The organism is Cellulosimicrobium cellulans (assembly GCF_042723955.1).
Classification (GTDB): domain Bacteria; phylum Actinomycetota; class Actinomycetes; order Actinomycetales; family Cellulomonadaceae; genus Cellulosimicrobium; species Cellulosimicrobium cellulans_H.
On record NZ_JBHXIC010000021.1, the window covers coordinates 1 to 57,671 of the forward strand.

Consider the following 57,671-nt stretch of genomic DNA (forward strand, 5'->3'; position numbering starts at 1 on the left):
CCCGGGGTGATGACGTCGCACCAGGCGATGGTCTCGGGTGCCGGGTTCGGCCCGACGATCAACTCGCTCAACGGTGCGCTCGAGTGCGGCGGCGGGCATGTGGGCCGTCGGCAGCCCGGAGCCCGGGCGGAACCCGGCGTACTGCTCGGCCGCGGCCCGGGCGCACTCGTCCTGATAGACGGGCCCTCCGCCGAGGTACACCGCCATCTCCGCGCGCTTGCCCGGGACGTTGCCGCCGACGAACCAGGCGCCGGCCTTCTTGCCCTCCTCGTACATGACGGTGGCCCGCCCCGCGCGCTCGGTCTCCTCGTACCACCACTCCTCGGCCTCCCGCGTCGCCTCGAGCTGCGCGACGCCGCTCTCCCGCGCGTACGCGAGCGCGCTCTGGAGCCACTGCGCGCCGCGCTGGACCGGTACGGTGAGGTTGGACAGCGGCGTCTGCGGGCCGAGCGACAGGAAGAAGTTGGGGAACCCGTGGACGGAGATCCCCAGGTAGGTCCGCAGCCCGTCCCGCTCCCACCGCTCGCGCAGCGTGATGCCCTCACGACCGACGACGTCGAAGGCGGTGAGCGCGCCCGTCATGGCGTCGAACCCGGTCGCGAGCACGAGCACGTCGAGCTTGTGCTCGACCTCCTGCCCGCCCGTGTCAGGGCCCGCAACCACGACGCCGCTGGGCGTCACCCGCGTGATCGGGGTCGCGAGGACGTCCACGAGCTCGACGTTCTCCCGGTTGTACGCGGCGTAGTAGCCGTGGCCGGTGGGCGGGCGCTTGCCCATGAACGTGTAGGTGGAGGGGCTGAGCGCCTCTGCGGTCCGGGGGTCGGTGACGATCTCCCGGATCTTGCCGCGGAGGAACTCGGACGCGAGCGCGCTCGCCTCGGGGCTCGAGACGAGGTCGGTGAAGCACTCGTTGGCGAACCGGAAGCCGCCCGCCTCCCAGCGCGACTCGAACACCCGGCGGCGCTCGTCGTCGTCCACCTCGAGCGCGGACCGCGTCGGGATCTCCATCGGCACACCGAAGGGGTGCTGGGCCGCGCGCTCGAAGACGGCGTCGTAGTCCGCACGCAGCGCGGCGAGCTCGTCCGCGGTGACCGCGGGGCTCGTCGTCTCCAGGACGTAGTTCGGGGTGCGCTGGAAGACGGTGACGTGGGCCGCCTGGGCGGCGAGCTCGGGCAGCATCTGGATCCCCGAGGCGCCGACGCCGACCAGCCCGACGCGCTTGCCGGACAGGTCCACCCCCGCGTGCGGCCACCTCGCCGAGTGGTACGCGGGCCCGGCGAAGGTGTCCAGGCCGGGGAGGTCCGGGTACAGGGGACGCGAGAGCAGCCCCGTCGCCGAGACGAGGTAGGTGGCGCGCAGCGTCGACCCGTCGGCGAGGGTGAGGGTCCACAGGTTCGTGACGTCCGAGTGCTCGGCCCGCTCGACCGTCGTGCTCAGCCGGATGTCACGCCGCAGGTCGAGCCGGTCGGCGACGAACTCGAGGTACGCGCGGATCTCCTCGCCGCGCGGGTACCGCTCGCTCCAGTCCCACTCGTCCCGCACCTCGCGGGAGAACGAGAACGCGTACGCGAGGTACTCCGAGTCGGTGCGCACGCCCGGGTACCGGTTGGCCCACCAGGTACCGCCGACTCCCCCGGCGCCGTCGACCACGAGGACGGAGAGACCGGCCTCTCGCAGGTGGTACAGCATCGCCAGGCCGGAGAAACCCGCCCCGATGACGACCGCGTCGTAGGTCTCGCCGCTGCTCGCCGAATCCCCCATGTACCGCTCCCCCGTTCCAGGTCCGTCAGGACGTCGCAGGCACGCTGCCCGCGCGACGCGGTATACCGTCCCACGCGACGCTGCTTCGTGCCAGAGCGAGCTCACGCGTCCCGGAGACCGGATCAGAACGGCCAGACGAGCGGCACGTACAGGACCGCGGCGGCGACGAACACCAGCGCCAGCGGCAGGCCCAGGCGCCAGTAGTCGCCGAACCGGTAGCCGCCCGGCTGGAGGACCATGAGGTTCACCGGGGTCGCGATCGGCGTGAGGAAGGCCGCGGCCCCGGCGACCGTGAGCGCCATCATGAACGGCTGCACGCTCACGCCCAGGGTCTGCGCGAACGACACCGCGACGGGGGCCATCACGAGGACCGTCGCGACGTTCGAGATGAACTGGCCGAGGACGAGCGTGAGCACGCACACGACGAGGAGCGCGAGGTGCGGTGAGCCGCCGCCGGTGACCCGGAGCACGACGTCCGCGATCGCGTCGGCCGCACCGGAGGAGACGAACGCCGCGGACAGCGGGATGAGGGCCGCGATGAGCACCACGGTGTCCCACGAGATCGCGCGGAACGACTGCGGCACGGTGACGACCCGCAGGAGCACGAGGGCGCCCGCTGCGAGCAGACCAGCGATGACCGGCGGCACGACCCCGGTCGCGAGCAGCACGATGGTCGCGACCAGCACCCCGAGGCAGCGCCGCCAACCGCGCCCGAGCGGGACGCCACGCTGGAGGCTCTTCGAGGAGTCGACGGCGATGACGTCGGGCGACTGCGTGTAGCGGTGGAGCGCGTCCCAGGGCCCGCGCACGAGCACGGCGTCGCCCGGCTGGAGGGTCATCGGGCCGGACGGTGCCTCGCTGTCCGGCCCGGTCGAGCTGCCGTCGCCGCGGCGGATGGCGAGCACGACGAGGCCCTCGTCCCGGGTCGTCATGCCGGGGCTCACCCGGCGCCCCACGAGCGTCGAGCGTGGCGCGATGAGCACCTCGACGACCCCCGTGCCGCCCGTGAACAGGCGACCCGTGTCGAGCTCGGCGGGGTAGCTCTCGCGCCACGAGCGCACCCGCTCGCGCGGGTCGGTGGCCGTGTCGGCGAGGTGCTCGGGGACGCGCTCCGGGAGCAGCCGGTCGCCGAGCGTCACGACGAGCACGGCCGTGGCGAGGACGAGCGGGATCCCCACCAGCGCGAACTCGAAGTAGCCGAACTCCTGGCCGCCCGCCTCCGCGGCGGCCTCGGAGACGATGATGTTCACGGGCGTGCCGGTCAGCGTGAGGAGCGAGCCGGCGCCCGCGGCGAACGCGAGCGGGACGAGCATGCGCGAGGGCACGATGCCGGCCCGCGCGGCCGCCACGACCGCGACCGGCAGGAGCGCCGCGACGGCGCCGTTGATGCTGATGACGGCCGCGAGCAGGGCGGCGACCCCGACCATCAGCGTGAGCAGCCCGGCACGACCGAGCGACGCGCGCCGCTCGAGCCACTGCCCGATCCACGCGGTGATCCCCGTGGAGTCCAGCGCGTCGCTGAGCACGAACAGGCTCGCGATGAACAGCACGATCGGGTCGCTGAACCCGCCCAGCGCCTCGTCGAGCGTGAGCACCCCGGTCGCCCACAGGGAGACGGGCACGAAGAGCGCGACGACGACGAGAGGGAGCCGGTTGGTCATGAAGCCCACGACCGCCAGCGCCAGGATGACGAACGTCGCGACCAGCGGATCGATCATGGGCACCCCCTGGGACGTCAGGATGCCACAGGATGCCCCCTGGCGGCGGGGACCGGAATAGTGGGCACGCCGGTGCGTTGTCGATGACCATGACGACTCTCGGGATCATCGGCGCAGGGAACATCGGCTCTCAGGTCGCACGGGCGGCCATCACCCACGGCTACGACGTGGTCATCGCGAACTCCCGGGACCCCCGGACGCTGGACGACCTCGTCGCCGAGCTGGGTCCGCGGGCACGGGCGGCGACCGCCGAGGAGGCGGCGCGTGCCGCGGACGTCGCCGTCGTGGCGGTGCCCTTCGGGGCGTACCGCGAGGTCCCCGTGGAGCCGCTCGACGGGAAGATCGTCCTCGACGCGAACAACTACTACTGGGAGCGCGACGGGCACGTCGAGGCGATCGACCGAGGCGAGGCCACGTCGTCGGGCCTGCTCCAGGAGCACCTGGCCGGGTCCAAGGTGGCCAAGGCGTTCAACCACATCCGGTCGACGGACATCACGACCGACGGGACCCCCGCGGGCACCCCGGGACGCCGCGCGCTGGCGACCGCGAGCGACTTCCCCGACGCCGCGGCCTGGGTCGTGCGGTTCTACGACGAGCTCGGGTTCGACGCGGTCGACACGAGCCCGCTCGCGGAGTCGTGGCGCGTCGAGCGCGACCGCCCGGCGTACGTCGCGCGCCAGGACGCCGACGAGCTGCGCGAGAACCTCGCCCGGGCGCCCCGCACGCTCTGACGTGCCCCGGGGCGGGCGCGTCAGGCGTGCTCGCCCCGGGCGACGAGGCCTGCGCCCACGATCAGCAGCACGAGGAGCGCCACCACCAGGCCGAGGAGCGCGAGCGCGCGGACCGGTCCGAGCGGGCCTTCCACGAGGCGCGCGGACCGTCGGCACCCGACGCCGGCCAGGCCCCACAGGACCGCGGCGCCAAAGGGCTCGGGGCGCTGCCACACGACGGTCAGCACGACGGCGAACGCCGCGAGCGCCCAGGCGATCCATCCCGCCCAACGCAGCCGCGCACCGTAGAACGACTCGGCCGGTCGACCACCACCACGCTCCGGCGCCACCGCCCGGCGGTCTCCCGAACCGCCGAGCACGCGGGGTTCGCGTCGGTCGAGCAGGCCCGGGACGGGCGGCTCGTCGCGCCGGGCCACGGTCAGTCCTCGCCGTAGAAGACGCGCTCCATGACCGTCCGGGCGCGCCGCGCGGTGCGCAGGAAGTGCTCCTCGAGCTCGGCGCCCGTGTGGACGTCCGGGAGGTCGAGCACACGCGCGAGGCCGTTGAGCGCGAACCGGTCGTGCGGCAGCACGTCCACGGTCGTGCCGGTCGTCCGGCCGGACCACAGCACGAGCGCGCTGCGCAGCCGGGACGCGAGGTGCCACGCCTCGCCGAGCACCACGGCGTCGTCGGCGTCGACGAGACCCGCCGCCACGGCGGCCTCGAGCGCGTCCACGGTCGAGGTCGTCCGCAGCCCGGCCACGTCGTGGGCGTGCTGGAGCTGGAGAAGCTGGACGGTCCACTCGACGTCGGACACTCCCCCGCGGCCCAGCTTGAGGTGGCGCGACGCCTCGACGCCGCGCGGCAACCGCTCGGACTCGACGCGCGCCTTGATGCGCCGCACCTCGCGCACCTCCGCGAGGTCGAGGCCGCCCTGCGGGTAGCGCAGACCGTCGGCGACGCGCGTGAACGCCTCGCCGAGACCGTCGAGGTCGCCCGCGACCGGGCGTGCGCGCAGGAGCGCCTGCGCCTCCCAGACGCTCGACCACCGCTCGTAGTACTCGGTGTACGACGCGAGCGAGCGCACGAGCGGGCCGTTGCGCCCCTCGGGCCGCAGGTCGGCGTCGACCGGGAGCGCGGGCTCCGGGCCGACGGCGGACAGGAGCTGGCGCAGCCGAGTCGCCACGGCGAGCGCGTACGCCTGGGCGTCGGCGCCCTCGGTGCCGGGCGCCGGGTCGTGCACGAACATCACGTCGGCGTCCGAGCCGTAGCCCATCTCACGCCCGCCGAGGCGACCCATCGCGACGACGAGCAGGCGCGCCGGGGCGGAGCCGGGGTCCTGGGCGTCGTACCCGAGCTCGCCGCGCGCGACGAACTCCGCGACCCGGAGCGCGCCCGCGAGCACGACGTCCGCGGCGTCGGAGATGCTGCGCGCGGCGTCGACCGCGTCGACGACGCCGAGGAGCTCGGCGGCGCCCGTGCGCGCGAGCTCGCGGCGGCGCACCGCGCGCAGGCTCACCGTCGCGGGCTCGACCTCGTCAGCGCGCGTGAGGATGGCGTCGGTCTCGGCCGTGAGCCGCTCGATGCCGCGCGGCGCGAGGTCGTGGTCGTCCGCGAGCCAGCGGACCGACTCGGGCGACCGGGCGAGCGCGTCCGCCATGTAGCGGGAGTTCGAGAGCAGGTGCGCGAGCCGCTGCGCCGCGGAGCCGGAGTCGCGCAGCAGCTTGAGGTACCAGTGCGTCGCGCCGAGCGTCTCGGAGAGCGTGCGGAACGCGAGCAGGCCCGCGTCGGGGTCCGCGCCCTCGGCGAACCAGCCGAGCATGACGGGCAGGAGCTGGCGCTGGATCGCCGCGCGCCGGCTCACGCCCTCGGTGAGCGCGGTGACGTGGCGCATCGCGCCCGCGGGGTCGCGGTAGCCGATCGCCGCGAAGCGCGCCTTCGCCGCCTCCGGCGCGAGGCTCACCTCGTCCGGGGAGAGCTGCGCGACGGCGGGCAGGAGCGGGCGGTAGAAGATCTCCTCGTGCAGGCCGCGCACCTCGCGGCGCGTCGCGCGCCAGCGCTCCGTGAGCCCCTCGGCGCCCTCGGCGCGCATCCCGAGCGACCGTGCGAGACGGCGCAGCTCGTCCTCGGCGGTCGGCACGAGGTGGGTGCGCCGGAGCCGGAAGAGCTGGATGCGGTGCTCGAGCGAGCGCAGGAACCGGTAGCAGACGCCGAGCCGGGCCGCGTGCTCGCGGCCCACGTACCCGGCCGCGGCGAGCTCGGCGAGCGCCGTGAGCGTCCCGCGGCTGCGGATCGACTCGTCCGCCCGTCCGTGCACGAGCTGGAGAAGCTGGACGGTGAACTCGACGTCGCGCAGGCCGCCCTTGCCGAGCTTGAGCTGGCGGTCGGCCTCGGCCGCGGGCACGTGGTCCTCGACGCGTCGGCGCATCGCCTGCGAGTCCTCGACGAAGTTCTCGCGGCCCGCGGCGGACCACACGAACGGCGCGATCGCCTCCTCGTACGCGCGGCCCAGGTCCCGGTCCCCCGCGACCGTGCGCGCCTTGAGCAGCGCCTGGAACTCCCAGGTCTTGGCCCAGCGCTCGTAGTACGCGACGTGGCTCGCGAGCGTGCGCACGAGCGGGCCCTGCTTGCCCTCGGGGCGCAGCGCGGCGTCGACCTGCCACAGGGCGGGCTCCCCCGACGTGCCCCAGCACACGCGCGCGAGGCCCGTCGCGAGCCGCGCGCCCACGCTGGTCGCGTACGCCTCGTCGTACCCCTCGGCGGGCTCGACGACGTAGATGACGTCGACGTCGGAGATGTAGTTGAGCTCGCGCGCGCCGCACTTGCCCATGCCGATGACGGCGAGCCGCACGCCCGCGCCGTGGTCGTCGAGCTCGGCGCGGGCGATCGCGAGCGCCCCTTCGAGCGCGGCGGCGGCGAGGTCCGCGAGCGCCGCCCCGACCGCGGGCATGCGGGTGAGCGGGTCCGTCACCGTGAGGTCGGTCGCGGCGATGCGCAGGATCCGCTCGCGGTAGGAGCGGCGCAGCGCGTCCACGCGCTCGGGACCGGCCTGGTCGGCGACGGGCACCGCGGCGTCGGGATCCGCGCCGACGGCGCGCAGCAGCTCGGCCCGGACGTCGCGCACGTCGACGCCGGTCCCCGGGGTCGGGTCGGCGACGACCTCGAGCAGCGCGGGTCGGCGCACCACGTCGTCGCCGAGCGCGACCGAGGCGCCGAGCACCGCCAGCAGGCGGTCGCGCGCCTCGCCGGGCCGCAGGGTGCGCCGCGCGACGTCCGCGAGCGGGCCGCCCGCCTCGACGTCGGGGCGCAGCGCGCCCGCGAGCCGCACGACCTGGAGCAGCGCGAGGTCGGGGTCGGCCGCCGCCCCGAACGCGGCAAGGAGCTCGTCGTCGACGACGGACGCCGGGTCCGCGCCGCCGTCCGGAGCGTCCGCGCCCGGGGCGCGACCGCCGTCGAGCAGGAGCGTGAGGTCCGGGTCCGCGAGCAGACCCGCCGAGCGCGAGATGTCGGCGAAGCCGACGCGCGCGAGGCGACCGGTGAGCGTCGGACGGCGGGAGCCGCCGGACCGACCGGATGTCGTCGTGGGCCCGCTCACAGGACCTGGAGGAACCGCTTCAGCTCGAACGGCGTGACCTGCGCGCGGTAGCCGTCCCACTCCTGGCGCTTGTTGCGCAGCACGAAGTCGAAGACGTGCTCGCCGAGCGTCTCCGCGACGAGCTCCGACTTCTCCATGACCGCGATCGCCTCGTCGAGCGACTGCGGGAGCGGCTTGATGCCCAGGGCACGACGCTCGGCGTCGGTGAGCTCCCAGACGTCGTCCTCGGTGGCCTCGGGGAGCTGGTAGCCCTCCTCGATGCCCTTGAGGCCCGCGGCGAGCATGACGGCGAACGCGAGGTACGGGTTCGTGGCCGAGTCGAGCGCGCGGTACTCGACGCGGCTCGAGTTGCCCTTGCCCGGCTTGTACATCGGCACGCGCACGAGCGCCGAGCGGTTGTTGTGGCCCCAGCACACGTAGCTGGGCGCCTCGGCGCCGCCCCACAGGCGCTTGTACGAGTTCACGTACTGGTTGGTGATCGCCGTGATCTCGGCGGCGTGCACGAGGAGGCCGGCGATGAACTGGCGCGCCGTCTTGGACAGCTCGAACTGGGCACCCGGCTCGTGGAACGCGTTGCGGTCGCCCTCGAAGAGCGACAGGTGCGTGTGCATGCCCGAGCCCGGCTGGTCGGCCATCGGCTTGGGCATGAACGAGGCGAACACGCCCTGCTCGAGCGCGACCTCCTTGACGACCGTGCGGAACGTCATGAGGTTGTCGGCGGTGGTCAGCGCGTCCGCGTAGCGCAGGTCGATCTCGTTCTGGCCCGGTCCCGCCTCGTGGTGGGAGAACTCGACCGAGATGCCCATGGACTCGAGCATCGTGATCGCGGCGCGGCGGAAGTCGTGCGTCGATCCCCGCGCGAGGTGGTCGAAGTACCCGCCCTGGTCGACGGGCACGAGGCCGTGCTCGGCGTCGGCGGGCTGGTTGAACAGGTAGAACTCGACCTCGGGGTGCGTGTAGAAGGTGAACCCCTTGTCGCTGGCCTTCGCCAGCGCGCGCTTGAGCACGTTGCGGCTGTCCGCGAGGGACGGCTCGCCGTCCGGCGTGAGGATGTCGCAGAACATGCGCGCGGTGCCGTGCCGCTCGCCGCGCCACGGGAGCACCTGGAACGTGGTGGGGTCCGGCTTGGCGATCATGTCGGCCTCGTACACGCGCGTGAGGCCCTCGATCGAGCTGCCGTCGAACCCGATGCCCTCCGCGAACGCCGACTCGAGCTCCGCCGGCGCGATCGCCACCGACTTGAGCATGCCGAGCACGTCGGTGAACCAGAGCCGGATGAAGCGGATGTCGCGCTCCTCGACCGTGCGGAGCACGAACTCCTGCTGCCTGTCCATGCGGTACATCCTGCCTGATCCGTGTGACGAACGGGTGACACGGCCGTGTGGCGGACGTCGCGCGTCGGGACGCCCCTCCCGACCGGCCGTGACCCCGCGCTCGTCTAGGCTGGCCGCATGGCTGATCTGCGCGTCGCGCTGGCACAGGTCGACACGTGCGTGGGGGACCTCGACGGCAACGCCGCCCTCGTCCTCGAGCGCACCCGGGAGGCGGGGGCAGCAGGCGCGCGGCTCGTCGCCTTCCCGGAGATGACCCTCACCGGCTACCCGATCGAGGACCTCGCCCTGCGCGCGTCGTTCCGCCGCGCGGCGTGGGACGCCGCCGCGGACATCGCGGCGCGACTCGCCGCCGACGGCCTGGGCGGGATCACCGTGGTGCTCGGCACCGTCGGGACCTCGGGAGCCCCGCGCGGCGCCGGCGCGGCGGAGCGCGAGGCCTCGGGCTCGCCGGCGGACCTGCCGACGAACCGCGCCGTCGTGCTGCGCGACGGCGTCGTGCAGGCCGCGTACGACAAGCACCACCTGCCCAACTACGGCGTCTTCGACGAGTTCCGGATCTTCGCCCCGGGCGAGACCACGACGGTCGTCGAGGTCGAGGGCCGCCGCGTCGGGATCGCGATCTGCGAGGACGTCTGGCAGGACGGCGGACCGGTCGCCGAGATGGCCACGCTCGACGAGGCGGGGAACGGGCTCGACCTCCTGCTCGTGCTCAACGGCTCCCCGTACGAGGAGGGCAAGGGCCACGTCCGGACCGACCTCGCGGCGCGCCGCGCGCGCGAGGTGAGCGCCCCGGTCGCGTACGTGAACCTCGTGGGCGGGCAGGACGACCTCGTGTTCGACGGCGGCTCGTTCGTCACCGACGCCTCGGGCGCCGTCGTCGCGGCCTCGCCGCAGTTCGTCGAGGACCTGCTCGTGTGGGACCTGCCGTCCGACGGCGCACCCCGCGGGCCGCGCGCTCCCGAGCTGCACCCCGACGAGGAGGTGTACCGGGCCTGCGTCACCGGGCTGGCCGGCTACGTCCGCAAGAACGGCTTCCGCTCGGTCCTCCTCGGCGTCTCGGGCGGGATCGACTCCGCGCTCACCGCGGCGATCGCCGCCGACGCGATCGGCGGCGAGAACGTCGTCGGCGTCTCGATGCCCTCGCAGTACTCGTCCGACCACAGCAAGGACGACGCCGCGGACCTCGCCAAGCGGCTCGGCGCCGACTACCGCGTCCAGCCCATCGCGCCGATGGTCGAGGCGTTCCAGGGCGAGCTCGCGCTCGAGGGCGTCGCCGAGGAGAACCTCCAGGCGCGCGTGCGCGGGGTGATCCTCATGGCGATCTCCAACCGCGAGGGCCACCTCGTCATCGCACCCGGCAACAAGTCCGAGCTCGCGACCGGGTACGCGACGATCTACGACGCCGGCAGCATCGGCGGCTTCGCGCCCCTCAAGGACGTCGACAAGTCGCGCGTCTGGCAGCTCGCGCGCTGGCGGAACAACCAGGCGGTGGACCGGGGAGAGATCCCGCCGATCCCCGAGTCGTCCATCACCAAGCCGCCGTCGGCGGAGCTGCGCCCGGGCCAGACGGACCAGGACTCGCTGCCGCCCTACGACCTGCTCGACGAGGTGCTCGACGCCTACATCGAGCACGCCGAGGGCCGCGCCGAGCTGCTCGCGCGCGGGTTCGACCCCGAGGTCGTCGACAAGGTCGTCACGCTCGTCGACCGCGCCGAGTGGAAGCGCCGCCAGTACCCGCCGGGCCCCAAGGTCACCGCCCTCGCGTTCGGCCGCGACCGTCGCCTGCCCATCACCAACCGCTGGCGCGAGCCGCTCGACTGACGGCGCCGGTCACCCCGCGCGCCGTCCGACCCGTACCCCGCACCCAGGAAAGGCCGTCATGTCTGCTCACACCGCCCCCGAGCCCGCCACGACCGGGGGCACGGGACCGCGCCGCGTCCGCGTGCACCACCTCGCCGAGGCGAAGGCGCGCGGCGAGAAGATCACGATGCTCACGGCGTACGACGCGGTGACCGCGCGCATCTTCGACGACGCCGGGATCGACATGCTGCTGGTCGGCGACTCGATCGGCAACACGATGCACGGGCACGCGTCGACGCTCCCCGTCACGGTCGACGACCTGATCCCCCCGGCTCGCGCCGTCGCGCGCGCCGCGCGGCGCGCGTTCACGGTCGTCGACCTGCCGTTCGGCTCGTACGAGGCGGGCGCGGAGCAGGCGCTCGCGACGGGCGTGCGGTTCCTCAAGGAGACCGGCGTGAACGCGGTCAAGCTCGAGGGCGGGCGTCGCATCGCCGCGCAGATCCGCGCGCTGACCGACGCCGGCATCCCCGTCGTGGGCCACCTCGGCTTCACGCCGCAGTCCGAGAACGCGCTCGGCGGGCCGCGCGTCCAGGGCCGGGGCGACGACGCGGCGGAGCGCCTCAGCGAGGACGCCCTCGCGGTGGCCGAGGCGGGCGCCGTCGCCGTCGTGCTCGAGATGGTGCCGGTCGAGGTCGCCGCGCGGATCACCGAGATCCTGCGCATCCCCACGATCGGCATCGGCGCGGGCGCCGCGTGCGACGGCCAGGTGCTCGTCTGGACGGACATGGCCGGCATGACGGACTGGTCGCCGCGCTTCGCCAAGCGGTACGCCGAGATCGGCGCCGCGCTCGGCCAGGCGGCGGCCGACTACGCCGCGGACGTGCGCGGCGGGACGTTCCCCGACGACGCGCACAGCTTCGCGCGCTGACCTCCCGGGCTTCCGCGGGGGGCGGCGAGGCGGCGACGCTCAGCCGGCGTCCGCGCCGCCCGCGGCCACCCAGGCGGTGAGCCCCGCGGCGAGGGCGTCGGCGTAGCGCTGCCGGCCCTCCTCGGACTCCATGACCGCGGCCTCGTCGGGGTTGCGCATCTCCCCCAGCTCGAGCATGACCGCGGGGCGCTCGGCGTGGTTGAGCGTCGCGAGGTCGGCGCGTCGCTGGATCGGACCGTCGTCCGCGGCGACCGAGGACGACGGCGCGAACCCGGCGGCGGTCAACGCCGCCACGAGCTCGTGGGCGAGCGCGACGCTCGGCTCCCCCTGGGCGTCGTCGACGGGCGGGTCCGCGACGATCGCGAAGAACCCGTGCGCGCTGCGGTCCTCGGTGCCGTTGGCGTGGATCGAGACGAGGACGTCCGCGTCGTTCTCCTGGGGGAAGCGGCCCCGCGCGTCGACGCACGGCCCCACGCCCGCGTCGTCGGGCCGGGTGAGCACGACGACGGCGCCGAGCTCAGTGAGCCCCTCCGCGAGGCGGCTGCTCACGTCCCACGTGAACGCGTGCTCGGGGTAGCCCGCGTCCGTGGACGCACCCACCGTGTTGCACGCCTTGGTGTCGCCCCGCCCGTCCGGGACGGGCGCGTTGACCGTGAGCGGGTTCGCCCCGTTGCCGCCGTTGTGCCCCGGGTCGACGGCGACCGTGAGGCCGGCGAGCGGGGGCGGCGGACCGGTCTCCGCGACCGTCGGGTCCGGGGACGCGATCGTCGGCTCCGGCTCGGGGGCGGAGGCGACCTCGTCACCCGAGGGGGTGAGCGTCGTCGGGTCTCCCCCGGACCCGGCCCGGACCTGCAGCGCGACGAGGAACGTCAGCGCGCCGACGGCGAGCCCCGCGAGGAGCAGGCCGAGGCGCCCGGACCAGACGCGCCGCGGGCCGGGTGGTGGGGCGTGGGTCACTCGCCGCGCTCGCGGCGGTCTTCCTCGTCCCAGGCGTCCGACCGCTCGCGCGCGGTCTCCAACGCCTTCTGCGCGGCCTCACGGGTCGGGTACGGGCCCATGCGGTGCGACCACGAGCCGCTCGGGCCACGGTGCACCTCGCCGGTGCGGGTGTCGAAGTAGTACTCGTCCTCGGCCGCGGGCTCGCCGTCGTCGGTGAAGCGTGATCCGGTGCTCATGACCCGATCCTCCCCCATCTCGGCCCGCCCGGCCGTCCACGCCGCCGCACGTTCGTAGACTGGCCGTCATGAGCCCCACGCCGTCTTCGACCTCGCCCGACGCCGTCGCTCCCCCACCTGCGGCACGTCGCGGCCCGCTCGTGCCCGGGGTCGTCGGACCGCTGCGCGCCGTGCCGGCGTTGATCGAGCGCCCCGAGTACGTCGGGCAGCCCGGCCCGCGGCCGTTCACCGGGAGCGAGGTCAACGACACCGAGACGATCGAGCGCATCCGCGCCGCGTCGCGGATCGCGGCGCAGGCGCTCGTGGAGGTCGAGCGCCACGTCGCGCCCGGCGTGACGACCGACGAGCTCGACCGCGTCGGGCACGAGTTCCTCCTCGACCACGGCGCGTACCCGTCGACCCTGGGCTACCGCGGGTTCCCCAAGTCGTTGTGCACGTCGCTCAACGAGGTCGTGTGCCACGGCATCCCCGACTCGACCGCGCTCGTCGAGGGCGACATCGTCAACGTCGACATCACCGCGTACGTCGGCGGCGTGCACGGCGACACCAACGCGACGTTCACCGTCGGCGAGGTCGACGAGGAGTCCGCGCTCCTCGTCGAGCGCACGCGCGAGGCGCTCGCCCGGGGGATCAAGGCCGTCGCCCCCGGCCGCCAGATCAACGTGGTCGGTCGCGTCATCGAGCGTTATGCGGCCCGGTTCGGGTACGGGGTCGTGCGCGAGTACACGGGGCACGGCGTCGGGCGCGCATTCCACTCGGGGCTCGTCGTGCCGCACTACGACGCCGCGCCCGACCACGCGACCGTCATCGAGCCCGGGATGGTCTTCACCATCGAGCCCATGCTCACGCTCGGCACGTCCGAGTGGCGGATGTGGGACGACGGGTGGACGGTAGTCACCGCGGACGCCTCGCGGACCGCGCAGTTCGAGCACACGCTGCTGGTGACCGACGACGGAGCGGAGATCCTCACACTGCCATGAACGCTCACCAGGACTCTCACGCCGCACCTCCGGCGCAGACCGACCGCCCCCGCACCGCTTTCGGCATCGACGTCGGCGGCAGCGGCATCAAGGGCGCTCCGGTCGACCTCGCGACCGGCGAGTTCGCCCAGGAGCGCCACCGGATCCCGACGCCGCAGCCGTCGACGCCGCAGGCCGTCGCCGAGGTGATCGCCGAGCTCGTGGGCGAGTACGACCTCCCGCAGGACGTGCCGATCGGCGTCGCGTTCCCGGCGCCGCTGCAGCACGGCGTCGTGCGCTTCATCGCGAACCTCGACCAGTCGTGGACCGGCGTCGACCTGCCCGCGCTCGTCGCGCGCGAGACCGGGCGCCACGTCGTCGCGGTCAACGACGCCGATGCGGCCGGGATCGGCGAGGTCCGGTACGGCGCCGCGCGCGAGGCGGACGGGGTCGTGCTGGTCGCGACGCTCGGCACGGGGATCGGCAGCGCGATCGTCGTCGACGGGCACCTGCTCCCGAACACCGAGCTCGGGCACCTCGAGATCGACGGGTACGACGCCGAGACGCGCGCGTCCGACGCCGCGCGGGACCGCGAGGACCTGGACTGGGCGCAGTGGGCCGAGCGGCTCCAGCGCTACTTCGGTGTCGTGGAGGACCTGTTCTCGCCCGACCTCATCGTCGTGGGCGGGGGCGTGAGCAAGAAGCACGAGCACTTCCTGCCGCTGCTCCACCTGCGGGCGCCCATCGTCCCGGCCCGGCTCCGCAACGCGGCCGGCATCGTGGGCGCGGCGTCGCTCGCGGCGGACGCGCGCTGACCGGCGCGGGCGCGCCCGTCGGCCGCCCCGCCGTCGGACCTCGACCGGAGGTCAGCTCGTGGTGACCTCGTGCCGCTCGGTGCCGAAGATGTCGATGACGCCGAGCATCTCGAGGACGTCGGTGACGACCGTGGGCGGGTTGCGCAGCGTCACGGACAGCCCCTCCTCGGAGCCGATCGTGTAGAACTGCACGAGGAACGCGATGCCCGTGGAGTCCATGAACGTCACCTTGGACGTGTCGATCACCACGGGGACGTCCCGTTCGAGCGCGTTCGCGAGCGCGGCGCTCGCCTCGCTGCGGAGGGCGACGTCGATCTCGCCCCACATGTCCACGACGCTCGCCTCGGGCTCCTCGAGCAGCCGGATGCCGCCCGTCCCTGCCTCAGCGTCGCTCCGCTCCAGCTCCTGCACCAACACTGCCCCGCCCTTCGTCCTGCCCCTGCCTCGCCCACCCCGACGAGTACGCGCCACCTGCCTGACGCTGTCGATCGGTCGGGGCCTGCTGTCGTACGTCATCGGGCGACGAGAAGGCTCCGGCGTGATCGGACGTCGCCAGCGTACCCCACGGATGCCGCTGGCTGGTAGGCCTCTGGCGAAGACTTTACCCAGAGCGGCTTCGGCATCGTTCCCCGGAGCGATCGTTGAGGATTCATTCAACAGTTGGACGGGTGTCCAGACGGCAACGGCCGCCGCATCCACCCGGTAGCGGGTGGACGCGGCGGCCGTGGGGACGGAGCGCGGGCCGTCAGCCCGTGTTCTGCAGGCCGGCGGCGACGCCGTTCACGGTGAGCAGCAGGAGGTGCTGCAGCTCGTCCTTGACGGGCCCCTCCGCCCCGGAGCGCAGACCGCGCAGAGCGCGGACCTGGAGCAGGGAGAGCGCGTCGACGTACGGACTGCGGAGCTGGACCGCGCGGCCCAGCACCCGTCGGCCGGCGAGCGGCCACGCGTTCTCCGTGACCGCGAGGACCTGCTCGCGCGTGAGGCGCAGCTCGTCGAGGATCGCCTGCGCGAGGTCGTCGCGCTCGCCGAGCGCGAGGTAGCGCTCCGCGATGCGCTCGTCCGTCTTGGCGAGCGACATCTCGACGTTGTCGAGGAGCGTCGCGAAGAGCGGCCACTCGCGGTGCGCCTCGCGCAGCAGCTCGAGGTCGCCGAACTCCTTCAGTGCCGTCCCGAGCCCGTACCAGCCCGCGAGGTTGATGCGGGCCTGGGACCAGGAGAAGACCCAGGGGATCGCGCGCAGGTCGTCGAGCGAGGAGACGGACAGGCCGCGGCGGGCCGGGCGGGAGCCGATCGGCAGGAGGCCGACCTCCTCGAGAGGCGTCACCTGGGAGAACCACTGCGGGAACCCGTCCGCACGGACCAGCTCGTGGAACCGGCGGCGCGACGACTCGTCGAGCGCCGCCGCGAGGTCGCGGTACCGCTCGGTCGCCTCGGCGTTGCGCTTCTCGGTCGACGGCGCCGACGCGAGCAGGGTCGCCGCGGCGACCTGCTCGATGTGGCGCGACGCGATGGTCGGGTCGCCGTAGCGCGCGAGGATGACCTCGCCCTGCTCGGTGAGCTTGAACCGGCCGTCGACCGAGCCCGGGGGCTGGGCGAGCACGGCACGGTTCGCCGGGCCGCCGCCGCGGCCGAGCGCCCCGCCGCGGCCGTGGAACAGCGTGAGCGTGATGTCGTGGCGCTCGGCCCACTGCGCGATGCGGCTCTGCGCGTCGTGGAGAGCGAGCGTCGCGGAGACCGGACCGACGTCCTTCGACGAGTCGGAGTAGCCGAGCATGACCTCGACGCGGCGCCCGTTCTCGGCGAGCCGGCGCTGCACCTGCGGGAGCGTGAGCATCGACTCGAGGATGTCGACGCTCGCGCGCAGGTCGGCGAAGGTCTCGAACAGCGGGATCGCGTCGACCACGGGCGCCTCGTCGGAGCCCTCGAACGCGAGCTCCGCGAGCTCGTACACCGCCGCGAGGTGCTCCGGCTTCTGCGTGAACGAGACGATGTAGCGGCGTGCGGCACGGATGCCGTACCGCTGCTGGACCGCGCCCAGCGCGCGGAACGTGTCGAGCACCTCGCGCGTGCGGTCGGAGAGGTCGCCGCGCAGGCCCTTCTCCGCGATCTCGGCGAGCGCACCCTCGTGGACCTGGGAGTGCTGGCGCACCTCGAGCTCCGCGAGGTGGAAGCCGAACGTCTCCACCTGCCAGACGAGCTGCTGGAGGTCCCCGTACGCGGCGCGCGGCGCGCCCGCGGCGACGAGCGACTCCTGGACGACGCGCAGGTCTGACTCGAGCTGCTCGGCGTTCGGGTACGCGAGGTCCGCGTTGCGGGCGCGGGTCGCGGCGATGCGGTCCGCGACGACGAGCAGCACCGCGCGGTGCGGCTCGCGCGGGGACGCCTCGGACGCGGCGACGGTCACGGCCTCCGAGAGCCGGCGCTGCCGCTCCCACAGGGCGCGCAGCCCGTCCGACGGCGGCGTGCCGTCCTGGTCGAGCGTGAGCTTGCGCCCCACGAGGCGCGTCTGCTGCTCGAGCGCGGCGAGCGCGTGGTCCGCCGCGATCGCGGCGGCCTGGCGCGTGACCTCGGCCGTGACGTTCGGGTTGCCGTCGCGGTCGCCGCCGATCCACGTGCCGAGGCTGACGAACGGCCGCACGAGCGGCTCCTCGCGGCCCGCCTCGTCGCCGAGCAGCCAGTCGTCCAGGCGGCGGTACACGGTCGGGAACGTGTCGAACATCGTCGCGTCGAACACGCCCAGCGCCGTCTTGACCTCGTCGAGGACGGACGGCTTGTGCTCGCGGATGGGGGCGGTGCGCCACATCGTGTCGATCTCGGCGAGCAGGCGGCGCTCGTTCTCCGCGAGCGACGTGCCGCCGAGGCGCTGGGCGTCCCGCTCGTCGAGCAAGGTCGCGATGCGGCGCACGGCGCCGGACACCGCACGGCGGCGGGCCTCGGTCGGGTGCGCCGTGAGCACCGGGCGGAACTCGAGGCCGCGGAGACGACGCAGCGCCTCCTCACGACCCACCTCGCCGACGAGCTGCTCGAACGCCTCCGGGAGGGAGTCGTCGGGCGTCGTCGCGCGGGTCGCGAACTCGGCCTCGCGCTCGCGCAGGACGCGCACGCGGTGGTACTCCTCCGCGAGGTTCGCGAGGTGGAAGTAGCACGTGAAGGCCCGGGCGACCTGCTCGGCGCGGGCCATGGAGAGGCCCTCGACGAGGGTCTCCGCCTCGGCCAGCACGGCGCCGGACGGGTCGTCGTACGCGCGGATGGACAGCTCGCGCAGGCGCTCGACGTCGTCGAGCAGGTCCTGGCCGCCCGTCTCGCGGAGCACGGTGCCGAGCAGACCGCCGAGCAGGCGGACGTCGTCACGCAGCGGGGCGGGCACGTCGTGGCGGGCGAGGCCGCGCCCCGCGTGCCCGGTGTCGTCGGAGACGTCGGCGGCGGCCCGGTCAGGGCCGTCGGCAGCACCCGGCGACGGGGACAGTTCCGAAGGGGAGAGGTCGTTCACGGTGACGAGAGTATTCCTTGACCGTCAGGGGACGTGAAGGCGTCCGAGGGGTGATCGTCGGTCGAGCGGTGGTCGGCCCGGGGTCGGCGCGTGCGACCCCGGCGAGACCCCGGGGTCAGCGGCGCGCGCCGACGCGGACCGCGTCGAACGGCGCGTTCGACGCCACGCGGTCCTCGATCGAGGCGGTGACGACGTCCTTGGCGACGCGCGCGGCGTCGAGCACCGAGGCGCCCTTGGCGAGCTCCGCGGTGATCGCGGCCGCGAAGGTGCAGCCCGCGCCGCTCACGCGCTCCTCGCCGATCTTGGGGGTGCGCAGCACGTGCACCTCGTCGCCGTCGACCAGCACGTCGACCGCGTCCGGGCCGGGCAGCTCGACGCCGCCCTTCGCGACGACGGCGCGCGGGCCGAGCGCCTGGACCTTGCGCGCCGCCTCCACGAGCTCCTCGACCGTCTCGATCGACTCGACGCCCGCGAGCGTGCGGGTCTCGAAGAGGTTGGGCGTCACGACGGTCGCGAGCGGCAGGACCTGCTCGCGCAGCGCGGTGTCCGTGTCGAGCGCGGCGCCCGGCTCCTGGCCCTTGCAGATGAGCACCGGGTCGAGCACGACGTGCTCCCACGTGCGCGAGCGCAGCGACTCCGCGACGACGTCGATCGTCGCGGGCGTGCCGAGCATGCCGATCTTCACGACCGACGGCTCGTGCGTGACCGTCGCCGCCTCGAACTGGTCCGCGATGACCTGCGGGTCGACGGGGACGAACCGGTGGCCCCAGTCGTTCTTCGGGTCGAACGAGACGATGCACGTGAGCGTGCCGACCCCGTACGCGCCCAGCTCCTGGAACGTCTTGAGGTCGGCCTGGATGCCGGCGCCGCCGGTGGCCTCGGAGCCGGCGATGACGTAGGCGAGCGGAGGCGTGTGCGAGTCGTGGTGCGACATGGTGCTCCTCGGCACGAGTAGGACGGGGTCCGTCCTCCCGGTCGTGCCGGGAGAGGCGGGCGGACGAGCCGGTCTGTACGCCGGGTTCTGTTCCCGCGCGAGGTCACCCTCGCGCGGGCGACGGTCATCCATCTAGGCCCTGCGTCGCCGCAGGGCTCGAGCGGTCTACCCGACTGTGCTTCTCCGAGGAGAATCGGGCGGGCAGCCCTCAGGCACAGTCTGTCTGACCTTGCTCCAGGTGGGGTTTACCGAGCCGGGCCGGTCACCCGGCCCGCTGGTGGTCTCTTACACCACCGTTTCACCCTTACCGCGCCGGAGTGGGCCGAAGCCCTTCCCTGACGCGGCGGTCTGTTCTCTGTGGCACTGTCCCGCGGGTCACCCCGGGTGGGCGTTACCCACCACCTTGCCCTTCGGAGCCCGGACGTTCCTCGGCGAGGAGCACGAGGCCCCTCGACGCGACCGTCCGACCGACTCGTCCGCACCGGCAAGATTACCGCTCCCGGACGACTCGTCGAACCAGCGACCGGTCCACCGGGAGGGTGCTGCCCGTAGGATGGCCGACCCCCTCGAAGCCGGCTCCCGGAGGTCTGTCGTGCCCGCCCCCGCCGTACCGTCCGCCCCCGACGCTCCGACCGCGGCACCCACCGGGGACACCTCGACCGAGCTCGCCCGGGAGCAGGAGTTCCTGGCCGAGGCCCGCGCGCAGCTCGCCCGCATGCGCGAGCAGGCGGGGTCGCTGAACGCCCTCGCCGGGGACCGGGTCAGCGCCGAGCATCTCGAGGCGGCGCTCGCCCGCCGGCTCGCCCAGCTCGCCGACGACCCCGAGGTCCCGCTCTTCTTCGGCCGTATCGACCTCGACGGCACCGACCACGAGCCCGCCGAGGTCTTCCACATCGGGCGCCGCCACGTCTCCGACCCCGAGGGCGACCCGCTCGTCGTCGACTGGCGCGCCCCGGTGAGCACGCCCTTCTACCGCGCCACCCGCACCGAGCCGATGGGGGTCGCCGTCCGCCGCCGCTACGGCTTCCAGCGGGGCGCTCTCACCGGCTTCGAGGACGAGACGCTCACCGCACCGGGTCCCGGTGCCGAGCCCTCCGCGATCCTCGAGGCCGAGATCGAGCGTCCCCGCACCGGGCCGATGCGCGACATCGTCGCCACCATCCAGCCCGAGCAGGACGTCATCGTGCGCAGCGGGCTCGACCGGACCGTCGTCGTGCAGGGCGCGCCCGGTACCGGCAAGACCGCCGTCGGGCTGCACCGCGCCGCGTACCTGCTGTACTCCCACCGGGAGCGCGTGAGCCGCGCCGGGATGACCGTCGTGGGGCCCAACGCGAGCTTCCTGCGGTACATCCGCGACGTGCTGCCCGCGCTCGGCGAGGTCGACGCGACCCAGACCACCGTCGAGGAGATCGTCACGGCGCACGGCCGCCTGCGCGGCACGGAGCCCGCCGCCGTCGCCCGGCTCAAGGGCGACGGGCGCCTGGCCGAGGTGCTCCGACGCGCCGTGTGGTCGCACCTCGTCGAGCCGTCCGAGGCGCTCGTGCTGCCGCGCGGTGCGCGCCGCTGGCGCGTCGCCGCGCACGAGGCACGCGAGTGCGTGGCGCAGGTGGTCGGCCGGGAGCCGCGCTTCGACGCCGGCCGCGACCACCTGCGGCACGCGCTCGCGCACCGCATCCTCGTGCAGATCGAGGAGTCCGGCGAGGCGCTCGACGAGCGGGCGTGGGACGCGCTCGCGCGCACGCGACCGGTCCGGGACTACACCGCCGCGGTGTGGCCGAAGGTCACGCCGACGGCGCTGCTGCACCGGCTCCTCGTCGACCCCGCGTTCCTCGCCGCGAGCGCCGACGGCGTCCTCACCGCAGCCGAGCAGGAGCTGCTGCGCCCGGCGCGACCTTCCCGGACCCCGGGCACGGCCCGCTGGACGCTGGCCGACCTCGTCCTGCTCGACGAGGTCGCGGACCTGCTGGCCCGGGGCGCGTCGGTGGCGCACGTCGTGGTGGACGAGGCGCAGGACCTGTCGCCGATGATGCTGCGCGCTCTCGGGCGCCGGGCGCGCACCGGCTCGCTGACGGTGCTGGGCGACCTGGCCCAGGCGACGACGCCGTGGGGGGTCTCCTCGTGGACCGACGCGCTGACACACCTCGGCAAGCCCGACGGCCACGTGGAGCAGCTCACCGCGGGCTTCCGCGTCCCCGGCGACGTCATCGAGTATGCCGCCCGCCTGCTGCCCTCGATCGCGCCGGACCTCTCTCCGCCGGTCGCCGTCCGTCGCGCCCGGGGCGAGCTGGTCCTCACCACGGACCCGCTGGTGGACCTGGTCCGCACGGCGCTCGACCGGGAAGGGTCGGTCGGGCTCATCGTGCCCGACGGCGGCGCGGAGGCCGCGCGCAGGGCGCTCACCCAGGCCGGCCTCGCCTTCGCGGTCGTCGGCGAGGCGACGGACGACGCCGGCACGGTCGAGTTCGACACGCGGCTCGACCTCGTGCCCGCGTCGCTCGCGAAGGGGCTGGAGTTCGACCACGTCGTGCTGGACGACCCGGAGGGTGTCGTCCGGGGCGAGCCCGACCGGGTCACGGGCCTGCGGCGGCTGTACGTCTGCCTGACCCGCGCGGTGACGTCCCTCGCCGTCCGCCACCGCGACGACCTGCCCGCCGAGCTCTGCCGTCCGTGACCGTCGTGTCGGACCTCGTCGGTAGGGTGCCCGGGTGGCCACAGCGACTGCGACCGACACTGCGCCGAACACCGCGCTCGACGTGCTCCGACGGGTCTTCGGGTACGACTCGTTCCGGGGCGAGCAGGCCGCCATCATCGACACCGTCGTCGGCGGCGGCGACGCCCTGGTGCTCATGCCCACCGGCGGGGGCAAGTCCCTGTGCTACCAGATCCCCGCCCTGGTCCGCGCGGGGACCGGCGTCGTGGTGTCACCGCTCATTGCCCTCATGCAGGACCAGGTGGACGCCCTCGCGGCGCTCGGCGTCCGCGCGGCGTTCCTCAACTCCACGCTGTCCGTCGAGGACCGCCGCGCCGTGGAGCGCGCGCTCGTGGGGGGCGAGCTCGACCTGCTCTACGTGGCACCGGAAGGGCTCCGGAGCCGCGCCACCCTCGACCTGCTCGACAGGACGCCGATCGCGCTCTTCGCGATCGACGAGGCGCACTGCGTGTCCCAGTGGGGGCACGACTTCCGGCCCGACTACCTCGAGCTGTCGGTGCTGCACCAGCGCTGGCCGTCCGTCCCGCGCATCGCGCTGACGGCGACGGCGACGGCGGCGACGCGGGCCGAGATCGCCCAGCGCCTCGACCTGGAGGGCGCGCGGCACTTCGTCTCCAGCTTCGACCGGCCCAACATCACCTACCGGATCGTGCCCAAGGACCGACCGGAGAAGCAGCTGCTCGACCTGCTGCGCACCGAGCACGCCGGGGACGCGGGGATCGTCTACTGCCTCTCGCGCGCGTCGGTGGAGAGGACCGCCGCGACGCTCGTCGAGAACGGGATCCCGGCGCTGCCCTACCACGCAGGGCTGCCCGCGTCGGTGCGCGCCGCGAACCAGTCCCGGTTCCTGCGCGAGGACGGCCTGGTCATGGTCGCGACGATCGCCTTCGGCATGGGCATCGACAAGCCCGACGTCCGGTTCGTCGCGCACCTCGACCTGCCCAAGTCGGTCGAGGGGTACTACCAGGAGACGGGGCGCGCCGGGCGTGACGGACTACCGTCCACCGCCTGGCTGGCCTACGGCCTCGCCGACGTCGTGCAGCAGCGCAAGCTCATCGAGACGTCCGACGGCGATGCCGCGCACCGGCGCAACCTGGGCCAGCACCTGAACGCGATGCTCGCCCTCTGCGAGACCGTCGAGTGCCGCCGTGCCCAGCTCCTCGCCTACTTCGGGCAGGACCACCCCGGGAGCTGCGGGTCGTGCGACACGTGTCAGGCCCCACCCGAGGCCTGGGACGGGACGGTCGCCGCGCAGAAGGTGCTCTCGGCGGTGTTCCGCCTGGACCGCGAGCGTGGGCAGAGCTTCGGCGTCGGGCAGGTCGTCGACATCCTCCTCGGCCGGGACACCGAGAAGGTCCGACGGTTCCGGCACCAGGAACTGTCGGTGTTCGGGGTCGGGAAGGACCTGTCCGAGCACGAGTGGCGGGCCGTGGTGCGCCAGCTCCTCGCCCAGGGGCTGCTCACCGTCGAGGGCGCGCACGGGACGCTCGTGCTCACCGCGGGGAGCGGGGAGGTCCTGGCCCAGCGACGCGAGGTCCGGATGCGGCACGAGCCGGCTCGTCCGGTGCGTGCGGCAAAGGCACGGAAGGCGGCCGCCGGCGCCGAGCTGGCCGAGGCCGACGTCCCGCTCTTCGAGGCGCTGCGCGCCTGGCGCGCGGGGGAAGCGAAGACCCAGGGCGTGCCCGCGTACATCGTGTTCGGGGATGCGACGCTCCGCGGGATCGCGACCGCCCGGCCCGGCTCGCTCGAAGAGCTCGCGCGGGTGAGCGGCGTCGGTGAGAACAAGCTCGCCCGGTACGGCGACGCGGTGCTGGCCGTCGTCGCCGAGGGAGGATGAGCCGGCGCGCACCGAGCTCGGGGCTGTCCCCCGCCTCCTGAGGCGGGGGAGGTTCCCGGGATCGGTGTCAGACGTCGACGCGGTACGACAGCGCGAGCTCGTCGCCGCTGACCCCGCGGATGCCCCAGTTCTCGCGCGGGCTCTCGAGGATCACGAGCTCCACGTCGTCCACGGTCAGGCCGAGGGCGGGCACGACGTCGTCGTACAGCGCCGCGATCAGCGCGCGCTTGGCCTCGCGCGTCCGGCCCGTAAAGCACACGACCTCGACGACGAGGTACGCGTCAGAGCGCGGGGCAGCCAGGTCGTCGTCGTCCAGGAGCAGGAAGCGGTGGAACCGCTTGTCGGGCGGGAGCTGCCACGTGCGCACGAGCGCGTCGTGCAGCGCGTCGGACACCTCCGCCCGCCGCTCTCCCCACACGCTGCGCCGTCCGTAGATCTTCACCTGGGCCATCGGGCGAGCGTAGCCGTGACGCAGGCCACGCCGTCGTGCCTGGTCACCCACCGCGACGACGCGGCGTCCGCTCGTAGAGTGGCCGCGTGCTCGTGCTGCTCCCCCCGTCCGAGGGCAAGACCCCCGCGCCCGACGGCGCCGCGCCGGTCGACCTCGGCTCGCTCACCTCTCCCGCCCTCTCCGCGCACCGCGCGCAGGTCCTCGACGCGCTCGCCGCCGCGAGCGCGCGCCCGGACGCGCACGACGTCCTCGGCACGACGCCGGGGCTCGCCGACGAGGTGCGGCGCAACACGTCCCTCCGCACGGCGCCCGCCGGGTCCGCGGCCGACGTCTACACGGGCGTGCTCTACGGCGCCGCCGACCTCGCGGGCGCGCTCGCGTCCGGCGGCGAGGCCGCGCGGCGGGCCCGCGAGGACGTCCGGGTCGTGTCGGCGCTGTGGGGGGCGCTCTCCCCCGCCGACCGGGTCCCCGCGTACCGGCTCTCCATGTCCGTGGCCCTGCCGGGCGTGGGAAAGCTCGCCACCGCGTGGCGCCCGCACCTCGCCCCCGTGCTCGACGAGCGCGCAGCCGGGGACGTCGTCGTCGACTGCCGGTCCGCGACGTACGTCGGCGCGTGGAAGCCTGCGACCTCCGGGCCGCGCGCGGCCGACTGGGTCGCGGTGCGCGTCGTGCGCGAGCACGCCGGGAAGCGCAGCGTCGTCTCCCACAACGCCAAGCACACGCGGGGCGTGCTCGCGGGGCACCTGCTGCGCCGGGCTGCCGCGCCGCCGTCGTCGGCCGACGGGCTGCTCGACGCAGCGGGCGAGCTCGTCGGCACGGTGATCGGCACCGAGGTGGGCTCGGGGCTGAGCTACCGCCTCCTGGAGACGACGCTCCACGACGCGACCACCCGGAGCGGGCCGCGCACGCTCGAGCTCGTCATCGCCTGAGCGATCGACCGAGCGATCGACCGAGCCCTGGGCTCGCACCCGCTGCGGTCCGGCGGGACGAGGTCCACAGTGGACCCATGGTCTACAGCGAGGACCTCGCCGAGCGGATCCGCGCCGCCCTGCGGCCGCGCGCGCCGTTCGACGAGCGGAAGATGTTCGGCGGGATCGCGTTCCTCGTCAACACCCATATGGCGCTCGGCGTCACCCGCGACGACCTCATGGTGCGGGTCGGCAAGGACGGCATGGGCGCGGCGCTCGAACGCGGCGGGGCGGTCATGGAGATGGGCGGTCGCGCGATGACGGGGATGATCCTCGTCGACGGCGGACGGATCGCCGACCCTGACGAGCTCGAGGCCTGGGTCGCGACCGCCGTCGAGCACGCCCTCGCCGAACCCGCCAAGGCGACAAAGCCCCGGAAGGTGTGAACCGACCCCGGCGGCGCCGGGCTCCGGCGGCGAGGGAGAACCTGCTGCCCCGAGGTAGAACACGCTGAGCTCTACCTGGCGACCGGAGGTCCTACCTCGCGGTAGGTCGGCGTCCGCAGAAGCCTCAGAGGTCGCTCGGGACGCCCTGGGCGGTGAGCTCGCTCGTACCGTCGGCCCACAGGCGCAGGATGCTCACCGACGCCGGGGGAACGCGCACGCGCGACCACTGCGACGGCGGCGCGCCGATCGCCGTGCCGATCGCGGCGCGCACCTGCACCGCGTGGCCGACGACGACCGCCGTCCGGCCGGCCGGACCCGCGCCGGGCAGGAGCGTCTCGACGAGGTGCTGCAGCCCGTGCCAGACGCGCGCACCGACGTCGGCGTACGACTCGCCGCCCGGGGCCGCGGTCGTGCCGGTCGTGTGCCACGCGTGCAGGCGGCCCGGCCACGCGGCGTCGACCTCCGCGGCGGTGAGCCCCTCCCACTCCCCGAAGTCGACCTCGGCGAACCGGTCGTCCGTCGAGACGTGGACGCCGAGCCGGCGGCCGACGGCCCGCGCGGTCTCCTGCGCGCGCACCATGGGCGAGGCGACGACCGCGGTCGGCCGCGGCAGGTCGGGCCACGCCTGGCGCCCGACGCGGAACACGAGGTCGGCCGCCTGCGCGGCCTGCGTGCGGCCCCGCGCCGTCAACGACGGGCCGGGGACGGACGAGCCGCTGAACGCGCCCGCGACGGTGAGCGGCGTCTGCCCGTGGCGCACGAGCACGACCGTGAGGGCGGGCTCGTCGTCGAACCGGACGGCGGCGCCCGAGGGGCGGGCGGGCGTGTCGAACGCGGCCGACTCACCCGGCGCCTCGACGGGCTGCGCATCCGGGCCGGACGGGTCGGCGCTCCCGTCGGTCGTCGCGGCCGTCCCCGACAGCGCGGGCGGGTAGTCGCGCACGACCGTCCCCGCCGTGTCCATCGCCTCGTTCGCGAGGGCGTCGGCGGCGGAGTTCTGCGCGCGCGGCACCCACTCGTACGCGACCTGGTCCGCGGGCAGCACCGCCGCCGCCTCGGCCGCGAGGCGACGCATGTCCTCGTGCTTGATCTGCCAGCGCCCGGACATCTGCTCGACGACGAGCCGCGAGTCCATCCGCACGGTCACGCGCGCGTCCGGGTCGATCTCGGCCGCGGCGCGCAGCCCGGCGACGAGTCCGGAGTACTCGGCGACGTTGTTCGTCGTCGTCCCGAGGAACGCGGCGCGCTCGGCGAGGACCTGACCGCTCTCGCCGTCGCGCACGAGCGTCCCGAAGCCCGCCGGGCCGGGGTTGCCCCGGGACCCGCCGTCGGCCTCGACGACGAGGTGCCGCCGACGGTCCGCGCTCACGCGCCGGCGCCCTCCGGCCGGACGACGATGTGGCCGTAGTCCTCGAGCCGCACCACCTGGTCGGGAGCGGCGGACGTGATCGCCGCGAGCTCGGCCGGGCTCAGCGAGACGTTGAGCCCGTCGACGTGCTGGCCGCGCAGCGCGACGACGCCCCGGCCGCCGTTCTGGTCGCGCACGCGCTCGTAGAGGGCGAGGAGCCCGGCGTCGAGACCTGCGACGGCGTCCGTGCGCTTGCCCGCGACCTGGCCCGCCTCGGCGTCGAGCTCGGCGTAGCGCGCGTCCCGAGCCGTCACGACCTCGGCCTTCGCGGCCTCCAGCTCGGCGTTCGCCGACTCGAGCTTCGCGAGCGCCTCCTCGTGCGCCTCCAGGCGCTCCATGACGTCGAGCTCGACCTCCTCGAGCACGCCCTGGCGCCGCGCGAGCGACTCGAGCTCCGCGACGAGCGCCTGCGCGTCCTTGGCCCCGACCTGCCCCGAGTCGAGCCGCGACTGGTCGCGCGCGGCGCGCGTGCGTACCTGCTCGACGTCGGTCTCCGCCTTGGTGAGCTCGCGCTTGAGGTCGCTCACCGCCGTGCGGGACTCGACGAGCTTGCCGCGCAGGTCCGCGATCTGGGCGTCGAGCTCGGCGATGCGTGCGTGCTCGGGCAGGTTCTTGCGCTGGTGCGCGAGCTGCTGCGCCCGCGTGTCGAGCTCCTGGACGTCGAGCAGACGGAGCTGGTCGGCGGGCGGTGCAGTGGCCACAGGTGGTTCCTTTCGTGGGCCCCGTGCGGGGCCGGCGTGCAGGGTCGGGCGTCAGGCGGGCGAGGCGTCGGGGTCGGGCCGCGCGGCAGGTTCGGCGGGCCGGTTTGTCGGCACAGACGCGATCCGCGCGGTCCACGGGTCGGTGACGAGCGTGCTCACGCGCGTCTCGACGACCGTCCCGGGCTGCGCGTGCGCGAGGGCGCGCGCGAGGTCCTCGGCAGCGTAGCGGAGCCACGGCCACTCGGAGGCGTAGTGGGGGACGTCGACGAGGAAGGGCGTCCCGGCGTCGCCGTCGCCCTCGAGCCGCGCGCGCTCGCGCAGCTCCGAGACCGGGTGGTGGCGCAGGTCCGACGTGAGGTAGACGTCGGCGCCGCTCGCACGGACGGCGTCGAAGAGCGAGTCGCCCGAGCCGCCGACGACCGCGACGGACTCCACGGTCGCGTCGAGGTCGCCCGCGACGCGCACGCCCTGGACCGTGGGCGGGAGCGCCTCGGCGACGCGCTGCGCGAAGGCGCGCAACGTCGTCGGCTCGGCCAGGCGCCCGACCCGGCCAGTGCCGGTCGTCGCGGCCTCGTGCGGCGACGGCGCCGGGTGGGCGACGAGCGGCACGCGGTGCAGCAGGTCGAGCGCGTCCGCGAGCGCGTCGGCGACGCCGCGCCCCCCCGCGGGGGGGGTGGGGGGGGGGGCGGGGGGAGCCCCCCCCCCCCCCCCGGGCGCCGGGGCCCGGGCGCCGCGGGCGGGCCGGGGGGGGTGCCGGCGGGGGGGGGGGGGGGGGGGGCGGCCCCGCGGGCGCGGGGGGGGGGGGGGGGGGGGGGGCCCCCCCCCGCCCCCCCCCCCGCCCCGGATGAGCCGGTGCACGAGCGAGCCCTTGAACGTCGTCGCCGCGACCGAGTGCACGGGCCGCAGGAACAGCGGGTGGTGCGTGACCAGGAGGTCCGCACCCCACGCGAGCGCCTCGTCCGCGACCTCCTCGACCGGGTCGACGGCGAACAGCACCTTGCGCACGGGCGCGCCCGGGTCCCCGGCCACGAGCCCGACGGCGTCCCAGGCCTCGGCCGTCGACGGCGGGTACAGCTCGTCCAGGGTCCGGACGACACGGCCGAGCGTCGGGTGCGCGGCGCCGCTTGCCTCCGGCTCGGTCGACGTGCCGGTGCTCGGGTCGGGCGCGACGGTCATGGCGGCAGGCTATCCCGCGCGGGGCGCCCGGGTACCGTCCGACATGGTTTGATGGATTGCGCAATCCATCATCCCGCATCCGGAGGATCCGTGCCCCGCACACCCCGCCCTGACCGGCCCGACGACGGCGCTCGCGACGATGGCGCCCGAGGCACCGACGAGGCCGCTCCCCTCTACCGCATCAAGGCCGAGCTCTTCCGGTGCCTCGCCCACCCCACCCGCATCCAGGTGCTCGAGGTCCTCGCGGCCGACGCCGACCACACGGCGCCCGTGTCCGCCCTGCTGGACGTCACCGGGTGCGAGCCCTCCCAGCTCTCCCAGCACCTCGCCGTGCTGCGCCGCGCCGGGGTCGTCACCTCGACCCGCAGCGGCAACGCGGTCGAGTACAGCCTCGCCGAACCCCTCGTCGCCGAGCTCCTCGTCGTCGCGCGGGCGTTCCTCCTCTCGAGCCTCGCGGGCGCGTCCGACCAGCTCGACGCCGCCCGACGGCTCCCCGCCCTGCCGGGTGCGTCGGCGCGCGCCGTGCTCGACGCCACCACGTCGAGCGCCATCGCGTCGACCGCCTCCGCATGAGCCGCCTCGCCACCGGCCGCGACCTGCTCCCACGACGTTCCGACTACGACCTGCGACCCCGGTCCCTGCGCGCCGACCTCCTCGCCGGCGTCACCGTGGGCGTCGTCGCCCTCCCGCTCGCGCTCGCGTTCGGCGTCAGCTCCGGCGTCGGTGCCGCGGCCGGGCTCGTCACCGCCGTCATCGCCGGAATCGTCGCCGCCGTGCTCGGTGGGTCGAACCATCAGGTCTCCGGCCCGACCGGGGCGATGGCCGTCGTGCTCGCGCCGATCGTCGTCACCCACGGGTTGGGCTCTGTCGCGCTCGTCACCGTGCTCGGCGGGCTCGTCGTCCTCGTCGCGGGGCTCGCCCGGCTCGGCCGGGTCGTCACGTACATCCCCTGGCCCGTCGTCGAGGGCTTCACGCTCGGGATCGCCTGCATCATCTTCCTCCAGCAGGTCCCGGCCGCGGTCGGGGTCGAGGCGGCCCCCGGTCACAACACGTTCGTGACCGCCGTCGGGGCCGTGCGCACCGCCGTGACCGACGTCCCGCCCGCCCCGGTCCTGTGGACGCTCGGGTGCGTCGCGCTCGTCGCCGCGACGATGCTGCTGCTCCCCCGCGTCCACGCGGCGATCCCGGCGTCGCTCGTCGCGGTCGTGCTGGCCACCGTCCTCGTCGAGGTGCTCGGCGCCCCCGTCCCGCGCATCGGCGCCCTGCCCTCGTCCCTGCCCTCGCCCGTCCTGCCGACGTTCACCCCCGGCGCGCTGCGCGACCTCGGTGGCGCCGCCCTCGCGATCGCCGCGCTCGCGGCCATCGAGTCGCTGCTGTCCGCCCGCGTCGCCGCCTCCATGGTGCAGACCGGGCCGCCCGGGGGCTCCGTCTACCAGCCCGACCGCGAGCTCGTCGGGCAGGGCCTCGCGTCCGTGGCCAGCGGCCTCTTCGGCGGAATGCCCGCCACGGGTGCCATCGCCCGCACCGCCGTCAACGTGCGCTCCGGCGCCCGCACGCGGCTCGCGGCCGTCGTGCACGCGGTCGTGATCCTCGCCGTCATCTACCTCGCCACGGGCCCGGTCTCGCGGATCCCGCTCGCCGCGCTCGCCGGCGTGCTCATGGTGACGAGCTTCCGGATGATCGGCGCCCGCACCATCCGCTCGGTGGTCGGCGCCGGACGGTCGAGCGCGGCGACCTTCGTCGTCACCGCCGTCGTCACCGTCGCGTTCGACCTCGTGCAGGCCATCGAGATCGGCATCCTCGTCGCCGCGTTCTTCGCGCTGCGGACCGTCGCCCGCGCCTCGGCCGTGCACCGCGACCCGCTCCCCGGGCCTGCCCAGCCGGGCGACGAGCACGTCGCGCTCTTCCGTCTCGAGGGTTCCATGTTCTTCGGCGCCGCGGACCGCGTGCTCACCGAGGTGACCGACGCCTCGTCGCACGACGACGTCGCGGTCGTGGTCCTGCGGCTCTCCCAGCTCCGCATGGTCGACGCGACCGGGGCCAGGGCGCTCGGCGAGCTCGTCGAAGGGCTCGAGGCGCGCGGCGTGACCGTGCTCGTCAAGGGCGTCCAGGAAAGGCACCGGTCGCTCCTCACGAACGTCGGGGCGCTCGCGGAGCTCCGCCACGAGCACCACCTCTTCGACACGCTCGACGACGCGATCGAGCACGCGCGCTCCCACGTGCGCCGCGCTGCCCGGGGCACGGACGTCCCCCAGGTGCGCGGGCTGCGCCCGTCGACGTGACCCCTCGGTACGATGCGCCGATGCGGAGCAGGGTGGGCCGTCGTGCCGGGGTCGCCGGTGCGGCCGCCGGACTGGTCCTCCTCGCCGCCTGGCTGGTCGGTCCCGTCCTCGGGGTCGAGCTCGACGAGGCGGGCACGCCTCCGGTCCCGGCCTTCGCCGACGGCGTCCAGGTGGTCGACGAGGGGACGGGCTGTGGATCGGGCGGCTGCTGGCGCGAGCTGACGCTCTCGTGGCCTGGGCACGACCCCGACGCCGTCCGTGCGCGGGTCGGCCTCGACGACGCCGGACAGCGGTGCGACGCGATGTCGGTCCTCGACCGGCGGGTCCGGTGCGTGTGGGAGGTCGACAACGAGGCGCCCGGCGACACGCTCCGTGTCGACGTCGGATGGCACCGTCCGCTCGGGCTGTGAGCGGTGCACGGGCCGCATAGCGTGGTCGGATGCACGAGTTCGTGCGAGCCCCGGCCGACGCGCTGCCGCCCGGTGTCGTGTCGATGGTCGGGTACCGCCTGCGGACGCAGACGACGGACGGCATCCCGTCCGTCCACCGCGGCCTGCCGTCGCCGTGGCTCACGCTCGTCGTGAGCACCGCGGGCGTCGTCCCGACGTCGCCCGGGCCGGACGCCGTCCCGGTGCGCTACGAGTCGCTCGTCGGCGGCCTGCACACACGCCCCGCCCTGATCCACCAGCCGCAGGAGCAGGCGGGCGTGCAGCTCGCGCTCGACCCGCTGGCCTGCCGTGGGCTGCTGGGCGTGCGCGCGGGCGATCTCGGCCTCGTCGAGGACGGCGACGCCGTCCTCGGTCCCGCCGCCGCCCGCCTGCGCGAGCAGGCCGCCGAGGCGGGCTCGTGGGCCGCCGCGTTCGAGGCCGTGCGCGCGGCCTTCGCAGCCCCGGGTGACCCGCCCGGCAGCCCCGGAGCCCTCCCCGTCCGCGGCGAGGTGCGCGTCGAGGTCGCGGAGGCGTGGCGCCTGCTCGTCCGCACCCGGGGACGGGCGCGCGTGCGCGACGTCGCACGGCATGTCGCCCTCGGCGAGCGCCAGCTCGAGACGCTGTTCCGGGCCGAGCTCGGCGTCACGCCCCGGGCGGCGCGCGGCCTCGTGCGGTTCGACGCCGCCCGCCGCCAGGTGCAGCGGCTCGCCCTCGGCCAGGGCTCACGGACGCTCGCCGACGTCGCCGCGCGGACCGGGTACGCCGACCACTCCCACCTGGTGCGCGACTTCCGCCGGTTCGCCGGGACGAGCCCGACGGCCTGGGTGCGCGAAGAGCTCGGGAACATCCAAGCCGGCGGCCACACCGACGGCCCAGGGTGGGGACATGAGCATCCACGAGAGCACCCGCACCCCGACTGACACCTCCGGCACCGCCGCGACGCCGACCCCGGTGCCCGACGCGCCGCCGACACCGTGGGTCTGGCCCACGCTCCAGGCGCACGACGCCCGCAGCCTCGTCGCGTTCCTCACCGACGTCGTCGGGTTCGTCGCGACGGCCGTCATGGCGGGCGAGGACCGCGACGTCGCGCACGCGCAGCTCGACTGGCCGCACGGCGGCGCGGTCATGCTCGGCAGCCACTCCCCCGACCGCGAGTGGTCGCGCGAGCCCGGTACCTGCGGCACGTACGTCGTCGTCCCCGACGACGAGATCGAGGCGCTCGACGCACGGCTGCGCGAGCGCGCGCCGGCAGCCGGAGGACGCGTCGTCGTCCCGCTCCGGGACACGGACTACGGGAGCCGCGAGCTCGTGCTCCAGGACCCCGAGGGCAACCTGTGGTCGTTCGGCACGTACCGCGGCGAGCCGCGGCGCTGACGCCGCCGGGCGCCGACACCACCGGGCGACGGGTCCGCTGCGGCCCGTCGCCCGTCCCTCACTTCGCCTCGGCGTAGTGGTCGACGACCGCGACCGTCAGCGGGAAGTCGACCGGGAACTCGCCGAAGAGCAGGCGTCCCGCCTCGGCAGCCGCCGCGCGGACCTCGTCGGCCACCGCCTCGGCGAGCTCCGCGGGCGCGTGCACGACGACCTCGTCGTGGAGGAAGAAGACGAGGTGCGCCCGGTCGGCGAACGGCGCGGGCGCGGCGCCCGGGGTCGACGCGACGGGCAGATCCCACAGCCGGCGGCGGATCGAGGCGAGCCAGCACAGCGCCCACTCGGCGGCCGTGCCCTGCACGACGAAGTTCCGCGTGAACCGGCCCCAGGCGCGGGTGTACGACCGGGCGCGTGCCTGCGCGTCCGCGCCCGTCCGGCCGCCCTCGACGTCGTCCGCGCCGCCGTCCTCGACCGCGTAGGCACCCTCCTGGGCCGCCTGCCACGACTCGCCGGGTGGTGGCGAGCTGCGGCCGAGGAGGGTCGACACGACCTCGCCGCGCTCGCCGGCCTGCGCCGCGCGCTCCACGAGGCCGATCGCGTCGGGGAACGCCTTCGCGAGCCGCGGGAGGACGAGCGCGCTGTCGCCCGTCGTGCCCCCGTACATCGCGCCGAGCATCCCGACCTTGGCGTGGTCGCGCGTCGCGACCGCGCCCGACGCGACGATGCCCGCGTACATGTCGCCGCCGCGCCCCGCCGCCGCCATGCGCTCGTCGTGCGCGAGCCCGGCGAGCACGCGCGGCTCGAGCTGCGCGGCGTCCGCGACCACGAGCTTCCAGCCCGGGTCGGCGACGACCGCGCGGCGTACCTGCTTGGGGAGCTGGAGCGCGCCGCCGCCGCTCGACGCCCACCGACCCGTGACGACGCCGCCCACGACGTACTCGGTGCGGAACCGCCCGTCGTGGACCCAGGTGTCGAGCCACGCCCAGCCGTTCGCGGTGAGGAGCCGCGAGAGCTTCTTGTACTCGAGCAAGGGCTCGACGACGGGGTGGTCCGTGCGCTCGAGCTCCCACTTGCGCAGCGACCGCACGCCGACGCCCGCGTACTGCAGCGCCTTGAGCAGATCGGGGTGCGAGTCCGGGTTGAGGGTCGGCGGCGCGTCGAGCGCGGCGCGGATGCGCGCGACGAGGTCCTCCATGAGCGCGGGACGCTCGCCGGGCCGAGGCCGCGGGCCGAGCGCGTCCGTGAGGATCGCGTCGTGCACGTCGGCGCGCCACGGGACGCCGGCGTGGTGCATCTCCGCCGCGACGAGCGCCCCCGCCGACTCGGCGGCGAGGAGCATCCGCAGCCGCCCCGGCCCGTCGGGGCCGTCGGCACCTGCGACCGCGGCGAGCTGGTCGCGCAGCTCCGCCACCGTGTCGAGCTCGACGCGCGTCCCGGCCTGCGGCCCGAGCTCGAACAGGCCGACGGGACGCGGCACCGCCGTCGGCTCAGGGCCGGCCGGGGCGGCGGCGAGCGCGTCCCACGGACCCGGGTCGCGCCGCGCGAGCGCCGACCCCGCAGCGAGCTGCGAGCGGCGCAGCACCACGTGGGACAGGCGCAGGTCGTGCGACCGCTCGACGCGCCGGCCCTCGGCGAGAAGCCGGGGGTACCACCGGTTCGTGTCGTCCCACGTCTCACGGACCGGTTCCGCCGGGCCGTCGACGACGTGCTCGACCCGGCCGTGCTCCGGCGACCCGACGTGCACGGCGTAGGTGCTCATGCGCCTACCGTCCGGTGGTCCGGCAGGCGCTCGTCGGACGAGGCCACGACCCGCGCGAGGGCCCGGCCGCGCGACGCGACGAGCGCCGCGCGCAGGAGGCGTGCGGCGTCGGGCTCGTGGGCGACGAGCGCGACCGCTCCCGAGAGGGTCGGCGCCCCGAGGTCGTCCGCGGTCCGCGCCGCGCGGGCGAGAGCGGCCACCTGGTGCGGGCTGAGGTGCCGGCGACCGGTCGCCGCGAGCGCCACGGCGGCGTCGAGCACCGCAGCGCACACGTCCTCGACCGGCGACGGCGTCACGACCTCGCGCACGTGCGTCGTCGCGCGTCCCCGCAGTGCACGGACGCGCGCGCGGAGCCTCGTCCACGCGGTCGACCAGGTGCGGTGGTCGTACGCGGGCGTGAGCGTCGGCACGACGAGCCCGAGCCCTCCCCCGGGCCGCTCGACGAACAGGCCGACGGCCTCGGCCCCGCCGGACTCCAGGTCGTGCTCGACCGCGACGGCGACGAGCCGGCGGCTCCCCGCCGCGACCCCGAGCAGCGTGTCGCAGGCCGGCTCGTCCGCCGCGTCGACGCGCACGACGGTCGGCGTGCCGTCCGCCGCGACGAGGGTCCAGGTGACCTCCTGCGCGACCTCGTCGACGCCGACCGGACCCGCGTCGCGGACCATGACGACCCGCACCACCGCCGGCCTGCGGCCGAACCCGACCTCGGCCCGTGCGTCGGTCGCCGCGGTCCGCTCGGCGACGTCGCGCAGCGCATCGGCGGTCAGCGTCCCGAGCGGTTCCACGACCGGGCCCTCCCCGGGGCGCAGCGTCCCGGCGCGCTCGGTCGCCCCGCGCAGGGCGAACGGGCCGCGGCACAGCGCCTCCACCGAGCGCCCCCACACGAGCGGGAGGTCCCACGAGCGGCCGAACGTGGGGTCCGCGCCGGGCGGTCGACCGGTGGTGACCGTCCGCGCCCTGCCCTCGTCGACGTCCCACAGGTGCACGGAGACACCTCGCGCCCCCGATGCCGCGACCCACCAGCGCGCCCCGAGCGGGAAGAGGTGCGGGAGGTCCGTCACGTGCTCGTCGGGCGCGCCCTCGTCCGGCGCGGGCCGCGCCTGCACGTACGCCCAGAGCTCGGCCAGCGCGAGCAGGCACTCCTCCTCGTCGACGGCGTCCCGACGGTCCGCGAGCGCCTCGAGCCGCCCGACCGCGGACGTGACGAGCCGCTGCACCGCGGGCCGGCGCCCCAGCCGGGCGAGCACGCCGGCTCCCCGCAGCTCCTCCAGGTCGTCGCGACCGAGGTGCGAGAGCCCGACGTCGAGCACCCGCTCGACGGCGCGCACCACCTCGTCCGCGACCGTCCGGGCGTCCGGCACCCCGGCGGCGCGCGGCGCGGTCGCGCCCGCCTCCTCGGGCCACGGCCAGGTACGGTCGCGCGCTTCCCAGACCCGCGCCAACGCCTCGAGCCGCCACCGCCGGTCGTCCGCCCCCGCCGCCGAGGTCGTCGCACCGGGGCGCTCACGCTCCACGAGCATTCCCGCGAACCCGGCGCGTGCGACGTAGGTGACGCGCGGGGCGCCGGACCAGGAGATCACCACACGGGGACCGTCCACCGTCACGTCCGTCGAGTCGCCGCGCATCGGCGCACTCGCCCGTTCCCGCATCTCCCGGGCGACCGCACGCACGACGGCGGCCCCGGCCGCACGCTGCACGGCCCGCGGGTCGAGCGCGAGGATCTCGCCCAGCGGGCCAGGGTCCGCCCCGGCACCGGCATCGACATCGACATCGACATCGACATCGACATCGACGGGAGCGTCGGTTGTCGGTCGCACCACCGCCGCGTCGTCACGGGCCACCGCGACCGGCTCCAGGTGTGCGGTCGCCGCATCGACCACCGGCTCGGTCGCCGCCTCACGCGCCCACAGGCACGCGGCCACGACGTGCTGGCACGTGCCCGGCGTCGGGCACGCGCATCGCGCACCCGCGGGGCCGCGCGCGTCAAGCTCGACGCGTGCGCCCCCGACCGACAGCACGGCCCCGTCCGCGCGCTGTTCCCGCACCTCGACCTTGCCCGCTGCGACGTCCTTGCGCGCGCGACGGACCTGGCCGGCGTTGGCGAGCGTGGCGAGCGCGGCGTCGTCGTACCCGGCGTACACCGCCGCCCAGGGGCCCAGCCCGGTGCCGCTCACGGGAGCACCTCCCCCAGCCACTCGGCGAACCGCTCCGGGGTGAGCGCCGCGATCTCCATGCCCTGCTCCGCGAGCCGCCGGGCGACGCCGCGGTCGTACGCGGGGTTCGCCTGCCCGTCGAGGGCGGCGAGGCCGAGCAGCCGCACGCCGGACGCGTGCAACCGCCCGACGCTCGCCACGAGCTGCGACACGGAGCCGCCCTCCTCGAAGTCGCTGACGAGCGCGACGACGGTCCGGCGCGGGTCGCGCACGTGCTGCTCCGCGTACCGCACCGCACGCGCGATGTCCGTGCCGCCGCCGAGCTGCGCCGTGAGGAGCACGGTGACCGGGTCGTGCGCGAGGTGCGACATGTCGACGACGGAGGTGTCGAACAGGACGAGCCGCACCGTGATGCCGGGCAGCCCGGCGAGGATGCCCGCGCTCACCGCGCTGTACAGCACCGACGAGGCCATCGAGCCGGACTGGTCGACGAGCAGCACCACGTCGTACGACAGCGCGCGGCGGCGCCGGGACGAGAACCGGAGGTCGGTGACGAGGAGCTTTCGCCGCTCCGGGTCCCAGCGCCCGAGGTTCGCGCGCACGGTCGCCGCCGCGTCGAACGTGCGGCTAGACCGCACGAACGAGCGGCGCGAGCGGTCACGGCGGCCGTCGACCGCGGTCTCGAAGCGCGGGCGCAGGCGCTTCACGACGTCCTCCACGACGCGCGCGACGAGCCGCTTCAGGCCGTCCTGCACGCCCGGCCCGAGCCGGCCCCGGGCCCGCAGCAGCGCGGACGCGAGCTCTGTACTCGGCTCCACCGCGTCGACGGCGCGGGGGTCCGCGAGCAGCTCCGTCATCCCGTACCGGCCCACGGCCTCGACCTGCATCCGCTCGAACGTCTCGCGCGGGAACAGCTCGCGCGCCGCCTCGAGCCAGTCCAGCCCCGCGACGACCGAACCCCCGCGCCCCCCGCCGCCGCCGCGCGCGGCACGGGAGTCGTCGCCGTCGCCGTGCCGGTGCCCACGTGCGGTGTACTCCCGGTCGTACAGGTGGCCGAGCGTCCGGTCGAGGGCCTGGTCCTGCGGCGCGACGGGCAGCGTGTCACCCGCGTACCGGCCGAGCACGAGCCGCCACCGGCGCGCGGCCTCGTCGTCGTCCGCGCGCCTCCCGGCGGATTCACCTGCACGAGGCCTGAACCCGTCGCGCGTTGTCCCGGTCGACGTCGCGTCCGGAACGTCGGCCGTGCCGACGCCTGCCGCCGTCACGACGCTCCCCCGCGCGCCCAGGCGCCGAGGCCGTCGCGCTCCAGGACCGCGACGAGCTCGCGCTCGACGAGCAGCCCCGCGCGCAGGTCGTCCTCCGTCACGTCGACGTGCCGATCCAGCGCGGCAGCGTTCGTCCCCGTCCGCGCCGCGACGCGCTCCGCGAGCCGGTGCGTCTCCGTCGGGCGCAGCCACGTGAACGCCCGCCGGAGGTCGGGCAGCACCGCCCGGAACGCGTCCTCGTCCAGGCCGCGCAGCCCGTCGTCGACCGCGTCGAACATCTCAGGGGTGTGGAGCAGGAGGTCGGGCGCGGCGCGCATCACGCCGCCGAGGAACGCCGTCGCGGCCACCGGGTCCGCGCCGGGCGCGAGCCGGGCGCGCACGCGCGTGACGAGTCCGTCGCCGCCGGGGTCGTCGAGCTCGTCGCCGACGGCGGCGAAGGCCGTGAGCGCGCCTCGCACTGCGGGCGACGCGTCGTCGTCCTCCCGCACGTGCACGAGCGCCCGGGCGACGGACTCCGCCGCCGAGCCGGTGCCGTCACGGCCGGCGTCGCGCAGGTCGCGGACCAGGGCGCGCAGCGCGACGAGGCTCGTCAGCGCGTCGTCCTGCGTCGTCTCGTCGGCGGCCGCGAGGTCGGGCACGAGGTAGGCCGCGGTGGCGAGGCCCTGCTCCGCGAGGTCGAGCAGGGCCTCGGCGTGCTCGCCGAGCTCGAGCTCGGTGCGGGCGCGCCAGAGCCCCACGAGGCGCCGCATGCCGGCCACCACCGAGGCGAGGGACGGGTCGACGTCGAGCGTGGAGCGGACGAGGCCGACGAGCGGAGGCAGTCGGTCGGGCAGGCCCACCACGACGCACTGCGCGACGAGCCGCGCCACCGCGTCGCTCGACCGCTCCTCGCGCGCGCGGTCGCGCGCGTCGTCGAGCAGCGCCATGGCAACCGCCTCGAGCGTCGCCCCGCGGTGGGACAGCTCGACGAGCCGCGCCTCCACGAGCGGCGTCCACGCGTACTCCCACTCCTCGAGCACGAGGCCGAGGCCTCGCCCGGCGACGTGGTCGGGTCCGGAGACGCGGCGCGCGAACCCCAGGTCGAGGAACGCGCACAGCGCGAGGAACCGGCGCCGGTCGCGGTGCGCGGCCTTGCGTCGCGCGTCGAGCCGCACGGTGCGCGGCACGGAGTCGGACACGTCCAGGCGTAGCACTCGCGCACGCGAGCGTGCCTCCTCCACGAGCGGCGGGGCGGCGCCCCCGGGCGGCACGTCGCCCAGCGCGCGCCCGGCGAACACCTCCGCGACCGCGAGCCCGAGCGGGCGGTCGCCCGCAGCGTCGAGGTCGTCGGCGTCCTTGACGTAGCAGGACGTGATGGCGTCGAGCAGGTCGGTGCGGCACGGCCACGGCCGCTCGCGCAGCGCCGCGAGCCGGTGGGCGTGCTCGACGGCGGCCTGGGACTGCGCGACGCTCACGAGCGCGCCGCGGGCGCTCGCCCCGCGCCCGACGTCGACGAGGACGCCGTTCGCCGCGCCGGCGGGGCCGCCCGCGTCGTGGTGCGCGACCCAGAGCCGGTCGTAGTACCCGGGCGTCGGCATGCCGGCGCCGTACCCGCGCAGCGCGTCGAGCCGCTCGTCGTCGTACCGGACGAGCCACGCGGGGGCGTCGGCCAGGTCGCCGTACCCGCCCGCCGGGCGGCGCGCGACGACGGCCTCACCGTGGGCGCTCCCGGTCAGCGCCTCGACGAGGGCGAGCGTGTGGAACGCGCCCGTCACGACGACGGCCGGGCCGTCGGCGCGTGCCGCGTGCTCGGCGACCCGCGCCGACATGCGTGCCTCGCGGTCGAGCGACCCGTCCGCGACGAGCACCTCGTCCTCGTAGTCGAGTCGGGCGAGCGCGGCCCACGCGAACACGTCGTCGGTGAGCTCGCGCCAGTCACGCAGGCGCGCGGTGTCCCGCGCCTCGAACAGGTGGTCCCACAGCTCGTCGTGGTCGCGGCACCCCAGGCTCTCCGCGAGCCGCGCGACGGTGCGGGAGTGCGCGAGGTGCCGCTCCGCGAGGACGGTGCGCGCGGTCGGGTCGTGCTTGTCGTCCTCCGCCGGCCCCCGCGCCGCCCACGGGGAGTCGACGAACGCGATCTGGGCGCCGAGGGCGTGCCCCGCCCGGAACGCGACCCACTCGGGCGAGTAGCGCGCGAGCGGGTAGAACCCCGCGCCGCGTGCGCCGCCTCCCGCGGGGTCGCCGGCGAGGCTGAGGACCGCGACGGGCGGCACCGTGCGCTCGTCGAGCAGCGCGGGCAGAAGCCGCGTGTACTCCTCCGGCCCCTCGACGAGCACGACCGCGGGCCGGACCTCCTCGATCAGGGCGGCGACGGCGACCGCGCACGCCGGGCTGTGGTGGCGCACCCCGAACAGGTGCACGCCGTCGCGCTCCCGCAGGGTCAGCAGGTCCTGCGCCGCCTGCCGCAGCCTGGGCGGCGCGGCGTCCCAGGCCGCGCGCGGGCCTATCGCCACAGGTCGCCCGCCGCGGTGAGGAAGTCCTTCCAGCGCGCGTCCGACCGCGCGCGCTCGCGCACCACGTTGTCCACGTAGTGCCGCAGGCGGCGCGCGTCCTCCTCGTCGCCCTTCAGCGCGACGCCACCCACCTGGCGGGCGACCTGGCCCGCGGTCACCGTACCGTCGCCGAGGTACCGGGCCTCGAGCGATGCCGCGACCGCGACGTTCACGGCCTCGGCGGTCGACATCACCGTCTCGGGCCGCTTGACCGGGGCGCCGCTCGCCGTCGTGCCCGTGCGCAGGTCCTGGAAGACCGTGACGAGCACCTCGAGCACGTCGCGGTCGAGGCGCGGACGTTCCGGGGCCGGGCCGAGCTCGGCGGTGAGCCGGCTCTCGACGAGCTCCATCTCGAACGCGCGGTCCCGGATGGGCGCGACGGTCTCGAAGTTGAAGCGACGCTTGAGCGCCGCCGACATCTCGTGGACGCCGCGGTCGCGCAGGTTCGCCGTCGCGAGCACGTTGAAGCCGGGACGCGCCGCGACGCGTGCGTCGGCGCCGAGCTCCGGCACCATCAGCTGCTTCTCCGAGAGCACGGACACGAGCGTGTCCTGGATCTCGGGCGCGCAGCGCGTGATCTCCTCGAACCGCGCGACGCGACCGCTCTCCATCGCCCGGAAGACCGGAGACGGGACGAGCGAGCGCTCGCTCGGTCCCTCGGCGATGAGCAGCGCGTAGTTCCACGAGTAGCGCACGTGGTCCTCGCTCGTCCCGGCGGTGCCCTGGACCGTGAGCGTCGACGTGCCGCTCGCGGCGGCGGTCAGCAGCTCGGACAGGAGCGACTTCGCGGTGCCCGGCTCGCCGACGAGCATGAGCCCTTGGCGGCCCAGCAGCGACACGACCGCGCGGTCGACGAGCGGGTCGTCGCCGAAGAACTTGCGGGTCACGCCCAGCTCGGCGTCGCCCACGACGAACGCCCGCACGGCGCGCGGGCTCAGGCGCCACCCGGGCGGGACGTCGGCGCCGCGCCGCGCGTCCGCCGCGGCGAGCGCCGCGAGCTCGTCGGCGTACCGGACCTCGGCGGGCGGCCGCAGCTCGCCCGGCCCTCCGGCCGCGACCTGCGCGTCACCGGTCGTCGTGCTCGTCACCCGGACTCCTCCTTCGTCGGGTCGCGGGCGCCGTGCCCGTGGTCCTGCAGGTCAGCGTAGGTGCCGCGTCCCACACGACTGAGGGTGCGGGCGCCTTGACCTGGCGCCCGCACTGCGCCGTACCGATCGGTCCTCGTGCGGACCGACGGGGACGGTCAGTACTGGCTCTTGCGCTCCCAGTCGGGGTCGAACGCGCCCGCCTCGGCGACGGCGACGTAGTCGCGGTACGCCTCGGCGACGAGCACGGGCGGGAGGTCCGCGATCCGCGCGGTCCCGCGACCCGACCCGCGGCCCGTCCGCTCGAACGTCAGCGCGGTCACCGCGGCGGCGATGTTCTCCTCCGGGACGAACGACCCCGTGAACTCGATCTGCACCACGATCCCCGCGCTCGCGAACGACTTCGTGTACGCGCTGAACCACCCGGCGTCCTCCGCCTGCGAGCGCGTGTAGCCGCGCTTGGTGGCGCGCCCGCGGATGGAGAAGCTGTCGGAGAACCATCCCTTGTGGTCGTCGATCGCCGTCGCGCCGGCAGGGACGTCGGGCGTCGCGACGTCGAGCTGCGCGAAGAGCGGCGTGACCTCGTAGTCCGCGAGGTGCGCCGCCCACGCGGCCGTGGCGTCCGGGCCGAGCAGCACCGCGTGCGCGAGCCCGACCGTCGCCCCCTCGCCGAGCTCGACGTCCTCGTCGTCCGCGTCGAGGAGCGCGCCGCCGTCGGGGCGGAACGGGCGCGCCTCGTCCGTGCCGGGGTTCTCGACCCACACGAGCCGCTCGACGAGCCGCGACATCACCGGGTGGCCGAGCAGGTACTCCTGCCACTCCTGAGCGGTCCAGGTGCGGCCGACGCACATCGCCTCGTAGAGCCGCTGCGTCTGGAGCGCGACGACCGCCTTGAGCTCCTTGCGGCTCGCCGTGAGCTGCTTCTTCGCGGCCGAGACGAGCTCCGGGTCGTCCTGCGCCCGCGCGGCCGGGAGCGCCTTGACCACCTTGCCCGCGTCGCTCGTGAGCTCGAGCGTGAACGCGGGTGTGATGCGCCCGACGTACTCGCGCGACCCGAGATCGAGGTGCAGCAGACCGTCGTCCTCGAATCCCGCCGTCTGGACCGTGCGGTCCGCGAGCTGGTCCGCGGTCCAGCCGCGCCGGTCCGCGAGCTCGGCCGCGAGGCGCTGCGCCGTCTCCTGCACCGTCGCCTGCCGGAAGCGGCGCGAGACGGCGAGGAGCTCCTGGATGGCGGCCGGCTGACCGTTCGCGGCGAGCGCCTGGACCAGCGCCTCGGTCTGCGCCCGGCGGCCGACGTGCGCCTTCGCGTAGCGCTGGAACGTCGCGGCGAGCTCGCCGCCCGGCATCGCGACAGTGAGCGCGAGCATCCCCTTGTCCTTGACCGCCGAGCCGAGGTAGGTCGCCTGGTGCTCCCGGTAGAGGTCGCGGTAATGGTCCTCGACCGTCTTCGACGCCTCGACCGCGTAGTACTGGGGAGAGCGCTTGGCCCACGCCTGGTACTGGTCGTACCGCTGCTGGGCGCCGGCCATCGCGTGCGCCTCGCTCTCCTGCGCCGACGGGTTGCGCGTGTCCTGGGCGACCCACGCGCTGAGCACGTGGCTGCCGAGGCGCGCCCGGTCCTCCTCCTGGAGGAGGGACGCGTACCGCTCGAGGAGCCCCGCCCCGCTCGGGTCCTTGAGCTTGACGGCGAGCACGACCCACCAGCGCAGGATCGTCGGGTCTACGGGCGAGCCGTCCGCCGCCCAGCGGGCGCCCGGCAAGGAGCCCAGGTCGAACCACGCCATGCTCACCGGCGCCTTGCCGCGCAGACCCTTGGTCGCCTCCGCGAGCAGTGCCTCGGGCGCGAGGTCGACCGAGATGTCCTCGCCGAGGCTCTCGAGCGACGTGAGGAGCGCCGCGCGGACGACCTCGCTGCGCTCCTTCGCCAGTGCGGCCCGCAGCGCGGGGACCGCGTCGGCGTCGCCGAGCCGGGCGAGCCACTCCGCCGCGGTGCGGCGCACCTCGGACCGGCCGTTGCCGAGCCCCTGCTCGGCCAGCCCACGCACCCCGGGGTGGGTGCTCAGCGCCTCCTGCGCCGTCGCGCGGTAGGTGCGGCCCTCGCCCAGCGCGAGCTCGGTCAGTCGCGGCAGGAACCGGCGGGGGACGTGCGGGAGCTGCTCGAGCACCGCGAGCGCCCGGGCCGGCTTCGTCGTGCCGTAGGTGCGCTCACGGTCGTCGAGCGCCGCCGCGAGCCTGTCGAGCCGACCCGCGTAGTACGGCCACGCGTTCTCGGGCGTCATCACGCCGGTCGCCCACCACGAGGAGAAGAACAGCTCGTCGATCAGGTCCTCCGCGTCGTCGCGGCCGATGCGCCGCAGCGCCTCGTCGAGGACGCGGAGGTCGACGTCGAGCATGTCGCCCTCGTTGAGGCGGTACCAGCCGAACCGCTCGCTGTGGCCACGCGCCTCGTTCGCCTGGAGCCGCAACTTGTGCAGGAGCGTGATGCCCGGCAGGCGCGAGAAGACGCCCGGTGCGGACAGCCGGCGCATCGCGACGCCGCCCGGGCGGCGCGTGCTCGTCCCGGACAGGAACGCCGCGAAGACCCGGAGGTCCTCGTCGGTGATGCCGGGCAGCTCCTTGAGGTCCTGCTCGACGGCCTGGCGCCGCCACCGCGGCCACCCGTCGTCGTCGCCCCTGCCCTTGCCGGGGTGGGCCGCCTGCTCGGCGCGGGCGCGCTCGAGGGCGGTGTCGATCGCGGCTCGCGCGGCCTGCACGAACTCGTCGCCGAGCACCATCTCGGGCAGCGGCTCGAAGGGCGGGACCTCGATCGCCGGCTCGTCCTCCTGCGCGGCGTCGAGCACGCGGGCGCGCTCGACGGTGTCCCGCAGGAGCGTCGCCCGCGCGCCGGTCGACTGCTCGGCGGCCCGCGCGAGGTCGGCCAGCCCACCGTCGACCTGCGCGAGACGCGTCACGACGGACCCCAGCCGCGACGGCGGCAGGGCCGTGAGGAGCGGGGTGAGGATCTCGCGCTGGCGCTCGCCCGGGAGCTGCGCGACGGCGGCCACCGCCGCATCGCGCACGCCCTTGCTCGTGTCCGCCGCGAGCCGCGCCAGGAGCGGGGCGAGCGCGTCCGTCGCCGCCGGGTCGGACGCCACGAGCTCGACCAGCTCCGTCCGCCCCGCGGCGCTCACACCCGGCAAGGCCTGGGTCGCGACATCGACGTGCGCGACCACGAAGTCGCGCGCCGGGGCGCCGAGGAGCGCCGGGCCGAGGTGCCGCGACGCCCAGCCCGACGACGCCGGTCGCTCGAAGAGCTCTCGCAGCACGACCGCCGTCGCGTCCGCCTCCGGCACGCCGCCCTCGACCGCGAGCGCCACCAGCAGGTCCGGCGTCCAGCGGTCGGGTGCGACCTTGCCGTTCTTGCCCTTACGACGGTCGTTCGCGCGCCGCGACATGTCGTTGACGAGCACCGTGAGCCAGCGCGGGTCGGTGGGACGCTCGCGGTCGACCTCCGACGACACCGCGCTGAGGACGCGGCCGAGGCGCACGAGCTCGGGGATCGTCACCGAGTCGCTCAGCGTGTAGAGGTTGGAGCGGGCGGTCACGGCCTTCGCGGAGGTCCAGCCCGGCACCGCGGCCTTGAGCCGGTCGTCCTGCGCGGGCGTGGTCCACGAGTAGATCCCGGACTGGCCCGGCCGCCCCAGCAACGCCTCGACGTCACCGCCGCGCAGGGCCTCGAGCTCCAGCAGGACCTCCGGCCCCTCGCCCCGGTGCACGTACGCGACCGCGCGGTCCGCAAGTCCCAGCGACTCGACGGCGAGCACCTTCAGCGCGTCGACGAGCCGAGCGCTCGGGCGGCCACCTCCCGCCTGCTCCTCGTCGCGCCGGAACAGACCCTTGACCTTCTCGAGCACCCTCTACCTCACCGTCACGTCGTCGCTGCTGGTGCGGCAGATGCTAGGGGCGGGCGCCGACACACGGTCCGGGCTGCTCAGGGACAGGTCACCCTACGGAAGGCGTTCGGGTCCTCCAAGGGGAACCGGTAGCACACCTCCGGGCCCACGTTCCCGGTGTCGACGCCGAAGAAGTCGAGCTCCGGTCGCGTGTACCGCACGACCACCGAGTCGTCGTCGACCGTGACGACCTCACCGTCCTCGACGTCGTCGACCCCGCCGACGTGCAGCTCGTTCCGGTCCAGGTCCGCGAGCTTCCACGCCCAGCGCGGACCGTTCTGCCAGACGCCGCGGGCGAGACCCGCCGCCGCCACTGCGACGACCACTACCACGATCACGACGCCGTACCGCTTCTTGTGGGCCACCGCGTCAGACTGCCATCGCAGTCCGCCGGTCGGCCAGGGCCAGGCGTGGGCCGGGAGCGCGTCGGACATTCGCCGTCGATCGCGAGGGCGACGTCTCGCGTACCCGCCACGACGTGCGCACTCGTCCTACGGACGGGTGGGCCCGGAGGGACTCGAACCCCCGACATCCACGGTGTAAGCGTGGCGCTCTAACCAACTGAGCTACAGGCCCTGGAACAGCGGAGCACAGCCTACCGGGTCGGTACCCCGCGTCCGGCCACGCCTGGGGCGCGACGACCGGACCCGACGACCCGACGCAAGAACCGCCGTCGGCCCCCGCTCGGCGACGGCAGCGGCGCCGCCGCGGCGAGCCCGCGTCAGAGCTGCTCGAGCGCCCGCCGGTAGCCGTCGAGGTCGCGACGCTGCCCGCGCGGGTTGACGACGGACCACCGCACGATCCCGTCGGCGTCGAGCAGGAACGAGCCGCGCAGGGCGAGGCCGTTCTCCTCGTCCAGCACGCCGTAGGCCCGGGCGACGTCGCCGTGGGGCCAGAAGTCGGAGAGGAGGTCGAACTCGAAGCCCTCCTGGGCCGTCCACGCCTTCTGCGCGAACACCGAGTCGCAGGAGATGCCCAGCAGCGTCACGCCGGCCGCCTCGAAGTCCTCGAGGTTGTCCCGCAGCTCGCACAGCTCGCCCGTGCAGATGCCGGAGAACGCGAACGGGTAGAACACGAGGAGCACCGGCCCGCCACGCAGGTCGGCGAGGTGGACGGGCGTGCCGTGCGTGTCGGGCAGCGTGAAGTCGGGTGCGGGGTCCCCCGGTCCGGGCGGCGTGGCCCGGACATCGGCGACGCCCTCGTCAGCGACCGCGGCCACGGGTCCCGAGCTTCGTCGCGGACCAGTCGGGCGCGATCGCGAACGTGCTCGTCGCGTGCAGCCCCGCGGTGGTCGCGGCCTCCTGGATGTCGTTGTGGCCCACATGCCCGGTCCGGCCCGGCTTGGGCGTGAACACCCAGATGAGGCCGCCGTCGTCGAGAACGGTCTGGACGTCCACGAGCAGGTCGGTGAGGTCCCCGTCGTCCTCGCGGAACCAGACGATCACGCCGTCCGTGACGTCGTCGTAGTCCTCGTCGACGAGCTCGCCGCCGACGAGCTGCTCGAGCTCACCGCGCAGGTCGTCGTCGACGTCCTCCGACCAGCCGAACTCCTGCACCACGTTGCCGGGCGCGAACCCCAGGCGGTCCGCCCCGATGGGCCCTGCGGTGTCGGTCACTGTCGTGTCGTTCCTTTCCTCGTCCTGTCTGTCCGTGCGGCGGGCCTGCCCAGCGCGCGGGCGGACGCCCGCGCGCACGACCTGCCGTGTCTGGCAAAGGTAGCCCACCGGAGGATCCGTTGCTTGGCAAGGTGCCCGCCACGGACACCCGGTCCGGCACGTGGTGCCCGGCCCGCCGTCGGACACCGCACCCGCACGACGCCGGGATGCCTCCCCACCGGTCCGTGTCGCCGAAATCACGCCTTCTTGACCACTCGATGGTGTGACTTACGCGCGCGTTGTGAACACAATGGGTAGACCACCCTGGTCTCGTGAAGAGGCGCGGTCGCCACCAGCGGCCGCGGCCGCGTGCCCGGAGTGGCCCCAAGACGGGTGTCGGCCGTGTACCGCGCGGCCGTGCGCCCGGCATCCGACGAGATATGAGGTTGCTGGTGGCTTCGTACGACGAGACCGGACCGCTGATCAACGGTCTGCTCAGCCAGGTTCCGGACTTCGACCCCGCCGAGACCGGCGAGTGGGTCGAGGCCCTCGACGGCCTGATCGACGACCGCGGGGGCCCTCGCGCCCGCTACGTCCTGCTGAACCTGCTCAAGAGGGCCCGGGAGCGCAACGTCGCCGTCCCGACCTCCTTCACCACGCCCTACGTGAACACGATCGGTGTGCACGAGGAGCCCTACTTCCCCGGCGACGAGGCGCTCGAGCGCCGCTACCGCTCGTGGATCCGCTGGAACGCCGCCGTCATGGTGACGCGCGCGCAGCGCCCCGGCATCGGCGTCGGCGGCCACATCTCCTCCTACGCGTCGGTGGCGACGCTGTACGAGGTGGGCCTCAACCACTTCTTCCGTGGCAAGGACCACCCCGGCGGCGGCGACCAGGTCTACTTCCAGGGCCACGCCTCCCCCGGCGTCTACGCGCGCGCGTTCCTCGAGGGCCGCCTCTCGGCGGACCAGCTCGACGGGTTCCGCCAGGAGAAGTCGCACCCGGGCGGCGGCCTGCCGTCGTACCCGCACCCGCGCCTCATGCCCGACTTCTGGGAGTACCCCACGGTCTCCATGGGTCTCGGCCCGGCGAGCGCGATCTACCAGGCGTGGACGGACAAGTACCTGCACAACCGCGGCATCCGTGACACGGAGCAGCAGGACGTGTGGGCGTTCCTCGGTGACGGCGAGATGGACGAGCCCGAGTCGCGCGGCATGCTCCAGCTCGCGGCGCAGCAGCAGCTCGACAACCTGACGTTCGTCGTGAACTGCAACCTCCAGCGCCTCGACGGCCCGGTGCGCGGCAACGGCAAGATCATCCAGGAGCTCGAGGCGCAGTTCCGCGGCGCGGGCTGGAACGTCATCAAGGTCATCTGGGGCCGCGAGTGGGACGTCCTGCTCAACGCGGACAAGGACCGCGCCCTGGTCAACCTCATGAACGTCACGCCCGACGGCGACTACCAGACGTACCGTGCGGAGTCCGGCGCGTTCATCCGCGAGCACTTCTTCGGCCGCGACCCGCGGACCAAGCAGCTCGTCGAGAACATGACGGACGACGACATCTGGAACCTCAAGCGTGGCGGTCACGACTACCGCAAGATCTACGCGGCCTACGCGGCGGCGCGCGCCCACACGGGCCAGCCGACCGTGATCCTCGCGCACACGGTCAAGGGCTACGCGCTCGGCCCGACGTTCGCCGGCCGCAACGCGACGCACCAGATGAAGAAGGTCGGCCTGGCCGACCTCAAGGCGCTGCGCGACTCGCTGCGCATCCCGATCACGGACGAGGAGCTCGACGCCAACCCGTACGAGCCCCCGTACTACCACCCGGGTGCCGACGCGCCGGAGATCCAGTACCTCCTGAACCGTCGTCAGCAGCTGGGCGGGTTCGTCCCCGAGCGTCGCTCGTCGCCCAAGCCGATCACGCTGCCGGGCGACAAGTCCTACGAGATCCTCAAGAAGGGCTCGGGCCAGCAGGAGATCGCCACCACGATGGCGTTCGTCCGGCTCCTCAAGGACCTCATCAAGGACAAGGAGTTCGGCAAGCGCATCGTCCCGATCATCCCGGACGAGGCGCGCACGTTCGGCCTGGACTCGATCTTCCCGTCGGCGAAGATCTTCAACACCCAGGGCCAGCACTACCTCGCCGTGGACCGCGAGCTCATGCTGAGCTACAAGGAGTCCGAGGCCGGTCAGATCATGCACACCGGCATCAACGAGGCCGGTTCCGCGGCCGCGTTCCAGTCGGTCGGCACGTCCTACGCCACGCAGGGCGAGATCATGGTGCCGTTCTACATCTTCTACTCGATGTTCGGCTTCCAGCGCACCGGTGACCAGTTCTGGGCGGCGGGCGACCAGCTCACGCGCGGCTTCATCATCGGCGCAACCGCGGGCCGCACGACCCTGACCGGCGAGGGCCTCCAGCACGCCGACGGCCACTCCCCGCTCATCGCGGGCACGAACACGGCCATGGTCCAGTACGACCCGGCCTACGGGTACGAGATCCGCCACATCGTGCGCGACGGCATCGAGCGCATGTTCGGCCCCGGCGAGCACGGGGTCGGCGCGGACGGGCGCGACCAGAACGTCATGTACTACCTCACGGTGTACAACGAGCCGATGGTCCAGCCGGCCGAGCCGGAGGACGTGGACGTCGAGGGCATCCTCAAGGGCATCCACCGCATCTCCGTCGGCGAGGGCGACGGGCCGCGCGCCCAGATCCTCGCCTCGGGCGTGGGCGTCCCGTGGGCGCTGGAGGCGCAGCAGCTCCTCCACGACGACTGGGGCGTGGCGGCCGACGTGTGGAGCGTGACGAGCTGGAACGAGCTGCGCCGCGACGGCCTCGCCGCCGACCAGGCCGCGTTCCTCGACCCGGCCTCCGCCCCGCGCGTCGCGTACGTGACCGAGAAGCTGTCCGGTGCCGAGGGCCCGTTCGTCGCGACGAGCGACTACGACCACCTCGTGCCCGACCAGATCCGCAAGTGGGTCCCGGGCGACTACGAGGTGCTCGGCGCCGACGGCTTCGGGTTCTCCGACACGCGCGCGGCGGCCCGCCGGCACTTCAAGATCGACGGCCCGTCCGTCGTCGTCCGCACGCTCCAGGCGCTCGCCAAGCAGGGCAAGGTCCCCGCCGACACGTCCGCCCAGGCGATCGAGAAGTACCGCCTCATGGACGTCACCGCCGGCACGTCCGGCAACGCCGGCGGCGAGTCCTGACGGTCGCCGCCGATAGCACGACGACGGCCGGTCGCCCCGCGGGGTGACCGGCCGTCGTCGTACGTGCTGGGTGCCCGACGCCGCCGCGGCCGGGCCGCGTGGCTCAGGTCCCGGCGCGGTGCTGGTCGGCCTGCGCGACCGCGCGCTCGAGCTCGGCGCGCAGAGCGGCGACGCCCTCCGGGTCGCCGTACTCGACCAGGGACGCGAGGTGGTGCCGCGCGTCGAGCGGCCGGTCGGCCTCGATCGCCGCGAGGACGAGCTGGCGCCCGACCTCGGGCACGTGCTCGCGCGCGCGCCAGTGCCCGACGCCCAGCCCCAGCGCCTCGACGGGCAGGCCCGCCGTGCGCAGCACCTCCATCGACTGCGCGAGCCCACGACCCGACGGGTCACGCTCGGCGGCGGTCGCGAACCGGCGCAGCGCGGCCTCCTGGTCGTCCTCGAGGGACAGGCGCCCGAGCTCGACGAGGGGGTACCACCCCTTGGGGTGCCCGGCGAGCTCCTCCGCGAGCGCCCAGACCGCCAGGTCGGCGGCACGCTGCTTCTCCGTCTCGTCGACGGGCGCGGCGAGCGGGTCGTCCGTGGCCGGCCCCTCGGCGGCACGACGACGGACCAGCTCGGCGAGCGCCCCGAACGCCCGCTCGTCGTTGGGGTCGTCGACGAGCATCGCCCGCAGGGCGTCCTCGTGGACCGTGTCCCCGCGCTTCTCCCCGGACCGTGGGCGGCGCGTGCCGACGGTCGACGCGGACGTCGGCCGACGCATGAGCTGTCGGAGTCGGGGCATGAGGGCCATGTCTCGACCCTAGCGGGTCGTCCGGACGCTCACCCAACGGCCGGGTCCGTGGTGCGCGCGGCCTCGCGAGCGCACGCGCCTTTGTGGACTGTCCACAAGCGCGGCCCGTATGCTCGGCGCGTGACGGCCACCCCCAGGACCCCGGCGAGCCCGTCGGCCCCGAGCGGCCCGACGGGCAACGCGGACAACCTCCAGCGCCTGCGCGACGGGAGCGGCCTGCTCATGTCGGCCGCCCTGCGTCGCCTCGACGACGAGATCCCGTGGTACCGCGAGCTGCCGGCCGAGGACCGCTCGTACGTCGGTCTCGTGGCGCAGTCCGGCATCACCGCGTTCGTCACCTGGTACGCGGACCCGCTGGCCCCGCCGCACGGCGTGAGCGACATCTTCGCGGCGGCCCCGCCGGAGCTGACCCGCTCGATCTCGCTCCAGAACACGCTCCAGCTCGTCCGCATCGTCGTCGAGGTCGTCGAGGCGTACTCCGACCAGCTCGCGGCCCCGGGCGGCGAGCGCGACCTGCGCGAGGCGGTCCTGCGCTACTCGCGCGAGGTCGCGTTCTCCGCGGCCGAGGTCTATGCACGCGCCGCGGAGGTGCGCGGTGCGTGGGACGCACGCCTGGAGGCGCTCGTCGTCGACGCCCTGATCCGCGGCGACGGCGACGACTCGCTGCGCTCGCGCGTCTCGGCCCTGGGCTGGGGCGGGCACGGCCCGACCCTGGTCATGGCAGGGACGATCGCCGCGACGCTCGACGAGGTGCGCACGGCCGAGCTGCGCCGCGCCACGCGACGCGCGGCGGGCGACGCGCTCGTGGGCATCCACGGCGACCGCCTCGTCCTCGTGCTCGGCGGGGAGGGCGACCTCCAGGCGGCCGCCGCCTCGCTCCTGCCCCGCTTCGGCCCCGGCCCCGTCGTCATCGGCCCGACCGTGCCCGGGCTCGAGGAGGCGGCGCGCTCCGCGCAGGCCGCGCTCGCGGGCCTGCGAGCCGCGCCGGCGTGGCCGCAGGCGCCGCGCCCGGTCCTCGCCGACGACCTGCTGCCCGAGCGCGTGCTCACGGGCGACACGACGGCGCGCCGCACCCTCGTCGCGCAGGCTTACCGGCCGCTCGCCGAGGCGACCGGCTCTGTGCTCGAGACGCTGTCGGCCTACCTCGGCACGGGCCGGTCGCTCGAGGCTGCGGCTCGGTCGCTCTACGTGCACCCGAACACCGTGCGCTACCGCCTGCGCAAGGTCTCCGAGATCACCGGCTGGGACCCGCTCGACGCGCGCGAGTCGTTCGTCCTCCAGGTCGCGCTCGCGCTCGGCCAGCTCTCCACGACGCGCTGAGCCCGACCCGGCGCCGGGAGCGGCCGCCGCACCGGACCGTCGCGCCCTTGTAGGTTCGGCACAATCACCCTCCACAAGGTTGGTGCGGGTCGTGACGTGGCCTGGAAGCCCCGGGTTGGCACAGTTGACGGGTGCTCGCCGTCTTGTGCCCTGGACAGGGCTCCCAGTCCCCCGGAATGCTCGCCCCCTGGCTCGAGCTGCCCGGCGTCGCCGACCAGGTCGCCGCGTTCGGCGAGGCCGCGAGCCTCGACCTGCGGTCGCACGGGACGGAGTCCGACGCCGACACGATCCGTGACACCGCGGTCGCCCAGCCGCTCATCGTCGCGTCCTCCCTCGTCGCCCTGCGGACGATCCTCGACGGCCGCGACACCGCGGACGTCGTCGACGTGACCGCGGGCCACTCGGTCGGCGAGCTCGCCGCCGCCGCGGTCGCGGGCGCGCTGACCGACGTCGGCGCGGTGGGGCTCGTCGCGCACCGGGCACGGGCCATGGCCGCGGCCGCCGCCGCGACGCCCACGGGCATGAGCGCCGTCGTCGGGGGCGATCCGGAGGAGGTCCTCGCCGCGATCGAGGCCGCGCACCTGTGGCCCGCCAACGTCAACGGCGGCGGCCAGGTCGTCGCCGCGGGGGCGCTCGACCACCTCGCCGCCCTCGCCGAGAACCCGCCCGCCAAGGCGCGCGTCATCCCGCTCCAGGTCGCCGGGGCGTTCCACACGCCGTTCATGCAGCCCGCGCTCGAGGCGTTCGAGCCCGTGGCCGCGTCGTGGGACGTCGCCGACCCGCGCCTGCCGTTCCTCTCCAACGCCGACGGCGAGTCGTACGGGACGATCGACATCGAGGGCAGCACGTTCGGCAAGGCGCGCGACGTCGTCCGGCGCCTCACCGCGCAGATCGCCGCGCCCGTGCGCTGGGACCTGTGCCAGGAGACGCTCGCCGAGCTCGGCGTCACCGCGATCCTCGAGCTCGCACCCGGCGGCGTCCTCACGGGCCTCGCGCGGCGCACGCTCAAGGGCGTGGAGTCGGTGGCCGTGAAGTCGCCCGACGACGTCGAGGCGGCCCGCGACCTCGTCGCCCGTCACTCCGTCGTCGGCGGCGCGGCGGGGACCGCTGCCCCGGGGGACGACGCGTGAGCGGCGTGACGCTGCGCCAGGCCACCGGCCCGGCGCACTCGCGGATCCTCGCGATCGGCGGCGTGCGGGGCGAGAACGTCGTGACGAACGACGACATCGCCGGTCCCATCGACTCGTCCGACGAGTGGATCCGCCAGCGCACCGGGATCGTCACGCGCCGCCGCGCCGGGGCCGACGTCGACGTGCTCGACCTGTCCGAGGCGGCGGCGCGCGACGCGCTCGACCGCGCCGGGCTCCAGGGCTCCGACGTCGACGCCGTCATCGTCTCCACGGTCACGTACTTCCACCAGACGCCCGCGGCCGCCGCGGTGCTCGCCGAGCGACTGGGCGCCACGCCCGCCGCCGCGTTCGACGTGTCCGCCGCGTGCGCCGGCTACGCCTACGCGATCGCGCAGGCCGACGCGCTCGTGCGCGCCGGCATCGCCACGCACGTGCTCGTCGTCGGCGCCGAGAAGATGAGCGACTTCATCGACCCGACGGACCGGTCGATCTCGTTCCTCCTGGGCGACGGCGCGGGCGCCGCGATCGTCGGCCCGTCGGACACCCCGGGCATCGGCCCCACGGTGTGGGGCTCCGACGGCGGCAAGGCGCAGGCGATCCGCCAGACGCACGCCTGGTCGGACCTGCGCGAGGACATCTCGCTCGGCTGGCCCACGCTGCGCCAGGACGGCCAGAGCGTGTTCAAGTGGGCCGCGTTCCAGATGGCGCCCGTCGCGGCCAAGGCCATGGCGGAGGCCGGGGTCGCCCCCGGCGACATCGGCGCGTTCGTCCCGCACCAGGCGAACATGCGCATCATCGACCAGATGATCAAGCAGCTCCAGCTCCCCGACACCGTCGCGGTCGCGCGCGACATCGCCGAGACCGGCAACACGTCGGCCGCCTCGATCCCGCTCGCGACGCGTCGCCTGCTCGACGAGGGCCAGGTCCGCTCCGGCGACCTCGCGCTCCAGATCGGGTTCGGCGCCGGGCTGGTCTACGCGGCGCAGGTGGTCGTCCTGCCGTAGGGGAGAATCACCCTGGACGGACGGCCGCCCTCCCCACGCGGGAGGGACCACGCCGTCGGCGGACCCGTCCGTCGCACGCACCGTCTACCGCTGTACCGCCCGGCACACCCACCGGGCACCGCCACCGGGACCGGTCGCCGCCGGCCCCACGACAAGGAGAAACCATGGCTTACACCGAGCAGGAAGTCCTCGCCGGCCTCGCGGAGATCGTCGCCGAGGAGACGGGTCTGCCCACCGACGCCGTCGCGCTCGAGAAGTCCTTCACCGACGACCTCGACATCGACTCGCTGTCGATGATGACGATCGTCACGCACGCCGAGGACAAGTTCGGGGTCCGCATCCCGGACGACGAGGTCAAGAACCTCACGACGGTCGGCGACGCCGTGTCCTTCATCACGGGCGCCCAGGCCTGAGCACGCCCCGCCTGCCCCGCAGGCCTGCGGGCGGGTCGGCGTCACCCACGCCGGCCCGCCCGTCCTCCCGCCCCCGCCTCACCCCACCCGAGGAGCACCATGTCCGCCGCTACTGAAGTCGTCGTCACCGGCCTCGGCGCCACCACGCCGCTCGGCGGGGACGTGCCCTCGACCTGGGCCGCGGCGCTCGCCGGCGAGTCCGGCGCCCGCACGCTCGAGAACGACTGGGCGGAGCGCTACGAGATCCCGGTGACGTTCGCCGCGACCCTCAAGGTGGACCCCGCCGAGGTCCTCGCGCGACCTGAGATCAAGCGCATGGACCCCTCGACGCAGTACGCCATCATCGCCGCACGCGAGGCGTGGGCCGACGCGGGCAGCCCCGAGGTCGACGGCGACCGGCTCGGCACGGTCGTGTCGTCCGGCATCGGCGGCATCTGGACCACGCTCGACGGCTGGGACACGCTGCGCGAGCGCGGCGCCCGCCGCATGCTCCCGATGACCGTGCCGATGCTCATGCCCAACTCCCCGACCGCGTACGTGTCGCTCGAGCTCGGTGCCCGCGCGGGCGCCCACGCGCTCGTCTCGGCGTGCGCGTCCGGCGCCGAGGCAATCGGCTACGGCGTCGACATGATCCGCGCGGGCCGCGCGGACATCGTCGTCGCGGGCGGGACCGAGGCGACGATCCACCCCATGCCCATCGCGGCCTTCGCCGCCTCGCGCACGCTCTCGCTGCGCAACGACGACCCGCAGGGCGCGTCGCGCCCCTACGACGTCGACCGCGACGGCTTCGTCATCGGCGAGGGCTCCGGCATCGTCGTCCTGGAGAGCGCCGAGCACGCCGCCGCACGTGGCGCGCGCGTCTACGCGCGGCTCGCGGGCGTCGGCCTCTCCGCTGACGCGTACCACATCACCTCCCCGGACCCGGAGGGCCGCGGCCAGGTCGCCGCGATGCGACGCGCGATCGAGGAGGCCGGGGTGACCGGCCGCGACGTCGTGCACGTCAACGCGCACGCGACCTCGACCAAGGTGGGCGACCTCACCGAGACCCGCTCGATCCGCTCGCTCCTGGGCTCCGAGACGGACCACGTGCTCCTCTCGGCCACCAAGTCCATGACCGGCCACCTCCTGGGCGGCGCGGGCGCGCTCGAGTCGATCTTCACCATCAAGGCCGTGGCCGAGCGTCTCGCTCCCCCGACGATCAACGTCGCGAACCCCGACCCGGAGCTCCAGGTCCCGCTCGTGCGTGACACGCCGGCGCCGCTGCCCGAGGGCGACATCGTCGCGGTGAACAACTCGTTCGGGTTCGGCGGCCACAACGTCGCGCTCGCGGTCGCGAGCGTCTGACCAGCCTTTTCGAGAGCCCCGGGGCGTCGGCCGAACGGCGGTCACCCTGGGGCTCGCGTGTGTCCGAGGTCGGGTGATCCGGACGCCGAGGTCTCGGCCCCTGAGATGGACGCTCGTCCAGATCGTTGCGATTTCACCCATCCGTCTTGTCCGGACAAGTCGCCCCAAAGCCGGACGCAGTCCCCCGGCCTGCTGCGGCACGCCGGGTTTCACCCCGCGTCCCCCGTCACCCGTCGAGCGCGCCCCTCTCCCATCGCCGACCCTGTGGGCGTGATGTGGCGTCTGCCACATCACACCTCGAGGCAGGCGAGCGGAAGGACAAGGCACGTGACCCGAACGGCGAGACACCTCTCCACCCAGGCACCACCCCGCTGGAGGCGAGCGACGGCGCTCGCGGCCGTCGGGGGCGTCGTCGGCGCCCTGACCTTCGCGGGAGGGATCGCCGCGACGGCGGCCCCGACAGACGACTCGGAAGCCAGCGGACAGTTCCTCAGCGGCACCGTCGCCGGGCTCGACCTCGCGACGATCGCGGCGCTCGAGGGGGCCGTGGCCGAGAACCCGTCCGGGGCGAACCCGGTCGTCACGAATCCCCTGGCCGCCTCCGTCTTCCAGTCTCTCGGGATCGACCTGACGGGCACCCTCCAGCTCCTGGGCCCGAACGGGATCCTGCAGCTCGGAGCGGTCAACCAGTACGGCGAGGCGAACGACGACGGCTCCGCGCGGGCCGCGTCGGGCGCGGTCTCCGACCAGGGCGCGATCTCCGTCGGCGGCAGCGAGGAGTTCCCCTCGGACGCGCAGCTCAACCTCACGCAGCTCCTCGGTCCGGGCTTCGAGTCGGTCGTCGCAGACCTCGACCTGTCGCTCGGCGCGCTCTCCGCGACGGCCGAGGCCACAGGCGGCACCGCTCCGACCGGCGACTACCAGATCGCCGGTGCGACCCTCACCCTCGACAGCCCGGCCGTCTCGGGCATCGCCACGACGGTCGACGACGAGGTCGTCCCGCTCGTGGACGGCGCCGTCGGCCAGCTCGTCGGGACCGACGGGCTGCTCGCCCAGGCGCTGAACTCGATCGGCGCGCTCGCCGGCGTCCTGGAGGTCCTGGGCGGCGACCTGGAGCCGACCGTCGCGATCGACGTCGACCTCGACAGCGCTCTGGCGCCCGTGCTCGACCAGGACTTCGGCGACGAGGGCGTCGTGA

45 protein-coding genes, 1 tRNA gene and 1 other RNA gene (1 of these 47 running past the window's edge) are annotated in these 57,671 nt (G+C 74.8%); 21 read left to right on the plus strand and 26 right to left on the minus strand.

Annotated features, from left to right (window positions below):
- On the minus strand, nt 1-1,761 hold a 1,761-nt coding region (locus tag ACFWH7_RS08055; protein ID WP_378215986.1), incomplete at its 3' end, for a flavin-containing monooxygenase.
- A gap of 122 nt (nt 1,762-1,883) precedes the next feature.
- Nucleotides 1,884-3,479 (minus strand): SLC13 family permease, encoded by a 1,596-nt coding sequence (locus ACFWH7_RS08060; protein ID WP_378215987.1) that lies wholly within the window; start codon nt 3,477-3,479, stop codon nt 1,884-1,886.
- 89 nt (nt 3,480-3,568) lie between these two features.
- On the opposite strand from ACFWH7_RS08060, the gene ACFWH7_RS08065 reads away from it, so the two are divergent.
- The gene (locus ACFWH7_RS08065; RefSeq protein ID WP_378216029.1) at nt 3,569-4,210 is read left to right on the plus strand and encodes an NADPH-dependent F420 reductase; all 642 of its coding nucleotides are present in this window, start codon (nt 3,569-3,571) and stop codon (nt 4,208-4,210) included.
- Nucleotides 4,211-4,230: 20 nt separating this feature from the next.
- Here the strand turns inward: ACFWH7_RS08065 and ACFWH7_RS08070 are convergent, their stop codons facing one another.
- The 3 genes from ACFWH7_RS08070 to glnA are packed head-to-tail and all read right to left on the minus strand — an operon-like array spanning nt 4,231 to nt 9,118.
- Nucleotides 4,231-4,626 carry a hypothetical protein gene (locus tag ACFWH7_RS08070; RefSeq protein ID WP_378215989.1) on the minus strand — a complete coding sequence of 132 codons (396 nt, stop codon included), beginning with the start codon at nt 4,624-4,626 and terminating at the stop codon, nt 4,231-4,233.
- 2 nt (nt 4,627-4,628) lie between these two features.
- A complete protein-coding gene (locus ACFWH7_RS08075) occupies nt 4,629-7,784 on the minus strand; it encodes a bifunctional [glutamine synthetase] adenylyltransferase/[glutamine synthetase]-adenylyl-L-tyrosine phosphorylase (protein WP_378215991.1) in 3,156 nt (1,051 codons plus the stop codon).
- On the minus strand, nt 7,781-9,118 hold the full coding sequence (gene glnA, locus ACFWH7_RS08080) for a type I glutamate--ammonia ligase (protein WP_378215992.1): 1,338 nt from the start codon (nt 9,116-9,118) through the stop codon (nt 7,781-7,783). Before glnA ends, ACFWH7_RS08075 begins: the two co-directional genes overlap by 4 nt.
- Nucleotides 9,119-9,235: 117 nt before the next feature.
- Here glnA and ACFWH7_RS08085 point away from each other — a divergent pair, with 117 nt between their 5' ends.
- Both ACFWH7_RS08085 and panB read left to right on the plus strand, forming a co-directional pair.
- Nucleotides 9,236-10,939 carry an NAD+ synthase gene (locus tag ACFWH7_RS08085; protein ID WP_378215993.1) on the plus strand — a complete coding sequence of 568 codons (1,704 nt, stop codon included), beginning with the start codon at nt 9,236-9,238 and terminating at the stop codon, nt 10,937-10,939.
- A gap of 58 nt (nt 10,940-10,997) precedes the next feature.
- The gene (gene panB, locus ACFWH7_RS08090; protein ID WP_378215994.1) at nt 10,998-11,846 is read left to right on the plus strand and encodes a 3-methyl-2-oxobutanoate hydroxymethyltransferase; all 849 of its coding nucleotides are present in this window, start codon (nt 10,998-11,000) and stop codon (nt 11,844-11,846) included.
- Between the two features lie 39 nt (nt 11,847-11,885).
- Here the strand turns inward: panB and ACFWH7_RS08095 are convergent, their stop codons facing one another.
- Nucleotides 11,886-12,803: an N-acetylmuramoyl-L-alanine amidase gene (locus ACFWH7_RS08095; protein WP_378215995.1), complete on the minus strand. Its 918-nt coding sequence runs from the start codon at nt 12,801-12,803 to the stop codon at nt 11,886-11,888.
- Nucleotides 12,800-13,021 carry a hypothetical protein gene (locus ACFWH7_RS08100; RefSeq protein ID WP_047233948.1) on the minus strand — a complete coding sequence of 74 codons (222 nt, stop codon included), beginning with the start codon at nt 13,019-13,021 and terminating at the stop codon, nt 12,800-12,802. Before ACFWH7_RS08100 ends, ACFWH7_RS08095 begins: the two co-directional genes overlap by 4 nt.
- A 68-nt stretch (nt 13,022-13,089) precedes the next feature.
- Between ACFWH7_RS08100 and map the strand changes: the two genes are divergently transcribed.
- Both map and ppgK read left to right on the plus strand, forming a co-directional pair.
- A complete protein-coding gene (map, locus tag ACFWH7_RS08105) occupies nt 13,090-14,001 on the plus strand; it encodes a type I methionyl aminopeptidase (protein ID WP_378215997.1) in 912 nt (303 codons plus the stop codon).
- On the plus strand, nt 13,998-14,795 hold the full coding sequence (gene ppgK, locus ACFWH7_RS08110) for a polyphosphate--glucose phosphotransferase (RefSeq protein ID WP_277515134.1): 798 nt from the start codon (nt 13,998-14,000) through the stop codon (nt 14,793-14,795). The genes map and ppgK overlap by 4 nt, the downstream gene beginning before the upstream one ends.
- A gap of 51 nt (nt 14,796-14,846) precedes the next feature.
- Here ppgK and ACFWH7_RS08115 read toward each other — a convergent pair whose 3' ends face one another.
- The 4 genes from ACFWH7_RS08115 to rnpB form a co-directional block, all read right to left on the minus strand.
- Nucleotides 14,847-15,206 carry an STAS domain-containing protein gene (locus tag ACFWH7_RS08115; RefSeq protein ID WP_378215998.1) on the minus strand — a complete coding sequence of 120 codons (360 nt, stop codon included), beginning with the start codon at nt 15,204-15,206 and terminating at the stop codon, nt 14,847-14,849.
- Nucleotides 15,207-15,540: 334 nt separating this feature from the next.
- Nucleotides 15,541-18,162: a phosphoenolpyruvate carboxylase gene (locus tag ACFWH7_RS08120; RefSeq protein WP_378216030.1), complete on the minus strand. Its 2,622-nt coding sequence runs from the start codon at nt 18,160-18,162 to the stop codon at nt 15,541-15,543.
- A 238-nt stretch (nt 18,163-18,400) separates the two neighbouring features.
- Nucleotides 18,401-19,219 carry a bifunctional hydroxymethylpyrimidine kinase/phosphomethylpyrimidine kinase gene (gene thiD, locus ACFWH7_RS08125; RefSeq protein ID WP_378215999.1) on the minus strand — a complete coding sequence of 273 codons (819 nt, stop codon included), beginning with the start codon at nt 19,217-19,219 and terminating at the stop codon, nt 18,401-18,403.
- A 60-nt stretch (nt 19,220-19,279) separates the two neighbouring features.
- Nucleotides 19,280-19,694: RNase P RNA component class A (rnpB, locus tag ACFWH7_RS08130), an RNA gene on the minus strand.
- Between the two features lie 117 nt (nt 19,695-19,811).
- On the opposite strand from rnpB, the gene ACFWH7_RS08135 reads away from it, so the two are divergent.
- Complete coding sequence (locus ACFWH7_RS08135; RefSeq protein ID WP_378216000.1) at nt 19,812-21,890, plus strand: HelD family protein; 2,079 nt, start codon at nt 19,812-19,814, stop codon at nt 21,888-21,890.
- Between the two features lie 34 nt (nt 21,891-21,924).
- Complete coding sequence (recQ, locus tag ACFWH7_RS08140; protein ID WP_378216001.1) at nt 21,925-23,766, plus strand: DNA helicase RecQ; 1,842 nt, start codon at nt 21,925-21,927, stop codon at nt 23,764-23,766.
- Nucleotides 23,767-23,833: 67 nt separating this feature from the next.
- Here recQ and ACFWH7_RS08145 read toward each other — a convergent pair whose 3' ends face one another.
- Nucleotides 23,834-24,217, minus strand: a complete 384-nt coding sequence (locus ACFWH7_RS08145; protein WP_378216002.1) for a tautomerase family protein — start codon at nt 24,215-24,217, stop codon at nt 23,834-23,836.
- An 86-nt stretch (nt 24,218-24,303) separates the two neighbouring features.
- Between ACFWH7_RS08145 and ACFWH7_RS08150 the strand changes: the two genes are divergently transcribed.
- Both ACFWH7_RS08150 and ACFWH7_RS08155 read left to right on the plus strand, forming a co-directional pair.
- Nucleotides 24,304-25,146 (plus strand): YaaA family protein, encoded by an 843-nt coding sequence (locus tag ACFWH7_RS08150; RefSeq protein ID WP_378216003.1) that lies wholly within the window; start codon nt 24,304-24,306, stop codon nt 25,144-25,146.
- A gap of 77 nt (nt 25,147-25,223) precedes the next feature.
- A complete protein-coding gene (locus tag ACFWH7_RS08155; RefSeq protein WP_378216004.1) occupies nt 25,224-25,571 on the plus strand; it encodes a TfoX/Sxy family protein in 348 nt (115 codons plus the stop codon).
- A 124-nt stretch (nt 25,572-25,695) separates the two neighbouring features.
- On the opposite strand, the gene ACFWH7_RS08160 is transcribed toward ACFWH7_RS08155, so the two are convergent.
- The 3 genes from ACFWH7_RS08160 to ACFWH7_RS08170 are packed head-to-tail and all read right to left on the minus strand — an operon-like array spanning nt 25,696 to nt 28,856.
- A complete protein-coding gene (locus ACFWH7_RS08160) occupies nt 25,696-26,940 on the minus strand; it encodes a bifunctional RNase H/acid phosphatase (RefSeq protein ID WP_378216005.1) in 1,245 nt (414 codons plus the stop codon).
- The gene (locus ACFWH7_RS08165; RefSeq protein ID WP_378216006.1) at nt 26,937-27,680 is read right to left on the minus strand and encodes a zinc ribbon domain-containing protein; all 744 of its coding nucleotides are present in this window, start codon (nt 27,678-27,680) and stop codon (nt 26,937-26,939) included. Before ACFWH7_RS08165 ends, ACFWH7_RS08160 begins: the two co-directional genes overlap by 4 nt.
- 51 nt (nt 27,681-27,731) lie before the next feature.
- Nucleotides 27,732-28,856 (minus strand): Nif3-like dinuclear metal center hexameric protein, encoded by a 1,125-nt coding sequence (locus ACFWH7_RS08170; protein ID WP_378216007.1) that lies wholly within the window; start codon nt 28,854-28,856, stop codon nt 27,732-27,734.
- A 90-nt stretch (nt 28,857-28,946) separates the two neighbouring features.
- On the opposite strand from ACFWH7_RS08170, the gene ACFWH7_RS08175 reads away from it, so the two are divergent.
- The 5 genes from ACFWH7_RS08175 to ACFWH7_RS08195 are packed head-to-tail and all read left to right on the plus strand — an operon-like array spanning nt 28,947 to nt 32,940.
- Nucleotides 28,947-29,429 (plus strand): ArsR/SmtB family transcription factor, encoded by a 483-nt coding sequence (locus tag ACFWH7_RS08175; RefSeq protein ID WP_378216009.1) that lies wholly within the window; start codon nt 28,947-28,949, stop codon nt 29,427-29,429.
- Entirely contained in the window at nt 29,426-31,138 is a 1,713-nt protein-coding gene (locus ACFWH7_RS08180) for a SulP family inorganic anion transporter (RefSeq protein WP_378216010.1), read from the plus strand. The genes ACFWH7_RS08175 and ACFWH7_RS08180 overlap by 4 nt, the downstream gene beginning before the upstream one ends.
- Before the next feature lie 20 nt (nt 31,139-31,158).
- Nucleotides 31,159-31,548, plus strand: a complete 390-nt coding sequence (locus ACFWH7_RS08185) for a hypothetical protein (protein ID WP_378216011.1) — start codon at nt 31,159-31,161, stop codon at nt 31,546-31,548.
- Nucleotides 31,549-31,577: 29 nt separating this feature from the next.
- The gene (locus ACFWH7_RS08190) at nt 31,578-32,486 is read left to right on the plus strand and encodes a helix-turn-helix domain-containing protein (protein ID WP_378216012.1); all 909 of its coding nucleotides are present in this window, start codon (nt 31,578-31,580) and stop codon (nt 32,484-32,486) included.
- Complete coding sequence (locus tag ACFWH7_RS08195) at nt 32,452-32,940, plus strand: VOC family protein (RefSeq protein WP_378216013.1); 489 nt, start codon at nt 32,452-32,454, stop codon at nt 32,938-32,940. Before ACFWH7_RS08190 ends, ACFWH7_RS08195 begins: the two co-directional genes overlap by 35 nt.
- A gap of 58 nt (nt 32,941-32,998) precedes the next feature.
- Here the strand turns inward: ACFWH7_RS08195 and ACFWH7_RS08200 are convergent, their stop codons facing one another.
- The 10 genes from ACFWH7_RS08200 to ACFWH7_RS08245 form a co-directional block, all read right to left on the minus strand.
- The gene (locus tag ACFWH7_RS08200) at nt 32,999-34,696 is read right to left on the minus strand and encodes a bifunctional 3'-5' exonuclease/DNA polymerase (protein WP_378216014.1); all 1,698 of its coding nucleotides are present in this window, start codon (nt 34,694-34,696) and stop codon (nt 32,999-33,001) included.
- A complete protein-coding gene (locus ACFWH7_RS08205) occupies nt 34,693-36,870 on the minus strand; it encodes a hypothetical protein (protein ID WP_378216015.1) in 2,178 nt (725 codons plus the stop codon). The genes ACFWH7_RS08200 and ACFWH7_RS08205 overlap by 4 nt, the downstream gene beginning before the upstream one ends.
- The gene (locus tag ACFWH7_RS08210) at nt 36,867-37,973 is read right to left on the minus strand and encodes a VWA domain-containing protein (RefSeq protein WP_378216016.1); all 1,107 of its coding nucleotides are present in this window, start codon (nt 37,971-37,973) and stop codon (nt 36,867-36,869) included. Before ACFWH7_RS08210 ends, ACFWH7_RS08205 begins: the two co-directional genes overlap by 4 nt.
- Nucleotides 37,974-38,110: 137 nt before the next feature.
- Nucleotides 38,111-40,606, minus strand: coding sequence for a DUF5682 family protein (locus ACFWH7_RS08215; RefSeq protein ID WP_378216017.1), 2,496 nt, complete (start codon nt 40,604-40,606; stop codon nt 38,111-38,113).
- Nucleotides 40,597-41,733, minus strand: coding sequence for an ATP-binding protein (locus ACFWH7_RS08220; RefSeq protein ID WP_378216018.1), 1,137 nt, complete (start codon nt 41,731-41,733; stop codon nt 40,597-40,599). The genes ACFWH7_RS08215 and ACFWH7_RS08220 overlap by 10 nt, the downstream gene beginning before the upstream one ends.
- 155 nt (nt 41,734-41,888) lie before the next feature.
- Entirely contained in the window at nt 41,889-45,623 is a 3,735-nt protein-coding gene (locus ACFWH7_RS08225; RefSeq protein WP_378216019.1) for a DUF4132 domain-containing protein, read from the minus strand.
- 77 nt (nt 45,624-45,700) lie between these two features.
- On the minus strand, nt 45,701-46,027 hold the full coding sequence (locus tag ACFWH7_RS08230) for a hypothetical protein (protein ID WP_378216020.1): 327 nt from the start codon (nt 46,025-46,027) through the stop codon (nt 45,701-45,703).
- A 137-nt stretch (nt 46,028-46,164) separates the two neighbouring features.
- Nucleotides 46,165-46,238, minus strand: a tRNA-Val gene (locus tag ACFWH7_RS08235).
- Nucleotides 46,239-46,383: 145 nt separating this feature from the next.
- Entirely contained in the window at nt 46,384-46,881 is a 498-nt protein-coding gene (locus ACFWH7_RS08240; RefSeq protein WP_277515094.1) for a peroxiredoxin, read from the minus strand.
- A complete protein-coding gene (locus ACFWH7_RS08245; protein ID WP_378216021.1) occupies nt 46,865-47,278 on the minus strand; it encodes a DUF3052 domain-containing protein in 414 nt (137 codons plus the stop codon). The genes ACFWH7_RS08240 and ACFWH7_RS08245 overlap by 17 nt, the downstream gene beginning before the upstream one ends.
- 431 nt (nt 47,279-47,709) lie before the next feature.
- Between ACFWH7_RS08245 and aceE the strand changes: the two genes are divergently transcribed.
- Complete coding sequence (gene aceE / locus ACFWH7_RS08250; RefSeq protein WP_378216022.1) at nt 47,710-50,472, plus strand: pyruvate dehydrogenase (acetyl-transferring), homodimeric type; 2,763 nt, start codon at nt 47,710-47,712, stop codon at nt 50,470-50,472.
- A 103-nt stretch (nt 50,473-50,575) separates the two neighbouring features.
- On the opposite strand, the gene ACFWH7_RS08255 is transcribed toward aceE, so the two are convergent.
- Nucleotides 50,576-51,262 (minus strand): hypothetical protein, encoded by a 687-nt coding sequence (locus ACFWH7_RS08255; protein WP_378216023.1) that lies wholly within the window; start codon nt 51,260-51,262, stop codon nt 50,576-50,578.
- A 120-nt stretch (nt 51,263-51,382) separates the two neighbouring features.
- Between ACFWH7_RS08255 and ACFWH7_RS08260 the strand changes: the two genes are divergently transcribed.
- From ACFWH7_RS08260 to ACFWH7_RS08285, 6 genes are all read left to right on the plus strand, one after another.
- A complete protein-coding gene (locus ACFWH7_RS08260) occupies nt 51,383-52,582 on the plus strand; it encodes a PucR family transcriptional regulator (protein WP_378216024.1) in 1,200 nt (399 codons plus the stop codon).
- Between the two features lie 131 nt (nt 52,583-52,713).
- Nucleotides 52,714-53,712, plus strand: coding sequence for an ACP S-malonyltransferase (locus tag ACFWH7_RS08265; RefSeq protein WP_378216025.1), 999 nt, complete (start codon nt 52,714-52,716; stop codon nt 53,710-53,712).
- Nucleotides 53,709-54,716, plus strand: a complete 1,008-nt coding sequence (locus ACFWH7_RS08270; RefSeq protein WP_378216026.1) for a beta-ketoacyl-ACP synthase III — start codon at nt 53,709-53,711, stop codon at nt 54,714-54,716. Before ACFWH7_RS08265 ends, ACFWH7_RS08270 begins: the two co-directional genes overlap by 4 nt.
- A 164-nt stretch (nt 54,717-54,880) precedes the next feature.
- Nucleotides 54,881-55,129 (plus strand): acyl carrier protein, encoded by a 249-nt coding sequence (locus tag ACFWH7_RS08275; RefSeq protein WP_021482065.1) that lies wholly within the window; start codon nt 54,881-54,883, stop codon nt 55,127-55,129.
- Nucleotides 55,130-55,228: 99 nt separating this feature from the next.
- Nucleotides 55,229-56,473: a beta-ketoacyl-[acyl-carrier-protein] synthase family protein gene (locus ACFWH7_RS08280; protein WP_378216027.1), complete on the plus strand. Its 1,245-nt coding sequence runs from the start codon at nt 55,229-55,231 to the stop codon at nt 56,471-56,473.
- Nucleotides 56,474-56,800: 327 nt separating this feature from the next.
- The coding region annotated (locus tag ACFWH7_RS08285) for a choice-of-anchor G family protein (RefSeq protein WP_378216028.1) crosses the window boundary (this coding region is incomplete at its 3' end): on the plus strand, nt 56,801-57,671 show 871 of its 4,667 nt. 3,796 nt of the annotated region lie beyond the right edge of the window.

What these genes read in the sequence shown, in the direction of transcription:
- ppgK (WP_277515134.1), top strand. Translation starts at nt 13,998, where the DNA reads ATGAACGCTCACCAGGACTCTCACGCCGCACCTCCGGCGCAGACCGAC.
- ACFWH7_RS08280 (WP_378216027.1), top strand. Translation starts at nt 55,229, where the DNA reads ATGTCCGCCGCTACTGAAGTCGTCGTCACCGGCCTCGGCGCCACCACG.
- ACFWH7_RS08100 (WP_047233948.1), bottom strand. Translation starts at nt 13,021, where the DNA reads ATGAGCACCGGATCACGCTTCACCGACGACGGCGAGCCCGCGGCCGAG.
- map (WP_378215997.1), top strand. Translation starts at nt 13,090, where the DNA reads ATGAGCCCCACGCCGTCTTCGACCTCGCCCGACGCCGTCGCTCCCCCA.
- ACFWH7_RS08195 (WP_378216013.1), top strand. Translation starts at nt 32,452, where the DNA reads ATGAGCATCCACGAGAGCACCCGCACCCCGACTGACACCTCCGGCACC.
- glnA (WP_378215992.1), bottom strand. Translation starts at nt 9,118, where the DNA reads ATGGACAGGCAGCAGGAGTTCGTGCTCCGCACGGTCGAGGAGCGCGAC.
- ACFWH7_RS08065 (WP_378216029.1), top strand. Translation starts at nt 3,569, where the DNA reads ATGACGACTCTCGGGATCATCGGCGCAGGGAACATCGGCTCTCAGGTC.
- panB (WP_378215994.1), top strand. Translation starts at nt 10,998, where the DNA reads ATGTCTGCTCACACCGCCCCCGAGCCCGCCACGACCGGGGGCACGGGA.
- ACFWH7_RS08170 (WP_378216007.1), bottom strand. Translation starts at nt 28,856, where the DNA reads ATGACCGTCGCGCCCGACCCGAGCACCGGCACGTCGACCGAGCCGGAG.
- ACFWH7_RS08155 (WP_378216004.1), top strand. Translation starts at nt 25,224, where the DNA reads ATGGTCTACAGCGAGGACCTCGCCGAGCGGATCCGCGCCGCCCTGCGG.
- ACFWH7_RS08185 (WP_378216011.1), top strand. Translation starts at nt 31,159, where the DNA reads ATGCGGAGCAGGGTGGGCCGTCGTGCCGGGGTCGCCGGTGCGGCCGCC.
- thiD (WP_378215999.1), bottom strand. Translation starts at nt 19,219, where the DNA reads ATGTCGCACCACGACTCGCACACGCCTCCGCTCGCCTACGTCATCGCC.
- ACFWH7_RS08060 (WP_378215987.1), bottom strand. Translation starts at nt 3,479, where the DNA reads ATGATCGATCCGCTGGTCGCGACGTTCGTCATCCTGGCGCTGGCGGTC.
- ACFWH7_RS08275 (WP_021482065.1), top strand. Translation starts at nt 54,881, where the DNA reads ATGGCTTACACCGAGCAGGAAGTCCTCGCCGGCCTCGCGGAGATCGTC.
- ACFWH7_RS08255 (WP_378216023.1), bottom strand. Translation starts at nt 51,262, where the DNA reads ATGGCCCTCATGCCCCGACTCCGACAGCTCATGCGTCGGCCGACGTCC.
- ACFWH7_RS08200 (WP_378216014.1), bottom strand. Translation starts at nt 34,696, where the DNA reads ATGAGCACCTACGCCGTGCACGTCGGGTCGCCGGAGCACGGCCGGGTC.
- ACFWH7_RS08180 (WP_378216010.1), top strand. Translation starts at nt 29,426, where the DNA reads ATGAGCCGCCTCGCCACCGGCCGCGACCTGCTCCCACGACGTTCCGAC.
- ACFWH7_RS08085 (WP_378215993.1), top strand. Translation starts at nt 9,236, where the DNA reads ATGGCTGATCTGCGCGTCGCGCTGGCACAGGTCGACACGTGCGTGGGG.
- ACFWH7_RS08145 (WP_378216002.1), bottom strand. Translation starts at nt 24,217, where the DNA reads ATGGCCCAGGTGAAGATCTACGGACGGCGCAGCGTGTGGGGAGAGCGG.
- ACFWH7_RS08190 (WP_378216012.1), top strand. Translation starts at nt 31,578, where the DNA reads ATGCACGAGTTCGTGCGAGCCCCGGCCGACGCGCTGCCGCCCGGTGTC.